Origin of the sequence: Pseudomonas sp. CFBP2511, assembly GCF_030209255.1 — a bacterium.
Taxonomy (GTDB): Bacteria; Pseudomonadota; Gammaproteobacteria; order Pseudomonadales; family Pseudomonadaceae; genus Aquipseudomonas; species Aquipseudomonas avellanae.
Window position 1 is genome coordinate 226,583 of sequence record NZ_JARVSI010000028.1, and the last position, 57,671, is coordinate 284,253.

General features: G+C 58.5%; 48 protein-coding genes (2 of these 48 running past the window's edge). 15 read left to right on the forward strand and 33 right to left on the reverse strand.

Features of this window, described 5'->3' with window-relative positions:
• The 13 genes from fliD to QRN38_RS23880 form a co-directional block, all read right to left on the reverse strand.
• Positions 1-248: the 5' portion of a flagellar filament capping protein FliD gene (gene fliD / locus QRN38_RS23820; RefSeq protein WP_007244374.1), read on the reverse strand. It extends 1,225 nt beyond the left edge of the window; only the first 248 of its 1,473 coding nucleotides appear in the window; its start codon is at positions 246-248; the stop codon falls past the left edge of the window.
• An 83-nt stretch (positions 249-331) separates the two neighbouring features.
• The gene (locus QRN38_RS23825) at positions 332-724 is read right to left on the reverse strand and encodes a flagellar protein FlaG (protein WP_007244375.1); all 393 of its coding nucleotides are present in this window, start codon (positions 722-724) and stop codon (positions 332-334) included.
• Between the two features lie 72 nt (positions 725-796).
• Positions 797-1,645 (reverse strand): flagellin domain-containing protein, encoded by an 849-nt coding sequence (locus QRN38_RS23830; RefSeq protein ID WP_005738283.1) that lies wholly within the window; start codon positions 1,643-1,645, stop codon positions 797-799.
• A 329-nt stretch (positions 1,646-1,974) separates the two neighbouring features.
• On the reverse strand, positions 1,975-2,901 hold the full coding sequence (locus tag QRN38_RS23835; protein ID WP_007244376.1) for a ketoacyl-ACP synthase III: 927 nt from the start codon (positions 2,899-2,901) through the stop codon (positions 1,975-1,977).
• Positions 2,902-3,186: 285 nt separating this feature from the next.
• Entirely contained in the window at positions 3,187-6,093 is a 2,907-nt protein-coding gene (locus QRN38_RS23840; RefSeq protein WP_057418950.1) for a glycosyltransferase, read from the reverse strand.
• A gap of 142 nt (positions 6,094-6,235) precedes the next feature.
• The gene (locus tag QRN38_RS23845) at positions 6,236-9,811 is read right to left on the reverse strand and encodes a glycosyltransferase (protein ID WP_057418949.1); all 3,576 of its coding nucleotides are present in this window, start codon (positions 9,809-9,811) and stop codon (positions 6,236-6,238) included.
• Positions 9,812-9,899: 88 nt separating this feature from the next.
• Positions 9,900-11,492, reverse strand: coding sequence for a flagellar hook-associated protein 3 (locus tag QRN38_RS23850; RefSeq protein WP_007244379.1), 1,593 nt, complete (start codon positions 11,490-11,492; stop codon positions 9,900-9,902).
• A gap of 13 nt (positions 11,493-11,505) precedes the next feature.
• Positions 11,506-13,566: a flagellar hook-associated protein FlgK gene (gene flgK / locus QRN38_RS23855; protein ID WP_024667607.1), complete on the reverse strand. Its 2,061-nt coding sequence runs from the start codon at positions 13,564-13,566 to the stop codon at positions 11,506-11,508.
• 11 nt (positions 13,567-13,577) lie between these two features.
• Positions 13,578-14,828: a flagellar assembly peptidoglycan hydrolase FlgJ gene (gene flgJ, locus QRN38_RS23860; protein WP_005767021.1), complete on the reverse strand. Its 1,251-nt coding sequence runs from the start codon at positions 14,826-14,828 to the stop codon at positions 13,578-13,580.
• 10 nt (positions 14,829-14,838) lie between these two features.
• Positions 14,839-15,948 (reverse strand): flagellar basal body P-ring protein FlgI, encoded by a 1,110-nt coding sequence (locus QRN38_RS23865; protein WP_005767023.1) that lies wholly within the window; start codon positions 15,946-15,948, stop codon positions 14,839-14,841.
• 13 nt (positions 15,949-15,961) lie between these two features.
• A complete protein-coding gene (gene flgH / locus QRN38_RS23870) occupies positions 15,962-16,675 on the reverse strand; it encodes a flagellar basal body L-ring protein FlgH (RefSeq protein WP_005767025.1) in 714 nt (237 codons plus the stop codon).
• Positions 16,676-16,759: 84 nt separating this feature from the next.
• On the reverse strand, positions 16,760-17,548 hold the full coding sequence (gene flgG, locus QRN38_RS23875) for a flagellar basal-body rod protein FlgG (RefSeq protein ID WP_002554310.1): 789 nt from the start codon (positions 17,546-17,548) through the stop codon (positions 16,760-16,762).
• Positions 17,549-17,594: 46 nt separating this feature from the next.
• The gene (locus QRN38_RS23880; RefSeq protein WP_005767027.1) at positions 17,595-18,335 is read right to left on the reverse strand and encodes a flagellar basal body rod protein FlgF; all 741 of its coding nucleotides are present in this window, start codon (positions 18,333-18,335) and stop codon (positions 17,595-17,597) included.
• 283 nt (positions 18,336-18,618) lie between these two features.
• Here QRN38_RS23880 and QRN38_RS23885 point away from each other — a divergent pair, with 283 nt between their 5' ends.
• Complete coding sequence (locus QRN38_RS23885; protein WP_057418948.1) at positions 18,619-18,810, forward strand: hypothetical protein; 192 nt, start codon at positions 18,619-18,621, stop codon at positions 18,808-18,810.
• Here QRN38_RS23885 and QRN38_RS23890 read toward each other — a convergent pair whose 3' ends face one another.
• The 7 genes from QRN38_RS23890 to cynS all read right to left on the reverse strand — a co-directional run bounded on the left by QRN38_RS23890 (position 18,811) and on the right by cynS (position 24,893).
• Positions 18,811-20,571 (reverse strand): flagellar hook-basal body complex protein, encoded by a 1,761-nt coding sequence (locus QRN38_RS23890; RefSeq protein ID WP_057418947.1) that lies wholly within the window; start codon positions 20,569-20,571, stop codon positions 18,811-18,813.
• Positions 20,572-20,759: 188 nt separating this feature from the next.
• On the reverse strand, positions 20,760-22,085 hold the full coding sequence (flgE, locus tag QRN38_RS23895) for a flagellar hook protein FlgE (RefSeq protein ID WP_005767033.1): 1,326 nt from the start codon (positions 22,083-22,085) through the stop codon (positions 20,760-20,762).
• A gap of 25 nt (positions 22,086-22,110) precedes the next feature.
• A complete protein-coding gene (flgD, locus tag QRN38_RS23900) occupies positions 22,111-22,800 on the reverse strand; it encodes a flagellar hook assembly protein FlgD (RefSeq protein ID WP_057418946.1) in 690 nt (229 codons plus the stop codon).
• 15 nt (positions 22,801-22,815) lie between these two features.
• Entirely contained in the window at positions 22,816-23,256 is a 441-nt protein-coding gene (gene flgC / locus QRN38_RS23905) for a flagellar basal body rod protein FlgC (RefSeq protein ID WP_002554316.1), read from the reverse strand.
• Positions 23,257-23,259: 3 nt separating this feature from the next.
• Positions 23,260-23,667, reverse strand: a complete 408-nt coding sequence (gene flgB, locus QRN38_RS23910; RefSeq protein ID WP_005767037.1) for a flagellar basal body rod protein FlgB — start codon at positions 23,665-23,667, stop codon at positions 23,260-23,262.
• A gap of 274 nt (positions 23,668-23,941) precedes the next feature.
• Positions 23,942-24,415, reverse strand: coding sequence for a nuclear transport factor 2 family protein (locus QRN38_RS23915; RefSeq protein ID WP_057418945.1), 474 nt, complete (start codon positions 24,413-24,415; stop codon positions 23,942-23,944).
• Positions 24,416-24,425: 10 nt separating this feature from the next.
• A complete protein-coding gene (gene cynS / locus QRN38_RS23920; protein WP_007244384.1) occupies positions 24,426-24,893 on the reverse strand; it encodes a cyanase in 468 nt (155 codons plus the stop codon).
• A gap of 109 nt (positions 24,894-25,002) precedes the next feature.
• Between cynS and cynR the strand changes: the two genes are divergently transcribed.
• Positions 25,003-25,881, forward strand: a complete 879-nt coding sequence (gene cynR / locus QRN38_RS23925) for a transcriptional regulator CynR (protein ID WP_057418944.1) — start codon at positions 25,003-25,005, stop codon at positions 25,879-25,881.
• A 78-nt stretch (positions 25,882-25,959) separates the two neighbouring features.
• Here cynR and cheR read toward each other — a convergent pair whose 3' ends face one another.
• Positions 25,960-26,787, reverse strand: a complete 828-nt coding sequence (cheR, locus tag QRN38_RS23930; RefSeq protein WP_003382687.1) for a protein-glutamate O-methyltransferase CheR — start codon at positions 26,785-26,787, stop codon at positions 25,960-25,962.
• Positions 26,788-26,838: 51 nt separating this feature from the next.
• Positions 26,839-27,765, reverse strand: coding sequence for a chemotaxis protein CheV (locus tag QRN38_RS23935; protein WP_005771567.1), 927 nt, complete (start codon positions 27,763-27,765; stop codon positions 26,839-26,841).
• A gap of 78 nt (positions 27,766-27,843) precedes the next feature.
• On the opposite strand from QRN38_RS23935, the gene flgA reads away from it, so the two are divergent.
• From flgA to QRN38_RS23955, 4 genes are all read left to right on the forward strand, one after another.
• Positions 27,844-28,602: a flagellar basal body P-ring formation chaperone FlgA gene (gene flgA / locus QRN38_RS23940; RefSeq protein ID WP_057418943.1), complete on the forward strand. Its 759-nt coding sequence runs from the start codon at positions 27,844-27,846 to the stop codon at positions 28,600-28,602.
• Positions 28,603-28,762: 160 nt separating this feature from the next.
• Complete coding sequence (flgM, locus tag QRN38_RS23945) at positions 28,763-29,077, forward strand: flagellar biosynthesis anti-sigma factor FlgM (protein WP_005616754.1); 315 nt, start codon at positions 28,763-28,765, stop codon at positions 29,075-29,077.
• A 49-nt stretch (positions 29,078-29,126) separates the two neighbouring features.
• On the forward strand, positions 29,127-29,594 hold the full coding sequence (locus QRN38_RS23950; protein ID WP_005771571.1) for a flagella synthesis protein FlgN: 468 nt from the start codon (positions 29,127-29,129) through the stop codon (positions 29,592-29,594).
• Positions 29,595-29,676: 82 nt separating this feature from the next.
• Entirely contained in the window at positions 29,677-30,423 is a 747-nt protein-coding gene (locus QRN38_RS23955) for a flagellar brake protein (RefSeq protein WP_005771573.1), read from the forward strand.
• A gap of 96 nt (positions 30,424-30,519) precedes the next feature.
• Here QRN38_RS23955 and QRN38_RS23960 read toward each other — a convergent pair whose 3' ends face one another.
• Together QRN38_RS23960 and QRN38_RS23965 are read right to left on the reverse strand one after the other, a co-directional pair.
• Positions 30,520-31,905: an MFS transporter gene (locus tag QRN38_RS23960; RefSeq protein WP_057417192.1), complete on the reverse strand. Its 1,386-nt coding sequence runs from the start codon at positions 31,903-31,905 to the stop codon at positions 30,520-30,522.
• Positions 31,906-31,959: 54 nt separating this feature from the next.
• Complete coding sequence (locus QRN38_RS23965) at positions 31,960-33,201, reverse strand: glutamine synthetase family protein (RefSeq protein ID WP_161797788.1); 1,242 nt, start codon at positions 33,199-33,201, stop codon at positions 31,960-31,962.
• 399 nt (positions 33,202-33,600) lie between these two features.
• Here QRN38_RS23965 and vioA point away from each other — a divergent pair, with 399 nt between their 5' ends.
• The 4 genes from vioA to QRN38_RS23985 all read left to right on the forward strand — a co-directional run bounded on the left by vioA (position 33,601) and on the right by QRN38_RS23985 (position 40,556).
• Positions 33,601-34,719: a dTDP-4-amino-4,6-dideoxy-D-glucose aminotransferase VioA gene (gene vioA / locus QRN38_RS23970; RefSeq protein ID WP_005771580.1), complete on the forward strand. Its 1,119-nt coding sequence runs from the start codon at positions 33,601-33,603 to the stop codon at positions 34,717-34,719.
• Positions 34,719-35,444, forward strand: coding sequence for a methyltransferase domain-containing protein (locus QRN38_RS23975; protein WP_005771583.1), 726 nt, complete (start codon positions 34,719-34,721; stop codon positions 35,442-35,444). Before vioA ends, QRN38_RS23975 begins: the two co-directional genes overlap by 1 nt.
• Positions 35,445-35,518: 74 nt before the next feature.
• A complete protein-coding gene (locus QRN38_RS23980; RefSeq protein ID WP_057418942.1) occupies positions 35,519-39,040 on the forward strand; it encodes a glycosyltransferase in 3,522 nt (1,173 codons plus the stop codon).
• Between the two features lie 268 nt (positions 39,041-39,308).
• Positions 39,309-40,556 carry an MFS transporter gene (locus tag QRN38_RS23985; RefSeq protein ID WP_081025479.1) on the forward strand — a complete coding sequence of 416 codons (1,248 nt, stop codon included), beginning with the start codon at positions 39,309-39,311 and terminating at the stop codon, positions 40,554-40,556.
• A 49-nt stretch (positions 40,557-40,605) separates the two neighbouring features.
• Here the strand turns inward: QRN38_RS23985 and QRN38_RS23990 are convergent, their stop codons facing one another.
• From QRN38_RS23990 to QRN38_RS24020, 7 genes are all read right to left on the reverse strand, one after another.
• Positions 40,606-41,628, reverse strand: coding sequence for a ketoacyl-ACP synthase III (locus QRN38_RS23990; RefSeq protein ID WP_161937229.1), 1,023 nt, complete (start codon positions 41,626-41,628; stop codon positions 40,606-40,608).
• On the reverse strand, positions 41,628-42,269 hold the full coding sequence (locus tag QRN38_RS23995) for an acetyltransferase (protein ID WP_054089714.1): 642 nt from the start codon (positions 42,267-42,269) through the stop codon (positions 41,628-41,630). Before QRN38_RS23995 ends, QRN38_RS23990 begins: the two co-directional genes overlap by 1 nt.
• Positions 42,266-43,027: an SDR family NAD(P)-dependent oxidoreductase gene (locus tag QRN38_RS24000; protein ID WP_005771593.1), complete on the reverse strand. Its 762-nt coding sequence runs from the start codon at positions 43,025-43,027 to the stop codon at positions 42,266-42,268. Before QRN38_RS24000 ends, QRN38_RS23995 begins: the two co-directional genes overlap by 4 nt.
• 54 nt (positions 43,028-43,081) lie before the next feature.
• The gene (locus QRN38_RS24005) at positions 43,082-43,288 is read right to left on the reverse strand and encodes an acyl carrier protein (RefSeq protein WP_003382703.1); all 207 of its coding nucleotides are present in this window, start codon (positions 43,286-43,288) and stop codon (positions 43,082-43,084) included.
• 260 nt (positions 43,289-43,548) lie between these two features.
• Positions 43,549-44,244, reverse strand: a complete 696-nt coding sequence (locus tag QRN38_RS24010) for a sensor histidine kinase (protein WP_007244398.1) — start codon at positions 44,242-44,244, stop codon at positions 43,549-43,551.
• Positions 44,241-45,842 carry a response regulator gene (locus QRN38_RS24015; protein WP_007244399.1) on the reverse strand — a complete coding sequence of 534 codons (1,602 nt, stop codon included), beginning with the start codon at positions 45,840-45,842 and terminating at the stop codon, positions 44,241-44,243. The genes QRN38_RS24010 and QRN38_RS24015 overlap by 4 nt, the downstream gene beginning before the upstream one ends.
• 398 nt (positions 45,843-46,240) lie before the next feature.
• Positions 46,241-46,915 carry a TIGR04211 family SH3 domain-containing protein gene (locus tag QRN38_RS24020; RefSeq protein ID WP_007244400.1) on the reverse strand — a complete coding sequence of 225 codons (675 nt, stop codon included), beginning with the start codon at positions 46,913-46,915 and terminating at the stop codon, positions 46,241-46,243.
• 450 nt (positions 46,916-47,365) lie between these two features.
• Between QRN38_RS24020 and ppnN the strand changes: the two genes are divergently transcribed.
• On the forward strand, positions 47,366-48,739 hold the full coding sequence (gene ppnN / locus QRN38_RS24025; RefSeq protein WP_005771604.1) for a nucleotide 5'-monophosphate nucleosidase PpnN: 1,374 nt from the start codon (positions 47,366-47,368) through the stop codon (positions 48,737-48,739).
• 51 nt (positions 48,740-48,790) lie between these two features.
• Here ppnN and QRN38_RS24030 read toward each other — a convergent pair whose 3' ends face one another.
• A complete protein-coding gene (locus tag QRN38_RS24030; RefSeq protein WP_024668000.1) occupies positions 48,791-49,660 on the reverse strand; it encodes a helix-turn-helix domain-containing protein in 870 nt (289 codons plus the stop codon).
• 150 nt (positions 49,661-49,810) lie between these two features.
• Between QRN38_RS24030 and pobA the strand changes: the two genes are divergently transcribed.
• The 4 genes from pobA (at position 49,811) to QRN38_RS24050 (ending at position 57,145) form a co-directional block, all read left to right on the forward strand.
• Positions 49,811-50,995, forward strand: coding sequence for a 4-hydroxybenzoate 3-monooxygenase (gene pobA / locus QRN38_RS24035; RefSeq protein ID WP_057418941.1), 1,185 nt, complete (start codon positions 49,811-49,813; stop codon positions 50,993-50,995).
• Between the two features lie 404 nt (positions 50,996-51,399).
• Positions 51,400-52,725: an MFS transporter gene (locus QRN38_RS24040; RefSeq protein WP_057418940.1), complete on the forward strand. Its 1,326-nt coding sequence runs from the start codon at positions 51,400-51,402 to the stop codon at positions 52,723-52,725.
• Between the two features lie 338 nt (positions 52,726-53,063).
• Positions 53,064-56,462, forward strand: a complete 3,399-nt coding sequence (locus tag QRN38_RS24045) for a toxin VasX (protein WP_285362719.1) — start codon at positions 53,064-53,066, stop codon at positions 56,460-56,462.
• Positions 56,459-57,145 (forward strand): hypothetical protein, encoded by a 687-nt coding sequence (locus tag QRN38_RS24050; protein ID WP_057418855.1) that lies wholly within the window; start codon positions 56,459-56,461, stop codon positions 57,143-57,145. The genes QRN38_RS24045 and QRN38_RS24050 overlap by 4 nt, the downstream gene beginning before the upstream one ends.
• Before the next feature lie 52 nt (positions 57,146-57,197).
• Here QRN38_RS24050 and QRN38_RS24055 read toward each other — a convergent pair whose 3' ends face one another.
• Positions 57,198-57,671: the 3' end of an ATP-binding protein gene (locus QRN38_RS24055; protein WP_057418854.1), read on the reverse strand. The gene runs 1,764 nt beyond the window's last position; the window shows 474 of its 2,238 coding nt (coding positions 1,765-2,238); its start codon lies beyond the right edge, outside the window; the stop codon is at positions 57,198-57,200.

Below are 57,671 nucleotides of genomic sequence, written 5' to 3' on the forward strand. Positions count from 1 at the left end.
GCAGATGTCGCAGCAAAGCCCTGAAACGCAGGCGTCGTTGAGCTGCCCAGGGTATCGAGGGTTTTCTGAAACGCAGCCAGCGCAGACGTCAACTGACTGACGCCCGACAGCGATGCCGAGGTGGTGGCAGTCTGCTTGTCGATCTGGTTCTGCTTGGGCGCTTTCTCGGCACCGACCAGCCCCTGAACGATGGCAGTAATTGCCAGACCCGAACCCAGGCCTGTTGTCGATGTAATTGGACTTGCCATTTTGCTTCTCCCTTCAAGAATGTCGCCGGTTTTTCTGTCGCGTCAACGCATCAGGCAACCTGCAACAAGTACCGTACCGGCGGTCAGGCCCTAGCGCGGAACAACAAGCTGTTCGCATCACTCAGGCTATCGGCCAGTTTCAGGATTTCTGCATTGGGAATTTGTCTTACCACTTCACCCGAGTCACTGGCAATGACCTTGACGATTACTTTGCCAGAAGCTTCATCAATCGAAAACTCGAGATTGCGCTTCACCGAGTGAAAAAATTTCTGGATGTCTTCTGCAGCGGCTTTGACTTTCGCCTCGTCCTGAGAATCACCCTTGTGCAAATCCGAGCCTTTACTTTCTTCAGGAGCAGCGACACGCTCCACCGATTTGACGTCGGCTGGCTTGTCAACAGACTTGTCCGACACGGGGGCCTGACTTGCCGGTTGAACGGCCGGATAAGACAGGTTCAGCTTTACACTCATATCCATGACCATCACCTCCGAAAGTAAAAAAGCGAGAGAGCGCTATTACGCACTCCCCCGCTAAAACTCATGCCGATATTACTGAAGCAGTTTCAGTACAGCGGATGGCAGCTGGTTAGCCTGAGCCAGAACAGAGGTGGAAGCCTGTTGCAGAGTCTGTTGCTTGGTCAGCTGTGCAGTTTCAGCAGCGAAGTCGGTATCTTGTACGCGACCCAGTGCAGCACTGGCGTTTTCGTTGATGTTCTGCAGGTTGGAGATGGTGCTGGTCAGACGGTTTTGTGCAGCACCGAGGTCAGCACGGGTGGAGTTGATGGTCTGCAGAGCCGAGTCGATGGCGGCGATAGCGGCGGAGAAGTTAGTCTCCGAGGTGGTGCTATCGGAACCAGCGATGGTGACTGCCGAACCGACACCCAGGGTGTTTGCGTCGAAGCTTGCGCTCAGAGTCAAAGTGATCTGGTTCGAAGAACCCGAGTTGGAACCGACCTGGAAAGTCATGGTGCTGGCGGAACCGTCAAGCAGGTTCTTGCCGTTCAGGTTGGTACTTTGAGCGATACGGGTCAGCTCGGAACTCATCGCGGTGAATTCTTTGTTCAGCGCGTCACGGTCGGTGGAGCTGTTGCTATCGTTACGGGACTGAACAGCCAGTTCACGCATACGTTGCAGAATGTTGGTCGACTCTTGCAGTGCGCCTTCAGCGGTTTGCGCCAGGGACATACCGTCGTTGGCGTTTTTGATCGCCATTGTCTGGCCACGGATCTGCGAAGTGATCTTGGTAGCGATTTGCAGGCCGGCAGCGTCGTCTTTAGCGCTGTTGATTTTCAGACCGGAGGACAGACGAGTCATCGAGGTCGAAAGAGCGTCGGAGGCGCGACCCAGGTTCTTCTGGACGTTCAACGATGCTACGTTGGTGTTTACTGTTAAAGCCATGATGAATTCCTCGTTGGTTTGGTACTACGTGGCTTCCGGCCCCTGCAAGCGCCGGGTGTGCCTAGAGAACCTTCGTAATAGTTATCGTCGCGATGGCAGGTTGCTTGAGCATTTTTTTTGAATATTTTGCCATCATTCCTCCACCCCTTATAAAACAAGGAGTTAAGGCGAAACCGAACCCATGTGACACGAGGAGAACTGCTGCCTGGACTTCATTTGCCACGCACAGATGGCACGCGTGCAAGTTTAAAAATGTGCAATGAATCGATTAGTCAAAAAAAAGCGCCCGATGAACTAGCCACGGGCGCTCTTTTTTTGCCTGCGGTGATTCAGGCTTTATAGATAATTGCAGAACCCCAGGAAAGGCCTACACCGAAACCGCTCAGCGCAACCCGACGCCATTCAGAGTTAAGCACATGCTTTTCAATCAGCAATGGAATACTTGAAGACACCGTGTTACCCGTTTCGACCATGTCCTTGAGAAACTTCTCGGGCTTGTCTTCAAAGCGACGCGCAACGGCATCGACAATCGCAGCACTGCCCTGATGGATGCAGAACGCATCGATATCGTCCGGCGTCAGGTCCGACTCGCTCAGCAGTTCATGCAAATGCGCGGGAACCTTGAGCAAGGCAAAGTTGAACACCTGACGACCATTCATGAAAAACACGCCGTTGCTCACCTTAAGGTGCGGCGCACCGGAACCGTCGGTACCGAATTTGGCCTTGCCCAACTGCCAGGCAGCGCCCTCGCCCATCCACGTTGCCGTGGCTGCATCGCCAAACAACATGGTGGTGTTGCGATCCTGCGGATCGACGATTTTCGAATACGGGTCAGCGGTGATCAGCAGGCCGTTTTTCAGTCCTGCGGCTTCCATGAAGCCCTTGATCGCATAAATGCCATAGACATACCCGGAACAGCCCAGCGAAATGTCAAACGCGGCAACGTTGGTCGACAGCCCCAGTTTGTCCTGAACGATGGCAGCGGTATGTGGCAGCCCTTCTTCGTCGCCGTTCTGGGTGACGACAATCAGTACGTCGATGCTTTCGCGCTTGAGCTGCGGGTTGTTGGCAAACAACGTGTTGGCCGCTTCAACGCACAAATCCGAGGTTTCCTGGCCAGCGTCTTTGCGCGGCAGGAAGGTGGAACCGATTTTCCCGAGGATGAAATCTTCATCCTTGCCGAAACTGGCACCTTGAGCGTAGTTATCAACGCCAGCAGTGGGCACGTAACTCGCTATGTTTTTAATGCCAATCATCATGGCTTCCCGATGAGTAAACAGGTCATTTTTCGTCCCGATAAAATCAGGGCGCTACAGAATAGAGGTGATTTACCGACATTTTCAGGGCGCGGGGCACGTTAAAGCAAGCCAGGCGTGTGTCGTTCCCTGTAACACAATACAGTGAAGATGCACGTTATGACCCGCAGGTCACGCCTGTGTGCACGCTTTGCGATTATTGGCAGGGGCAAAAAGGATGTGGCGTGGCGATGCGAGGGAGACGATCCGGCCGCAAAAACAGCCGGATCCCCTGCTGCATAACGCTTAAACCGCCAGCGTGAACCCACGGCCATTGCGGTCGAGATTGGCGTTATAGGCTTCGTCCTGCGCGAACTGCGCCGACCATTTGCCGATCAGCACGCCAAGGGCCTGTTCGGGCGCATGCACCACACCCGAATGCACCACCTGAACATGCGGGGTCCAGACAGTCAGATAACCTGCCTGCGCAGCCTTGAGACACAGATCGACGTCACCCAGCGACTCGGCAAACGCCCCTTCATCCAGGCCACCCAGCGCGTCAAACAGCTCCTTGGCAATGATCAGGCACGCTGATGACACGGCAGAGTAGTTCTGCTCCACCACCAGGCGCTGCATGTAACCTCGGGACGTCTTCGGCTCGCCGACAAAGCCTGAGCCCACGCCGCCATTGAGCCCTAAAATCAGGCCTGCCTGGGTCACCGTGCCCTCGCGGTCCACCAGACGTGCGCCGACCACGCCGACTTCCGGGCGCTGTACCTGATTGAGCAGTGACTCAATCCAGCCCACGTTGACGATCTGGCTCTCGGCATCCAGCAGAATCAAGTACTCACCCTTGGCTTCCTGACTGACCAGATTGCGCAACGCTGCGGTGCTCACACGCTGATCGGCGCGGAATACGCGCACCCGGCTGGACAACTGTTGCTGCTGGTCAAGCCAGGTCGACAGCTCGGCAGAGGTACTGGCGTTATCGCCAATCAACACTTCATAGCGCTGATAGCGGGTGCGCTGCAAAATGCTGTGCAGGCAACGCTGCAATTGCGGCAGATTGTCCTGGCTGTGCAGCAGAATCGAGACCATCGGCCGATGAGCATGGCGATAATCAATCTTGTAGGTGCCGGGCAATGCCGAACTGACTTCAGCCTGATAACCACGCTGGCCCAGATGACGGGTAAGCGCTTTTTGCTCGTCCGGATTGTCTTCAAGCTCGGGCGCATCGCAGATCAGTACCGGCTCGCTCAAATGCGCCAGACCGCTCATGCCGCCCTGTTCGATCAAGCGCAGCAGCAGGTCGAATTCCAGCGCCTTGGGAAACTCTCGCGAATAACCGCCTGCCTCGACCAACAGTTCGCGACGCACCAGCCAATGCCGAGCGGCCAGCGTCGGCACACTCTGCAACAGATCCAGGTTGAAGCCCGGACGGAACAACGGTGCCAGGGTGCCATTGGCTTGACGGTGAATTTCATCCACCGCGACCGCCCGGCATTGCCCAGCGTCAAGCAGCTCGGCACTGGCCAGCAACAGACCGCTGCGAGTGAACTCTTCACCCGCCTGCACCAGCATCAGCCAGTCGCTGGACGCCTGTTTGACGACCTGATTGATCTTGTCGACATAATTGCTTTCGGCGACTTTAACGAAGTGCAGCGTGTCGTTCAGGGTGGTGGTTGCTGGCAGGTCGCCGGTGGTAAACACCACGACCTTGAACGCCCTATAATGGCTGTTGATCAGGCTGTCGAAAGTTGCCTGCAGCTTGAACACGTCGGCTTCCAGATCAAGCAGCAAAATACCAATCTGCGAACCTGCTGGCCGACGCGCCAGCTGCGCAGTCAGCTTTTTCAGTTGTGCCGGGGCCGGATCACGTGAATCGAGCCAGTCGAGCAACTTGCCGGAAGCCATACTTTTCAGCAACTGGCTGTTATCGAATGCGGAATCGGACTGCAAACGCTGGCCCCAGGCGACGATGCGCTCGGCGCATTCAATGTCTTCCTCGTCCTCGGACTTGCCCAACTCCTCGGCCAGACTTTGCACGACACTGTGGCTGAAGGCATATCTTGCGTAGGCTTGCCACAAACGGCTCAACAGTGACTCGGCGTCCGGGTTGCTCTGCACACGCAGCAGCTCGGCCTGTTTGACCAGCACCGCCTCAAGCCCTTCCAGTTGCGCATGACCTGCCGGCAACAGATGGATCAAAAACTCGATTCTCGCCAGCTCATCGAACAGTGGCTGGTTGTAGAACGGCAGCTCAACGAACTGGCGAGGCTCGAACAGCGCATCTGCCTGCGCCAGCGCGACGTTCCACACCGAACTGATGATTTTTTCGCCCGCTTGGTAAGGCTGGGTTTCGAGGCATTCAGCCATGGCTGCGAGGCCGGCCAATATGTGCTGCGCGCCCTGCTCGCCGTCAAAACCCGGAACATTGCCCAGCGTCGAGACAACCCTGCGCGCAAGCGTCTCGCGCTCGGCTTTCGCCTTGGGGTCGATGTGTTTGACCGCCCCTGCAATGGCAGCGCCATAGCGATGCTCTGCCTCCTTTTCAGCGTTGACGTGCAACGCATAGGGAATGGGCAGGATCCGTAGCGCAGCAGCCGCAACCAGAAAGCTCATCTGGCCGATGTCCTGCCAGTGCAGCTCGGTGCCCTCAGGCACCGACGTGAACCACTGACGCGCCAGCCCGGTCCGGGTCACGGCGTTGAGCAGCGACAGGCTCTGACCCATAAAGCTCAGAAGCCGCTCATCGGCCTGATCAGACGCGTAGTCCTCATGAACCTTGCGGTCGCGGCGAAAATAATCAACGCGATCAACGTAGGCCTGATAACCCAGGCTATAGCCTTGGCAAGCGCCATAATGCTCGTTGGCTTCAAGGAAATTCACCGCCTCGGTGAGCGCATCAGGCAGCAGGAAACTGTCGACCTGTGCGTACGCCACAAAGGGGGTGGACACCTGCTTGAGGCCTTCTGCAATTCTGGCGCTGAGACCGGCTTCACTGAGCGCGGCATTGTGGATGTACTGCAGGCCGGCACGCTCGGCAACCTGTGCGTCGGGCGCAGGCGAAGCATCGACCACAATCAGATTGCACGGGTGGCTGCTGTAGTACTTCAGGGCACGACGCAGGAAGTCCGACTGATTCTCGGCAAGCAACAGCAGGGTCAGACGCTGGCTCAACGGGGTGGTTTCATTTCCAGAATGGCTTTGCATGAGCTTTCCTTAATAGCGTACCGATGGCGCCTTGATCCTGTTGACCAAAAGACATCCTGATAACCCGAAGGCCCGGTCAACGCAAGAGCAAAACAGCACAGCTCCAGCCGTCAGTTGGCTGGAGCGCATTAAACAGGTCGAGTCAGTCGGGCAACCAGCCATTGGCCCAATATTGCAGATTTTCGCCACGCAACATGAAATCGCGCAGCACCGTTTCGCGCAACTCATCGCCTATGCGGTAGCTGGCATTAGGGTCGGACAAGTGCATGCGAATCGCCTGCAACCACTCTTCGGAGCTGTTGGTGTAGACACGGGTGGCCGGCAAATGGCCGCGATAGGCTTCGGTGTCCGAACAGATGACCGGGTAGCCGCACGCGCCGTACTCCAGCAGACGCAAGTTGCTCTTGCAGTCATTGAAGATATGAAACTCAAGCGGCGCAAGGGCCAGGTCAAGGTTCAGGCTGGCCAGCTTGGCCGGGTACGTTTGCAGGCTGACCGCAGTATGAAACTCGTGAATGTAGGGTTTGAGCAAGTCCGGGCACATGCCGAAGAACACCCACTCGACTTCATCGGCCAGTTCGCGCACCACATCGACAATCAGCTCAAGATCACCCCGGTGACTGGTCCCTCCGCCCCAGCCGATACGCGGCTTGCCGGAGGTGCGACGCTGGCTTTTGAGGCTGCTCCACAAGTGCGGCGCCAACATGTTAGGCACTACGCGAATGTCACTGTGCATGCTCGACAGCGCCTGGGCCAGCGGCTGGGTCGACACCACCACGCGGTCGCACAGGCCTATGCCCTTGCGCACCATCTCGCCAATGTTGTCGGGCATGCTGCGCCGGTGCTCGTTTCGCTCGGGCACATCGATGATGTAGTCATCCAGCTCAAAAATGCGCATGGCATTCGAATAGCTCTTGGCCAGAACAATATCTTTGATCTTGGGTTCGGAATAACGCCCTTGAAAAACAATAACATCCGGACGCTGGCGCTCGACCTCAACAGGCGTAATAGACTCATAAGACATCCGGCCAACCACTCGCCCGGCCGCGATCAATTCAAGCATCGGCTGACTGACTCGGTAGTGGCCCACTGCCGATGAGTTGACCAGCATGCCCAGAATCGAAGGCAGATGACGGGTGCAGAACGGCTCCCAACCCATCTGCAAACCAGGGTCAAGATCGAAGGCCTGCACCTCGGTGAGGTTCAGATTGGAGTTGTAGGCCGGGTCCCGGGCCATTTTCGGCAGCCATTTTTCGAAAAACAATTGCTGCTCGTTGTCCAGCGCCTGACGCGACGCCTCGGATCGTGCCGCGGCAGCGGGCTCGGCCAGTACCAGTGACGAATCCGGCGTGCCGACAATCAGGTAGCCTTCACGTCCGACCCGCATGCACAGGTCCAGGTCCTGCAATCCTTGAGTGAAGGTTGCCGCCTCCATTGCGCCTGCGCCGTCGAATACGTCCTTGCGCACCATCAGGCAATTGCCACTGACCGCGCTCCAGTTCTGCGTCAGTTGCAGGCGCTGCATGTAGCTGCTTGAGCCCGCCGGGTAATTGATGAAGGGCCGACCCGCCAGCCCGTCCATACCCATCACCATCCCCGCGTAGAGAATATTGCCCTGCGGGGTGAGGATTCGTGGCCCGACGATACCCACCTCGGGGCGCTGGGCATGGTTGAGCAAGCCTTGCAGCCAGTCCGCCTGATGCAGCACGGCGTGTGGGCTGAGCATGAGCAGATAGTCGCCATTGGCGTGCCGGGCGGCGAGGTTCTGCGCGCTGGCTTCGCTGCCCGGCTCGGTCAGCGAATAAATGCGCAGCTTGTCGCTGCCCAACTCGCTCATCGCGGCAAACCAGGCGCGGGTGTCCGCGCTCTCGCTGGCATTGTCGACGATCAGCACTTCGTAATGAGGGTAGGTGGTATTGCTGAGCAGGCTTTCTACACAGCGCTCCAGTGCTGACAGTTGATCCCGAGTAGTGATGATCACCGATACCAGCGGGCTGGCCGCATGCCGGTATTCGATCCGGTTCAACAGTGGCAACTGATCATGGTGGATAACGTGCTCTCGGCCAATGCGCGAAAGATGGGCCGATACCACCGACTCGTTGTGCTTGATCACCTGAGGCAGCGACAGCCATTGCGCGAAGGTCAGGGTCGATTCCACCTGAACCTCGGCGATGTGTTCGATGGCCTGAGGCCCGACGCCTTCCACCAGGCGCCAGACGAAATCGTGCGGCGCCAGTTCGCCGTGCACAGGGTCCAGGCCGCCCGTGTCCAGCAGATTGCGGCGCTGGAACGCCAACGTACGGCCGACATACGGATAGGCCCGCATCAGGTCCAGATTGAAATCAGGCTTGAAAATCGGCTCGCAGGATTTTCCATCGACCAGTGCGCCTTCGTCGCTGTAAACGCACAGCAGACCTTCGTGTTGCGCGATTCGCTCAGCCAGCACCAGCAGCGACGGCTGGGTCAGCCGGTCCCCGGCACGCAGCAGATAAACCCAGTCAGCGTTCTCCAGCAGCGGCAGCACTTCGTTCAACTGGCGCGCCCAGTCCGGCTGTAAGGAGAAGCGCAGCACCTGCGCATCGTCAACCTCGGCATTGGTCAGCACCACCACCGAATCAGCGGCGTAATCCTGCTCGGCAATGCCGCGCAGGGTGATGTCCAGCCCCTCGGCATCGCCAAACGGGTCGATGACCACCGGAACAATGCGCGGCTGCCATGCCCACTGGCCGATGCGCTGCTCGATCAGTTTTCTCTGCGGTGCGGTAAATTGCCGACACGACAACCACTCGGTGTAAAGCTCGGCGTAGGTTTCGCTTTTGCTGCCCACCCGGCTGTGCATGACGCCCTGGCGACTGGCCATTATCCCGTAAAGGCCGACCTCGTCCCACTCACGCGGCTGTTCCAGCGCCTTGCGCAAAGGCAAAAAGCGCACCCAACCTTGGGCGGGAGCCTGCTCACCGCTGCGGGCCTTGAGCATTTCATCCAGCCAGCCCCATTCGGTGGTCGCCTTCTGAATCGTGTCTGGCTGGCTGCTGAAACGACCTGGATGCTGCCGCTCGACGTTTTGAATAGTGTGCAGGGCCGCCAAGTTGCCCCGACGCAGCAAGCAAATGAACAGCGCGAAATCCAGCAGTGCGAGAAAACCCTGTCCTGACTGAGCAATAGAAGGCAGGTACTCCAGAACATCGACACGGCGCATCAGGGCAGCACTAAACCCACCCAGATAATTGCGTGGCGTGCGCTCGAAAATCGCCAGCATGTCCACGCCCTTGAACACCGCGTCGTAGGGCACCAGCCCGACGTTTTCAAGGCGGGGCGGCAATACATAGTCATCAATGTCGACCAGATGCCGTCGGCCAACCACCAGGCTCACGTCTTCATAGGCATCCAGAACACTTGCCTGATTGGCGATGAAATACGGAAAGAGGCGGTCGTCGTCACACAGAAACTTGATGTATTCGCCGCGCGACTCTTCCAGGCACTTCAGCAAGTTGCCTTGAAACCCCAGCCGCTGCGGGTTGCGCACGTAACGTGCGAGGTTGCTGGATGCGGGCACCAACTCGTCGAAAATATCCCTGATTTCATCAGTACGGCAATCGTCGCAGACGATGATCTCCAGATTGTCGTAAACCTGATTCAAGGCACTTTGCAGCGCGGCGTGGAAGAACCGGGGATTGAAGGCGGGAATGACGATACTGACGAGGGGGGCTGAATTCACTATTACAGACTCGCGAGCGGCGGGAAGCTACCGGTCAAGTAGCCTCCCTCACCGCTGAAATAAAGACGGCGGATGCTCAACGCCAGGATTACAGCTGGCTGAACAGGTTCAGCTTGGACAACTGGACGAATACCTGCTGGGAAGCGTCCAGCATGGTCTTCTGCAACGTCAACCGGGTAGTGGCCTCGACGATATCGGCGTTGACATAGGTGCCCTGCTCAACCGTGTTGTTGCCCTTGAGCAGCTCGTTGGTCGTCCCTTGCGCCGTCGCCGCCAATTGACGTGCACCGCCCGCGGAGCGCGCTGTGGACGCCTGATCAATGCTGCTCGAAATGTTGCCAAGCGCGGAGCCCAACGCGGCATCGAGCTTTTGCGAAGCGACCAGATTGCCATCAGTGGGTGTCGATAACGCCTTGATCGCTGCGGTAAGCGTGTTGAGGATGTTCTCGGTCTGGTGCGTGCCGGACTCCACGACGAACTGATCACCGGCTGCCGGCGTACCGCTAACGGTAAAGTTGACGCCCGACGCATTGGCGGTCGAACCGGTCAGTGTGCCACTCGACACCGGCTTGCTGCTGCTGGTGACGGGCGACGCATACAGGTCGTAGGCGGTGGCGCTGGTGAACTTGAGAATCGCGCCATTGGGCGGGAAGGTGTTGTTGAACGCCGTGCGGTCAGCCGTTGTGTTGCCCACCGCCGAACTGCTGATAGTCGCAGCCGACGTGTTGCCCGGGCTGCGCGAGGCCGAGACCGTGTCTGGCGTTGAGGCCAGTTCATAGCTGCGATTGGTCAGGGCGGTAGCGGCGGTTGCCGCCGTGGCGGACTCGGCGGCTGACAGGTTGACGTTCATGGTCAGCTCTACACCGCGAAAGGTGAAGGTCTGGTCAGCGAACGAGGCGTAGTTGAATTTACCGGCAGACGAGGCATCGGTCGTGACATCGGTGCCCGTGGCATCGGTGATCTTGAACTGCGTGCCGCTGAGGAACGTCATGGTGTACGGTTCGCCAGACTGATAACCGGAGTTATAGGCGCTGGTGGACGTGACCTGACCGCCCGTCAGGCCGACCTTGCCGTCGTCGGTCGCAGGCGACAGCAGCGTCGACGAGGTACGGGTGGTGTTGACCGCTTGCTCGAATGCCTCATGGCCTGTGGTGTTGCTTGGAAGCACCAGGCCATCACCAATCGCCAGATTGACGCTGGTCTGGTCGCCGCTGTAGCTATAAGTACCGTCTGCGTTCTGCGCGTACGGCGGTGCCGAAGACTTGGAGCCGGCGAAAATGTACTGTCCGTTGGCGTCCTGGCTGTTCATCAAGCCGAGAATCTGGCTCTGATACTGTTTGAGCTCGGCGGCCTTGGCCAGGCGGTCGGAGTCGGTGTAGGCACCGTTGCCGGCCGACACGACCACTTCACGAGCCGCCTGCATCGTATCGACGATGCTGGTCAGCGCGGTTTCGGAATTGACGATGTTGGTGTTGATCGTGCCGATGTTCGACGCGTACTGGGTCAGCATGGAGTTCTGCTGAGCCAGTTGCAGAACGCGTGCAGCACCTACCGGATCATCACTGGCGGTATTGAGCTTGATACCGCTGGTGACCTCATCACCGGTCTTGATCACATTCGCATAATTACGCTGATAGTTGGCATTGGTGGATTCGAAGAACTGGGTAGTTGAGATCCGCATGGTTCACGACTCCTTAAAGGCTGTTGATCAGCGTGCTGAAAATGGTTTGGGCCGCCTTGATGATCTGCGACGAGGCCGTGTAGTACTGCTGATACTTGATCAGGTTGGCCGCTTCTTCATCGAGCGATACGCCCGAAACCGAATCACGCGCAGACTTGGCCTGTGCAACGACTGCCGCACTGGCGGTGACATCACTCTTGCCCTGCCCTGCCAGTGTACCGACGACCGACACCAGATCAGAGTAAGCGCCGGACAGGCTGGTGCCCACGCCGCCATTGGTGACGCCGACGGTCTTGGCGGTCTGCAGCCCCACTATTGCCAAGGCATTGCGGTTGTCCGAAGAGCCGGCACCGGTCAGGCCGATGCTGAACGTGTCATTGGCCAGTGGCGAGCCGGACAGGGTCATCTGCACTTCGAACGCCGCCTTGCTGGCTGGCGTAGTCGTGTTATCGGTGTAACCGACGCTCAGCTTGAGCGCGTTGCTCTGACCCTGAATGATCGTGCCGCTCACCGCGGTGCCATTCTGGTCGAGCACAGGTGAGCCACTTGCATTGATCAGCGTGTAGCTTTGAACACCGGTGCTGCTGACCGCGCCCATCACCAGCTTCATCGGCGCGGAGTCTTTGACCGCGTTACGCAGGTCAGCCGTCTGAACGCTGTTGTAGATGTTGGATTTGGTGCTCAACACCGGCTGGGTAAAGCCACCTGTGCCCGAGTTGCTTGCCCCGGCAGTCGCGGTCAATGGCGCGGCGGCTGCAATGTCCTTGGGATCGGTCAATACCACCGAAATACCCGAGGCACCGTTGCGTGTCGGGGTGACCTTGAAGATGTCGCCCGCAGCCAGCGCATTGCCTTTGAGGCTGACACTGAAGCCGTCGAATTGCTTGGGCGGGTTGTCTGTCAGCGCACCGGTGCCGACGCTTTCGCCGTTGGGCAGGCGTCGCACCGTGAAGTTGGAGGCGTCGTTGAAAGTGACTTCATAGTCGTCGGCAGTCAGCTTGCTGGTATCACCAATGGTCACGTCCAGGTTGCCGGAACCGGCGCTGTTGGTGGTTTTGCCGGTACTGCGCTGCGAAATGGCGTCGGCACTGTTGATGTTGGCGTACAGGCTGCTGCCGAAGTTGCCTTTGCTGTCGATGCCCTGGCTCATCTGGCTATTGACCTGATCGGCCAGCACCATCGCCGCACGACCGAGTTCATTGGTCGCAGGCACCAGTACATCGGAGCGGTAACGCAGCAGGCCGCCGATCGAGCCACCGGTAATCACCGAGGTCACGTCAGTCTTGGTCTGGCCGTAAGCGATCTGCACGTTGTACTGCAGCGGATCGGCCGGGCTCGGGGTCGCCGACATGGTGTACGACGTGCCGCCACTGACCAGCGACTGGCCAGTACCGGTATAAATATCGTAGTTGCCGTTGTTTTCGACCACTTTCACGCCGACCAGACCGTTGAGCTGGCGGACGGCTTCGTTGCGCGAATCGAGCAGCGAGTTGGGCGTGGTGTTGCCCGCCCCGGCCTGGGTGATCTGTTTGTTCAGGCTTGCCAGCGTCGTGGTCAGCTCGTTGACCTGTTTGGTGAAGGTGGTGAGCTGGGCATTGACGTTGTCATTCTGCGACGACAACTGCGAAGCGACCGAATTGAAACGCGAGCTCAAGGCAGATGCCTGAGTCAGGAATGACGAACGGTCCGACGACTGCGTGGCATTGGTGGCAATGCCCTGCATCTTGGTGAAAAAGTCAGCCAGCTGCGTGGACACGCCGGTCGCGCTGTCGGACAGCAGCGTATCGGTCTTGCTGGCCTGGCCGGAATACGCAACCGCGTCGGCGCTCAGGGCAGTACTGGTTTGCAATTGGGCATCAAGGTAGCCGTTGTAGATGCGACGCACGTCGGACAGCGTCGTACCGGTGCCGATGTAACCGACACCCAGACCGATATTGATCTGTGCCGAAGCCGTGGTCATCACCTGCTGACGCGAGTAACCGGCGGTATCCACGTTGGCCGTGTTGTTACCGATGGTGTTGATCGCGGCACTGCTGGCATTGATACCTGAGAGCCCAATTGAAATCAGCGACATGATTCAAAACCTTATAAAGTCGTGGAAGAGCCCGTTGCAGCGGCGTAAGTCTGGTAACTCTTCATCTGCTTCGCGATCTGCGAAATCTTGCTGGCATAGGCCGGGTCAGTTGCATACCCGGCCTTCTGCAATTCTTTTACAAACTGTTCCGGTTTATCGGCCGAGTTGACCACATCTTTATAACGATTGTTGTTCTGCAGCAGGCTGACCAGGTCGTGGAAGCTGTCGGCGTAGGAGTCGTACGAGCGGAAGTCTGCCGTCTCCTTGACCATCTTGCCGTCGCGGAACTCGCTGGTGATGGCGCGCGCTTCGGCACCCTTCCAACTGCCAGCGGCCTTGATGCCGAACAGGTTGTGACTGCTGCTGCCGTCCTGCTGACGCATGATCGACTTGCCCCAGCCGGTTTCCAATGCCGCCTGCGCGACCAGCATGACCGGGTCGACGCCGATGCGCGCTGCCGCTTCCTTGGCGAGCGGCAACATGGTCTCGACAAACTGGTCGGCGTTGCTGAAAGCGCGCTTGGCTGGCGCCAGCGGTGGCTGGGCCATGGAGCGAACGTATTCCGGCGCAGGTGCCAGGTTGGGATCAAGTGTCCAGTCGCCGTTGTTACCGGGCGTGCTGGCGGTCGCGCGAGTCGGTGCCGGGCTGTTGCTGACGGCGGCCGTGGCAGAAGGAACGATGCCTGCCAGCAGCCGATCGGTGAGTTTGGTCGGCAACGACAGACGACGGGCATTGAGCGCCGCCATGTCATTGCGCCCTTCACCGGAGGCCGAAACGGCGGCAGCCGCCTGATCCGCTGCTGCCGAACGCGTGGCCCACAGCGGACGTTGGTAGACGCTGGTCGCCAGGCCGGTCTTGGCCGGTGCTGCGTCGGTCGCCGTTGCAGCCTTGGCGGTGTCGGTGGTGTTTGTCGCCGCCGCGTGGTTGATGCCCTTGTCTTTCGACAATTGGCGCATCAGCACATCCTGCAGGCCGATACCGTTGCCGCGCGTGGACAATGTGACCGCCAGTTGCTGGTCATACATGTCCTGATACTGGCGCGTGGCCGGAGTATTCATCGGATTGTCCTTGGCCAGCACTTCGTTGGCCGAACGCATGGCCTTGAGCATCTGGCTGACGAACAGCGACTCGAACTCCTGAGCAACCTTCTTCTGGTTGGCCACGCTGTCCTTGTCGCCATGCTTCAACGCCGCCAGCCGGTTGACGTCGGTGTAGGCACCGGAGTCGACCGCTGACGAAATTCCGCTCTTGGGCATGTCCATACTCGACTCCTCAGATGACGATCAGGTCGGCTTGCAAAGCGCCGGCCTGTTTCAGGGCTTCGAGGATGGCCATCAGGTCACCGGGCGCAGCGCCCACCTGATTGACCGCACGGACGATCTCGTCCAGCGTGGTGCCTGGACCAAATTTGAACATCGGGTGCAGCTCTTGCTGGGCGTTGACCCGCGAGCGTGGCACAACAGCGGTCTGGCCACCGGACAAGGCACCCGGCTGGCTGACAATCGGGTCTTCGGTGATGGTCACGGTCAGGCTGCCGTGGGTCACAGCGGCAGGCGACACCTTGACATTCTGACCGATGACAATAGTGCCGGTCCGCGAATTGATGATGACCTTGGCAGCGGTCTGGCCCGGATCGACTTCCAGGTTTTCCAGAATCGACAGGTAATCGACACGCTGGCCCGGATCAAGCGGCGCGGTCACACGCACCGAACCGCCGTCCAGCGCCTGGGCAACGCCAGGGCCGAGCAATTCGTTGATCTTGTCCACAACCCGCTTGGCCGTGGTGAAGTCGGAACGGTTGAGGTTCAGGGTCAGGGTATTGCCCTGATTGAAGCCACTCGGTACCGAACGCTCGACCGACGCACCACCGGGAATACGGCCCGACGACGGAACGTTAACCGTGATTTTCGAGCCATCGCGGCCTTCTGCGTCAAAACCGCCGACCACCAGGTTGCCCTGCGCAATGGCGTAGACGTTGCCGTCGACACCTTTCATCGGCGTCATCAACAACGCACCGCCGCGCAGGCTCTTGGAGTTACCGATCGAGGACACGGTGATATCGACCGTCTGACCCGGCTTGGCAAACGCTGGCAGATCCGCGTACACCGCAACGGCCGCGACGTTCTTCAACTGCACGGTGCCCGAACCTGCCGGCACCTTGATGCCGAACTGCGAGAGCATGTTGTTGAAGGTCTGCAGCGTGAACGGGGTCTGGGTGGTCTGGTCGCCCGTACCGTTGAGCCCCACCACCAGACCGTAACCGATCAATTGGTTGGCCCGCACGCCGGAGATGCTGGCGATGTCTTTCAGACGTTCGGCGTGTGCGCCGAACGCTGCAGACAACAGCAAGGTCGCGGCTATCAGTTGCTTGAGCTTGATCATGTCTATCCCGCTATCAGAAAGGGAACAACGGGCTGAGGAAGAACCGGTCGAACCAGCCTGGCTGGCTGGTATCGGCAAAGGCTCCGGTCCCCGAATAGGTAATACGTGCATCGGCAATACGGGTAGAAGACACCGTGTTGTCGGTTGCGATGTCATCGGCGCGCACCAGGCCGGCAATGCGTACCAGTTCGTCACCGGTATTGAGCGTCATCCACTTCTCGCCACGCACGGACAGAATGCCGTTGGGCAGCACATCCGCAACGGTCACGGTAACCGAGCCGGTCAGGCTGTTGCTCTGCGCGGCCTTGCCGTCACCCTTGGTGGTGCGGGCGCCGTTGTAGCCTGCGCTGAGGCTCAGGTCGTTGCCGCCAATCGGGTTGTTGGTGGTCAGGCCCGAACCGAACAGCGAGGTCAGACCAATACTGTTGGTGCTGTCCTTGCTCATTGCCGAGGTCGCCGCCTTGCTCGCTGCCATACGCTCGGAAAGCGTGATGGTTATGATGTCGCCGACGCGGAACGCCTTGCGGTCGCCGTACAGGTTCTGCTCGAAGCCGGCCTGATAGATAGCGCCATTGTTCGAAGCGGCCGACATGGGCGTACGCGGCAACACCGGAGCGTAGTAAGGGTCATTGGGCTTGGCCGCCGGCGCAACACAACCAGACAGCAGGGTGATCCCGCACAATGAAGCGATCAACACTGAAAAACGCGGAAAACCAGGGCGGTTCATGACACTTGAAACCTCGCGGTGTAGCAGGCGCTTATCAGGCGCCCCGTCGGATTGAGCAGTTTTACCAACAGCAACATCAGGGCCTTACAGGTTCTGAGTCAGGTTTTGCAGCATCTGGTCAGCCGTCGAGATCACTTTGGAGTTCATCTCGTAAGCGCGCTGAGTCGTGATCATGTTGACCAGTTCCTCGACGGTGCTGACGTTGGAGTTTTCCAGAGTGTTCTGCAGGGTCGGGCCCAGGCCGTTGAGGCCGGGCGTGCCGATCTGCGGCGCGCCGCTCGAACCGGTTTCCAGGTACAGGTTGCCACCGATGGCCTGCAGGCCAGCCGGGTTGATGAAGTCGGCGGTCTGGATGTTGCCGATGATCTGCGGCGTGGCGGTTGCACCTGCCAGCGTCACCGAAACAGTACCGTCCTGGCCGACCGTGAAGGTCTGGGCATTCTGCGGAACCACAATCGCAGGCTCCAGAGCGTAGCCATTGGCAGTGACGATCTGGCCGTTGGCGTCCAGGTGGAACGTACCGTCGCGGCTGTAGGCCACGGTGCCGTCAGGCTGGGTCACCTGGAAGAAACCGCGACCGTTGACCGCCAGGTCCAGCGGGTTGTTGGTGGTTTGCAGGCTGCCAGCAGTGAAGTTCTTCTGCGTGCCGACGATGCGCACACCGGTACCCAGTTGCAGGCCCGATGGCAGCTCGCTGTCCTGAGTGGACTGAGCACCTGGCTGACGCTTGATCTGATACAGCAAGTCCTGGAACTCGGCACGATCACTCTTGAAACCTGTGGTCGAAACGTTCGCCAGGTTGTTGGAGATGGTGGTCAGGTTGGTGTCCTGAGCGGCAAGGCCGGTTTTGGCGACGTATAGTGCAGGAAGCATGTGTGTTCTCCTCAAGCGCCGGTTTGTCGGCGCAAGCTGTCATTGATTAGCCAAGTTGCAAGACGCGAGCCATCGACTGGTCGTCTTCTTCGGCGGTCTTCATCATCTTGACGTGCAATTCGAATTGACGGGACAAGGCCAGCACCGAAGTCATTTCCTCGACCGCATTGACGTTGCTCGCCTGCAGAAAGCCGGACTCGACCTGAACGGTGGCGTCTGCATCGGCAGGCCGGCCGCTCTTGGTGTGGATCAGGCCATCGGGGCCTTTTTCCATGGTTTTGAGGTCAGGCTTGACCAGCTTGATACGGTCGACCTGCGCCATCACCTGCGGGCTCTCGCCCAGCGAGCGAATGCTGATCGTGCCGTCGGCGCCGATCTCGATCTGCTGCTGCGGCGGCACGGCAATCGGACCGCCGTTGCCCATTACCGGCAAACCACTGCCGTCGCGCAACACACCCAGGGCGTCGATGTTCATGCCGGAGCTACGTGTGTAGGCTTCGCCACCGTCGGGAGTCTGCACGGCAATCCAGCCATCGCCCTTGATGGCGATGTCCAGTTCGCGGCCGGTCTCGACCATCGCGCCACCGGAGAAGTCAGTACCCGGACGCTCGCTCATGGCGTAGGCACGCGACGGCATGACCTCGCCAAACACCGGCATCGAGCGGGCCTGTTCAAGGTCACGCATGAAGCCATTGGTCGAAACGTTTGCCAGGTTGTTGGCGTGAGCCTTCTGCGCAATCGCGTTTTCGGATGCACCGCTCATGGCGACGTAAAGCAACTTGTCCACAGTCTTCCTCCTCCGACAGACGCTTGCCGCCTGTAGCTGTTCTGAAAGGGTTAAAGCAATTTTTGAACCAACTTGTCAGCCTCGATACAAATGCCTGATTAACCAGCAAAAACCGGCACGCGACGATCACCTTCCGGCAAAGCGCCTTCCAATAGCGGCGGCGGACTGCCGCCTGCTGATCATCGAGCAGGACACACCGCCAAAAAAACTTCATCGACACGCGCTTACAGGCGAATGGACAGTGATAATCTTGCAGGCACCCCAGCCTTGAACGGGAACTGTCATGCCTTTTCGTATGTGCGTTGTCGGCGTCGCAACCGCGAGCCTGATGACCTTCGCCCTGCTTTGCCAGGCTGCCCCTGCCCACTATTACCGATGGCAGGGCGACAGCCGGATTGTCTGCGCCCAGACCAGCCCGGGGCCAGGCTGGACCCGCCTGAAAGGTCACTTCGTGAAATCCGACTGCTCAATCTGATCAGGTCGACTGAATCAGCGTCTGCATGACCGTCGCCTCCGTCGATATCGCCTTGGAGTTGGCCTGATACGCCGTCTGCGCCTGGATCAACGCAATCAGCTCATCGGCCAATACCACGTTGGAGCCCTCCAGCGCGCCGCCGACCAGACTGCCCAGCGTGCCGACGCCCGGCACCTCGTAATCGGCAACGCCGGACTCTGCGGACTCTGTCCAGCGAGTATCGCTACGCGCCTGCAAACCCTGCGGGTTGGCGAAGCTGGCGAGTATCACCTGGCCGATATTCTTGTTCATGCCGTTGGTAAAACCGGCGCGCAGGATGCCATCACGCCCCACACTCAGACTGCTCAACTGCCCCGCTGCATGCCCGTCCACGTGGGTCGAGGAACGCGAGCTGGCAGCGTTGTGCTGTAGCAGGTTGGTGAAGTCCAGTTCAATGCCGTTTGCACTGCCGGCCGCGCCGTTGGACACCCAGCGATCCTGCCCCGTTACCCGCTCGGCAGGCATTGCCGGCGTCCAGCCGTTAAGCTGCAGCCCGCCGCCGTTGGTGCTCACCAGCCCCGAACTGCCGGTCAGCGAACGCACCGAACCGCCGGAATCAAAAACGATGTTAGCCGTCAGCGGCTCGGTGGAATCGGGCATCTGCGGGTTGCGCCCGTCAATCAGTACATGCATGCGCCAACTGTTGTTGCCATCCTTGACGAAATACTGTTTCAGCTCGTGCTGATTGCCCTGACTGTCAAAAATCGCATTGGCAAACATATCGCTGTAGGTTTTCAGGTCCAGCGAATCAAACGCCGGAACGGGTCGATCCATCACCGCGTCGGCCGGATCAAGCATACTGGCTGACCCATCGATCAACGGCAGCGAAACCGCACCGCCACTGGCCGCGCCATTGCTCATCCAGGCCCCATTCACCTCGTGAGCCGGCCGCCAGCCCTGCAGGGCAAACTCGGTGTCGGAAATCTTGCGCAGGTGCTGACTATTGCCGCTGTACGAAAGCGACCCGTTGGGCTTTTGCTCGAGGGTGACGTGTAAAGGGGCCACGCTGTTGGGGTCCACCGGATTACGCCCGTCGACCAGCACATACATAGACCACTGGCTGTCGCCGGTCTTGACGAAATACTGCTTGAGTTCATGATCTGCCGCGGGCACCGCGCCAGCACCGGTGCCAGACCCTGCGTCCTGAATGGTTCGGCCGATGGCACGGGTGTAAGTGGCGGGGTCGGCAGGGTCGAACGCCGGCAACCGGGCAAGTGACGGCAACGAGGCGTCGAGGTTGATGTTCTCGGCAACCCGCGTCGTGGCTCTGGCGGCCACATTCGAGGTGTCAATCTGCAGGTCGGTGCGCAGGCCGCGCATAATCTCGCCCTTATCGTTGGCGGCGTATCCCTGCAGGCGTCCGCCGTCGCTGTCGACGACGAAATTGGCCGCATCCTTGAGGAAAGCTCCGGCCCGGGTATAGGCAAGCGATCCTTTGTCGCTCACCACAAAAAAGCCGTTGCCCTGAATGCGCATGTCCAGCGGGTTGCCGGACGTGGTCATGCTGTCGCCCTGATTGAAATTCTGCTGGGTCGCGGCAAGGCGCACACCGTCGCCAATCGCATTGCGGCCACTGCCCAACTGGGCAGATGAATACAGTGCCGAGAACTGCGCCCGCGATGACTTGAAACCGATGGTCCCGGAGTTGGCAATATTGTTGCCCGCCACTTCCAGTCTTTTGTTTGCAGCGTTAATACCACTGATCGCTGTATTGAATGACATGAGCACTTCCTTGCCACACGTGGCAGTTTATAAGGAAGTTTTATTCTCACACCATCGTGCGTAGGAAGTTTCCAAGCCCAACGACTGAACTTTCCGTAAGTTTTAAACTTGCCGGATACTTCATCAGGCTGAAAAAAATATAAAAAAAAGCCCCTTCGAAAAGGGGCTTCATTCAATGCGTCACACTATCAAGTCATCTGAATAGTGGTCTGCATGATGGTGCTTTGAGTGGAGATGGTCTTGGCGTTAGCCTGGTAGTTGCTCTGCGCCTTGATCAGGTTGACCAGTTCCATTGTCAGGTCGACGTTGGACTCTTCCAGCGCCTGACCGGTGATGTAACCCAGGGTACCGGACTCCGGAACGCCGCTCACCGGAACGCCAGAGGCGAAGGTTTCACGCCAGTTGGTACCACCCGCCTGCGCCAGACCCTGGACGTTGGCGAAGTTGGTCAGCGAAGTCTGACCGATCACCTGAGATTTGCCGTTGGTGTAAGTCGCGAACAGATTACCGGTCGCATCGACGCTCATGGCGCTGAGCTGGCCAGTGGCGTAACCGTCCTGATCCTGAGTGATCAGACCCGACACCGACGCGGTCTGGGTGATGCCAGCCATGTTCAGCTTGATGGAAGCACCCGTGGCACCATTCGCCACCCAACTGGTGGTCGTGCCGGTACCGGTCTGCACACCCGGTACCCAGTTGGCGACGGTGAAGGTGCCGTCAGTGTTGAACTTGATGTTCGCGCTGTCGGACGGCACGGTGCCCGGTGCTGCAACCACCAGATTACCCGAGGAGTCGAATGTCAGGTCGTTCTTGTCAGCTGCGGTGGTGGTCGGGTCGGAAATGCTGCGACCGTCCATCAGCGAGTACATGGACCAAGTGTTGGTGCCGGTCTTGACGAAGTACTGATCCAGCGTATGCGCGTTACCCTGAGTGTCGTAGGTTGGCGTGCTGTACTTCATGTTGTACGACTTGGTGTCGGTAGCATCGAACGTGGTAAGGGTCGGCAAGGCAGTAGTGGAGTTCAGGTTGGCAACGTTAGTGATCGCCGAGGTCGCCTTGGGCTCGAGGTTGGACGAGTCCACCTTCAAGTCGCTCAGCGCACCAGTGACCACACTGCCGTTGGCATCAACGTTGTAACCCTGCAACTTCATGCCGCCGCTGTTGACGACAAAGCCTTCCTTGTCGGTGTGGAATGCACCGGCACGGGTGTACAGCTTCTCGCCGTTATTACTGAGCATAAAGAAACCGTTGCCGTTGATGGCAAGGTCAAGGCTGTTGGCAGTACCGGTTGTCAGGTTGCCCTGAGAAAACTGCTGAGAAACCGCTGCGGTCGATACACCGCTGCCCACGTTAGTTTGCCCGGACGTGCCGCGAATAGACTGGGCATACTGGTCGGCAAACTCCGCACGCGAAGACTTGAAGCCGGTCGTTGCAACGTTGGCAATGTTGTTGCCGGTAACGTCGAGACTTTTGTTTGCAGCATAGAGCCCACTAAGGCCGATATTGAAAGACATGTTTCACTCCTGCGCCTGGTAGGCTCTACAATCCGATGGTTTGAACTTTGGACAAGGCAACACTGCCGCTGGCCAGATTGAGCATTGTTTCTGCACCATTCACACCCAACGTGACGCTGTTGACCGTGGCAGGCAGGTAAGTCGAAAGCTGTGTGTTCTTGCCGTCAACCGAACCTTCAGCCTTGAAGGTGTAGTTGCCCGACGCAACCGGGGCACCGTCGCCGTCGGTACCGTCCCAGGCGAAGCTGATGGTGCCGGCTTTCTGCGCACCCAGTTCGACGGTGTCGACCAGGTTCGATTGCGCGTCATAAACCTTCACACTCGTCGCCGAAGTGGCGCTCGGCAAAACAATCGAACCGGTCATGCCCTTGGTGGTATCCACGGTGGTGGAGCTCGAATCGATGATTACCGAGCGGCCGACCAGCGACGATGCCTGCAAGGCCTGCGACGACTGATAGCTGGAGGCAATCGTGTCAACTGTCTTCGTCAGGTTCTGCATGCTTTCAAGGCTGCTGAACTGCGCCAATTGGGCCACGAACTGCGTGTTGTCCTGCGGGTCCAGCGGGTTCTGGTTCTTCATCTGGGTCACGAGCAACTGCAGGAACGCGTCTTTGCCCAGCGTGCCGGTAGAGTTCGTCGCGGTCGCAGTGGGGTTCTGCAACTTGTCCAGAAATGTCGATGAAACGGTGCTTGATGAGGTGCTATCAACGGCCATAACGTTCGCCTTTTATCACTGACCGAGGGTCAGAACCTTCTGCATCATGGATTTAGCGGTGTTCATGATTTCAGCGTTGGTCTGGAAAGACCGGCTGGCAGAAATCATGTCGGCCATTTCTTCCACGACATTGACGTTGGGGTAATAGACATACCCGTCCTTGTCAGCGGAAGGATGATTGGGCTCGTAGCGCGCTTCGAGGTTGGAACTGTCTTCGATGATGCCGTTGACCTGAACGCCCTGCCCCGCTTCGCCCTGATCCTGGAACAACGAACCGCCTGTGGACTGCTGACCCTGCATCACGGTGGCAAACACCGGGTGACGGGCGCGATAGGTCTGGTCCATGCTCGACGACACGGTCTCGGCGTTGGCGATGTTACTGGCCGTAGTGTTCAGACGCGTGGTCTGTGCACTCATGGCGCTACCGGCAATGTTGAACACATTGGCTAGTGACATGAATTATTCTCCGCGAAGGGCTGCAACCAGCCCTTTGAACTTGCTGTTGAGCAATGTGAAGCTGGCTTGGAAGCCCATGGCGTTCTCGGTATAACTGGCCGTCTCGACCTGCGAGTCAACGGTGTTCTGGTCCAGCGAAGGCTGCGACGGCGTGCGATACATCAGCGTGCCATCGTCATTCCCCATGCCCTCGGCTTCGATATGGCGGCTGTTGGTCTTGTTCAGCGCGAAATGACCGTTCTGGGCCTTGTCGTTTTCGGCAGCCAGCACCGAAGAGAACTCCAGATCGCGAGCCTTGAAATTCGGGGTGTCGGCGTTGGAAATGTTGTTGGCCAACACCTCTGCACGCTGAGCCCGGAAGTTCAGAGCCTTTTCATGTATGCCTAGTGCTTTATCGAAGCTGATGCTCATGTCGGGAAACCTTTGCCGGTTGACCTGATTCTGTTGTTACTGACAAAGCAATCGGCGTGCCATGTTGCAAAAGCCAATGATTGCGAGGGTTACAGACAGCGCAGAGGCGGCAATGCCAGAAAAGCGGCAAGGCATTTCCGCTGTGGAGAGGCAAAGCGGCAAGGTGGGTGCCGTTTTTTTGCCAGTATGGGTTTGCCGTGTGGCAGCGCCTTGAGTCGAACCCAATAAAAAAGAGACCCTGAGGTCTCTTCATATAAAAGGCGAGTAGCGATGATCAGAGCCCCAGCTCACTCAAGCCAGGATGATCATCTGGTCGCCGCCCCAGTGGCCAGTGGTATTTGCGCTCGGACTCGGCGATCGGCAAATCATTGATGCAGGCAAAGCGCCGTTGCATGAAGCCGTTCGCCGCGAACTCCCAGTTTTCATTACCATAGGAACGGAACCAGTTGCCCGAGTCGTCGTGCCATTCATAGGCATACCGCACGGCAATGCGGTTATCGGTGAATGCCCAGAGTTCCTTGATCAATCGGTAGTCCAGCTCCTTGCGCCACTTACGCTCAAGAAAAGCCTGCGCCTCATCGCGACCGTTGACGAATTCGCTGCGGTTACGCCAGTACGTGTCTTCGGTATAGGCCAGCGCAACTTTCGCCGCATCGCGCGAGTTCCAGCCATCTTCGGCGCCGCGGACTTTCTGGATAGCCGTCTCCAGCGTAAAGGGTGGCAGCGGGGGTCTTCCGTTGTCAGTCATAGCAGCGTCCTTAAAATGGTTTGTAGGGCAGGAATTTGCCATCCAGGGTTATTACCGCACGCTCTCCCCCTTCCGGGTCTTCGACTTTCCTGATGTCCAGCTTGAAGTTGATGGCACTGATGATGCCGTCGCCGAACTGTTCATGCACCAATGCCTTCAGCGTGGTGCCGTAAACCTGAACCATCTCGTGGAAGCGATAGATAGTCGGATCACTGGAAACGTCTTCCACATTACCGCGCAAGGGGATGGTTTGCAGCTCGACAACCGCGTCCCGGTCCAGCCCGAGACGCTCGGCGACCACCTCGGCAACTGCTTGCGGCAACGGATGCTGGCCGAGCAACGCCGCGGTGACATACACCACGCTCAGCCCCGTACCTTCGGCCAGACCCGCCCAGGTCAGGTTCTTAGCTGTCTTGGCTCGCAGCACGCGCTCGGTCAGATCCTGGCGCGGCGTGGTGGAAATATTACTGTGCGGCATCGGTCATCCTCCTCGGTGAATTCACATGAAGGACAGCATCGGTAACTATCACCATAAGATCCAAGTCTGATTTATGATCACCACAATAATCTGAACTTATGGTGATGCCGTGCTGTTACGTCATATCCGTTACTTGCTGGCGGTCGCCGAGCATGGCAATTTCACCCGGGCGGCTGAGACGCTGCATGTCTCACAACCGGCGCTGTCGCAACAGATCAAGCAATTGGAAAGCAGCCTGGGTGTACAGCTGTTCGACCGTAGCGGCCGCAGTGTCGTGCCGACCGACGCCGGCCGCGTGTACCTGGACCACGCCCGCCGCTGCCTGCGCGAACTGGACGCCGGGAGGCGCGCGCTCAACGACGTCAATGACCTGTCACGCGGTCAGTTACGCCTCGGCGTCACGCCAACATTCAGTGAATACCTGATAGCACCGTTGATCGACCGCTTTACTGCGCTATACCCAGGGGTGGCAATCATCATTACCGAGCTGTCTCTGGAACAGATTACCGACGCTTTGATCAGCGACGTGCTCGATCTGGCAATAGGGTTTGCTGGCAGTCACGGCGTCGAGATAGACAGCCAACCGCTGTTTGACGAAAAACTGTGTCTGGTCATGGCCGCAACGGCATTCAGGGAGCAGCCGACGCTGACGCTTGAAGACTTGAGCACACTTCGTTTCGCACTGCTGGCGCCAGGGTTTGCCACGCGCATTCTGCTGGACGCCTGGTGCCAGATGCATAACTTCAAGCCGAACATAGGGCTGGAAGCCAACTCGATTGCCATCTTGCTCAAGGTCGTCGCTCAAGGCCGAATGGTGACCGTTCTTCCCGATGCCATCGTTCGCGAGCAGCCTGGATTATGCGAGGTTCAGACAATTGCGCCTTTGCCTGGGCGCACGGTGGCACTGCTGCGGCGCAAGAACGGCTATCAGAGCGCGGCCGCAAACGCGTTTGCAAAACTGTTGAGCGGCATCAGAACGGAAACCTGAACCCGATGCGTCGGCGAAACGAGGGTGTTTTTGCTCAAAAAAAAGAGACCCTAAGGTCTCTTTCATGACAAGCAGCTGTCACTTGGCCTTGTAGATAATCCCAGGGCTGCACTGGACCATCTGATAGTGATCAGGCAGGCCATTGAGCGCTTCGGATGCACCCAGAAACAGATAGCCGCCCGGCTTGAGCGTACCGTGGATGCGCAGCAGGATGTCTTTCTTCACTTCGGCCGAGAAGTAGATCAGCACGTTGCGGCAGAACACGATGTCGAACTTGCCCAGCGCCGAGTAGCTGTCGAGCAGGTTGAACGAGCGGAACTCCACACGGCTCTTGATCGGTGCCTTGACCACCCAGCGGCCGGGGCTTTTCACATCGAAAAAGCGCTGCAGACGATCCGGTGACAGGCCGCGACCAATCGCCAGGCTGTCGTACTCGCCGGTCTTGCAGTTATTGAGCATCAAGCCCGACAGGTCGGTGGCAACGATCTGCGCGCCGGACTTGAGCTGGCCCGGGTTGGCGCGCTCGAACTCGTCGATGGACATCGACAGCGAGTACGGTTCCTGCCCCGACGAACACGCCGCCGACCAGATGCGCAGTCGCTGACCGGGGCTGGCCTTGATCTGCTCGGGCAACACCTTGTTTTTCAGCACTTCAAACGGGTAGGTATCGCGAAACCACAGGGTTTCGTTGGTGGTCATCGCATCGACCACCTGCTCGCGCAAACCACTGCGCGGCTGGGTCTGAATGCGCTGGACCAACTCGCCAAGCGACTTGATGCTTTGCTGCTCCATCAATTTGTTGAGGCGGCTGGACACCAGGTACTGCTTGTTTTCCCCAAGCAAGATGCCACAGGCTTTTTCCAGAAATACCCGGAACTGATCAAAATCCAAATTACCCGTAGACAAGGTGCCGCCTCTCAAATCATGTGAATCACCGGGGACGACGCCCCCGGCTGGTTATTCTGCTGCCTTGATCCGCGCAACAACCCTGGCCGCCAGATCATCAGGCCGGAATTTGGCGAGAAAATCATCCGCCCCGACCTTCTTGACCATTGCCTGGTTAAACACCCCGGACAGCGACGTGTGCAAGGTAATATGCATCTTCTGCATGCGCGGATCATTACGTATGGCAGCTGTAAGGGTATAGCCATCCATCTCCGGCATTTCAATGTCGGAGATCATCATCAGGAACTCTTCTTCCGGCTTTTTACCTTCTGCGACCATTTTGAGCAGGTAATCCAGCGCCTGACGACCGTCATTCAGTGCGACCACTTCCACCCCGACGGTTTCCAGGCAACGGCTGACCTGCTTACGGGCCACCGACGAGTCATCGACGGTCAGAACGCGCAGCGAAACCGCCTTGTGATGAACCTCGGCGTCGATAACACCTATCGAAATCTCTTCGGAAACGGGCGCTACTTCGGCGAGGATTTTCTCGACATCGATGATTTCCACCAACTGGTTATCGACCCGGGTTACTGCGGTCAGGTAATGATCGCGCCCGGTGCCCTTGGGTGGTGGATGAATCTCTTCCCAGTTCATGTTGACGATGCGTTCGACAGAATGCACCAGAAACCCCTGAACCTTGGTGTTGTACTCGGTAATGATGACGAAGGAATTGACCAGCGAAATCATCCCTGTGGAGCCCGTCGCCATTGCCAGATCCATGATCGGAATGGTACCGCCACGAATATTGGCCACGCCACGAACGATCTTGCTCGATTTGGGCATGATGGTGAGTTTCGGGCATTGCAGTACTTCTTTTACCTTGAAGACGTTGATCCCGTAGAGCTGCTTGCCGTCGAGACGGAACAAGAGCAGCTCCAGGCGATTCTGACCCACCAGCTGAGTTCGCTGGTTTACCGAATCCATTACACCTGCCATGCCGAACCCCCTTACCAAAATGACCGCCACCCAGGCACCAGACCAACAAGCGGCACGGGCTTTGCTATTTGTTACGTCATGAACGCCAAGATGACAATTTCTCGACACCTCGCATTAGAAACCTGCTGGCTTCTCTGCGCAATCGCCCTGCTGTGCCTTTCCGGCACGGTGAGCCTCGCTCGTGCAGAGAATTTCACACTGCCTGAACAGCTTATCGGCGTCACCCAAGGGTTTCTTGAGTTCACAGTAGAAGACTATTTGGCAACCAACCAGATTGACGGGCGTCACGACATACAGGTCAAGCAGCTCGACCCGCGTTTACGGATGGGTGCCTGCGACAAGGATTTGACAGCCACACTGGAAAGCCCGCGCCCGGTTGGCCGGGTCACCGTGCGGGTGCGTTGCGAAGGCTCATCGCCCTGGACGGTGTTCGTACCCGCCCAGGTGCAGTTGTTCCGCAACGTGGTCACGGTAATGCGGCCGCTGAAACGCGACGCCATCGTGACTGAAGAAGATATCGCGATGCGTGAGCGGGATGTCAGCAGCCTGGGCCAGGGCTTTCTGGCATCGCTTGATCAGGCAGTCGGTCAAAAGGTTGTCCGACAAATGGTCATCGATCAGGTCATCACCCCCGTGGCGCTTGAACAGCCCCAGATGATTCACAAGGGCGATCAGGTGGTGATCATCGCCCGCAGCGGCTCGCTGGCGGTACGGATGCCCGGCGAAGCGATGTCCGACGGCGGTTTCAACGAACAGATACGGGTGAAAAACCTTAACTCCCAACGGGTGATCAAAGCGAATGTCACCGGTCCAGGACAGGTAGAAGTGGCCATGTAATGCATTGAGGCTGGCGCAGAGGGTGTGTTTTTTTTAGACTGCGGGGAATGCCCGACGGTGAAAAGCATCTATTGAGAAGCTTTATCACAATCGGCCTAAAGTTTAATTGGGGTTGGCCGAAAACAAGGCAAGCGTCCAAACACCCAGAGGTTTTTTAATCATGGTCATAGATTTCAGTCGCCTTAACAATTCGCAGCCGGTTGCCAGTACTGCACGTACCGCAGCCAGCAAAGACACCGCCAAAACCGATGCGCCAGCACCTGCTGCAACCGCAGGCGTCAAAAGCACCGGGGAAACGTTTTCCTTGAGCAGTGAGGCTCAACAGTTGCAGAAAATCACGGACAAGCTGACCGACCTGCCTACCGTTAACAGTGCTCGCGTTGCCGAGCTCAAGCAAGCAATTGCCGACGGTAGCTATGTAGTGGACAGCAACCGTGTCGCCAGCAAGCTGTTGAATTTCGAAACCCAACGCTAAGCCACGGCTCGCGCTGGATATTCTGGACGCTTAAAAACCAGAGCATGCGATGCAAGACACTACTTTGCTGCAGATGATCACTGATGACATGGTTTCTGCCCGGCAGCTTCTTGAGCTGTTGCAGGCTGAATCACTGATTCTTCACGGCCGCGACATGAGCGAGATGGAACAGGTGCTGGCGCAGAAACAGGCGTTGGTCATCCTGCTGGATCAGCACGGCCGCAAACGCAGCCAGGTGCTCGCCGGTATGGGGCTGCCCGCCAATCGCAGTGGTCTGCAGCAACTGGCCAGCCAGTCCGAGGTCGGCGAGCAATTGCTGACGAGCAGCGATGAGCTGAATGCGCTGATCAATGAATGCCAGACGCTGAACGATCAGAATGGTAGTCTGATCCAGCTGCAACAGATCAGCACCGCTCACCAGCTTCGCATTCTCAATGGCGGTGAAACGCCAACGCTCTATGATGCTCGCGGCTCGACTGCGCTTAGAGCAAAGCCACGCCCCTTGAGTCAGGCGTAACTTCCTGTATCAAGGTTTCGTGCGTAGTGGCAGAATGCCTGTTGTTGCGTTGCCGTAGTATTTTGCCTGGAGATTCAAGATCGTGAATGGCTCAAGCGCGGACGATGCTCCGCAGCCCCCGAAGGTCCTCAACACACCTTTGGAAATTGCCGCCAACCTGCGGCTGTTACTCGAGAGTCATGATCCGCTGATCATTACCTTCCATGAGCGCGCCCAGCGCTTTCAAAGCTACCTGCTTGAAGTCGACCGTGACAGCAATGTCATGGCGCTCGACGAAATGATCCCCCGTGACGGCGAACGTTTTCTCAGCAACGGCGAGTCTTTTCGTGTCGAAGGTTTTCACGATGGCGTGCGTATCGCCTGGGAAAGCTCGGCGCACATGGACATCGTCGATACCGACGGGCAGCGTATGTACCGCGGGCCGATGCCTGAGGAAGTCATTTACCACCAGCGTCGCAACGCATTCCGTGCAGCGTTGAAGCTGGCGCAACTGGTCGATATCGAGATCGGCGGTGACCGTCTCAAGTCTCCGCTCAAAGGCAAGCTGCTGGACATCTCCGCCACCGGATGCAAACTCCGTTTTGAAGGCGACCTGTCCGAGCGCATGCAATTGGGCCAGGTGTATGAGCGGTTCATTGCCAAGCTGCCGTTCGGTGCCATGACAGCCCCTGTCGAGCTGCGCTATCTGCACTTTGAAGAGCGCGTTCACACCACGTTTGCCGGGGTGCGCTTCCACAACATGAGTGGACTGGTGCAGCGCCAGGTCGAGCGCTTTGTCTATCAGTTGCAGCGTGAAGCGCGCCGCTTCGATAAAGACGACGACTTCTGACAGCCCATTCTCCGCCTGCCGGTGATTGCGGCAGCCCTGCCGCAATCACCGTTCAGTTACCAGCCTCGAACCATCAGCAACGCCCTTCTGCCTCGATCAGGCCTTCCAGGTCTCGCTTTCGCGCTCCCGCTCGTCTTCCTCAGCCACCTGCGTACTGGCAGCTGGCTCAGCTTCGGCTTCAGCCACTGTTTCGGGCTCGGGCTCGGGTTCTGGCTCCACAGTGGTCTGCATCTGGTCCTGCACAACCTGTTCGTCCACGCGTGGGTCGAGTGCCACCACCAGTGGCGAGCTGGACATACTGTCCGGCATCGCAACGTGATGCAGTGGCGCGTTCTCGACCTGGTGCAGGTGAGTAACCGCTTTGGGCCTGATCAGCAGCACGAGGATGGCAGCAGCGCCACAGACGAACGCGTACAGCATGTGGCCGCCAAACACTTTCATGATCACGCCAGCCGCCAGCGGGCCGATACTCGCACCGATGCCGTAGGTCATGAGCAGCATGGCCGTCAGCGACACCCGGCGCTCGGCCTCGACGTGGTCATTGGCGAATGCCACGGCCAGCGGATAGAGACAGAACTGCATCAGCGAGGCAAGAAAGCCGACGCCGAACAGCACCTCGACCGGCACGCTGGGAAACAATGCCAGCGGCAACGACGCCACCACCAGCGCAGCCGCGAATATGCGCATCAGCACCGACCGGTCATAGCGGTCCGACAGCAGGCCCAGCGGCCACTGCACCAGAAACCCGGCCAGAATGCAGCACCCCATGAACAGACCGACCTGCTCGGTAGACAACCCTTGCTCGGCGGCATACACCGGTGCCAGGCCGTAGAACGAACCGATGATCAGCCCCGCGCCGAGCACCGCCGTCAATGACTGGGGAACGCGCTTCATGAAGAATCGCGGCTCCAGCGGTGCCGGGTGCAAAGGCGCCGGGTGAATGGCGCGGGTCATGGCGACGGGCACCAGGCACAGCGCAAAGCACAACGCCACCAGCATCAGCAGTTCCGGCCCCAGTTGCGGGTGAACCACCAGCACCAACTGGCCCAGTACCAGCCCCAGATACGAGGCAATCATGTAGCCGCTGAACACCATGCCGCGCTGTTTGGCAGCAGCCTGCTCGTTCAGCCAACTCTCGATGACCATGTACTGACACATCATGCCCAGGCCGACGATGACCCGCAGCACCAGCCAGGCGGGCAGCCAACTGATCAGGCCATGACCGAGCACCGCCGCGCCGACGATACCGGCGCAGGTGGCATAGGCGCGAATATGACCGACGCGGCCGATCAGGCGGTGACCGATCTTGCCGCCCAGCACCAGACCGAAGTAGTTGGCCGCCATCAACGCACCGACCCACAGGCTGTCGACCTGATCGGCCGCCAGGCGCAGGGCCAGATAAGTGCTCAGCAGGCCCGAGCCGATCAACATCATCAACGAGGCAAAATAAAGCGCTCGAAAGGATTTCCAGATTTGGCGCATCAACGTTCCAAAAATTGGGAGTCGCCCGAATGAGCGAGCCCGACACTGCGATTCTTAAACCTGGGCAGCCAGAACGCGCCGTTCCCAGGGAGTTATTTCGTCGAAAAAACTGGTCAGTTCCAGGGTCTTCGATGCGACGTAGCCTTCGATGAACTCATGACCAAACAGTTCCTTGGCCAACTGACTGCTTTTCAGACGCTCAACAGCCGCATGCAAGGTACAAGGCAGCGACAATTCTTTCGGCACCTGGATCTCGCCCTGCATCGGCGCCGTCGGCTCCAGGCGCTGTTCGATGCCGTGCAGACCGGCCGCCAGGCTTGCGGCAATGGCCAGATAAGGGTTCGCGTCGGCGCCCGGCAGACGATTTTCCACCCGTCGGGCCGCCGCCGCACTTGCCGGAATACGTAGCCCGGCAGCGCGATTGTCGTGGGACCAGCAAGCATTATTGGGCGACGCATAAGGATGGTAGAGGCGCTGGTAGGAATTCACGTTAGGGGCAAACAGCGCGGTAAAGTCAGCCATGCACGCCTGCTGGCCGCCAATGAAGTGGCGGAAGGTGTCTGTGGCCTCGCCGTTCGCATCGCTGAACACGTTTTGTCCGGACTCGGCTGCCACCACGCTTTGATGAATATGCATCGAGCTGCCCGCGGTGTGCGCGAGCGGCTTGGCCATGCAGACCACAATCAGGCCGTGCTTGAGCGCGACCTCCTTGAGCAGGTGCTTGAACAGAAAGGTCTGGTCGGCCAGCAGCAACGGATCGCCATGCAACAGATTGATCTCGAACTGACTGACACCCATTTCATGCATCACCGTGTCACGCGGCAACCCGAGCGCCGCCATGCAGGCATAGACCTCGGCGAAAAACGGCCGCAGACCGTTGTTGGAACTGATACTGAACGCCGAATGCCCCAGCTCACGTCGCCCGTCCAGCCCGAGAGGCGGCACAAACGGCTGGAGCGGCTCGGGGTTGGCCGCGAAGACAAAAAATTCGAGTTCGGTGGCCACCACCGGGGCCAGCCCCTGCGCGGCGTAGCGGGCGATCACCGACTTGAGCTGGCCGCGTGTCGATAACAGGCAGCGTTCACCATTCAATTGCTCGGCATCGCAGATGGCCAGGGCGCGAGGCTGCTCGCTCCAGGGCAGGCGGTGGACCTGCTGCGGGTCGCTGACCAGCGCAAGGTCGCCGTCATCGCTGCCGTAAAATCGCGCAGGTGGATAGCCGCCCATGATGCATTGCAACAACACGCCCCGCGCAAGCTGCAATCGCCTGCCCTCCAGAAAGCCGGCAGCGGTCATCACCTTGCCACGCGGCACGCCGTTCAAGTCCGGAGTCACGCACTCCACTTCATCAATGCCCATCAGCAGTTGCGCCAGCGAATGGGGGTCATTGCGTGTCATGGTTCAATCCCTTCTTTATGGTTAGAAAGTCAGCGTCCAGGCCGCCAGGCGGCAAGCCGTACAAAATACGCAGCGGGCGTTCGGGATATCAAGCACTGAAACGACTTCGTGCACCCGGTCACAACTGACCTGATGCATCACCCGGCAGCGGCGGTCTTGGCCGGGTTCTTGCTGGTACCCCATACACAACAGTTCGACTGTCATTTTTATGTCAATGGCCATTCCTTTGCAGGGAAGCGCTTGAAGCCAATGCCCTTTCGAACAGCAATCGAATAAAACACGAGCAGAGAACCCTCCATGAGCGCACCGATCCCCGTCACTCGTCCTCTGTTACCGCCTCTGGAGGAGTTCATTCCCTACCTTGAACACATATGGGAAAGCCGTCAGCTCACCAACGGCGGCCCGTTTCACCAACAGCTCGAACATGAACTGGCCGAGTATCTGGGCGTGCAGCACCTCTCGCTGTTCTCCAACGGCACCCTGGCATTGATGACCGCGATTCAGGCGCTGCGCATCAAGGGTGAAGTCATCACCACGCCCTACTCCTTTGTCGCCACAGCACATTCGCTGCTCTGGAACAGCCTGACACCGGTATTCGTCGACATCGACCCCGGCACCTACAACCTCGACCCGGACCGCATCGAAGAAGCCATCACCCCGGCGACCACAGCAATCATGCCGGTGCACTGCTACGGCATCCCGTGCGACGTGGACCGCATTCAGCAGATTGCCGACCGCTACGGCCTGAAGGTCATCTACGACGCCGCCCATGCGTTCGGTGTCCAGCACCGTGGCCAGAGCCTGCTCAATCATGGCGACCTGTCGGTGCTGAGCTTCCATGCCACCAAGGTTTTCAATACGTTCGAGGGCGGCGCCATCATCAGCCCCGACGCCAAGACCAAGCAGCGCATCGACTACCTGAAGAATTTCGGGTTCGCCGATGAAGTCACGGTGGTGGCACCGGGCATCAACGGCAAGATGAGCGAGATCAACGCCGCATTTGGTCTGCTGCAACTGAAATACATCGATGAAGCGCTGCTCAAGCGCCAGCGCATCGACGAACGCTACCGTGACGTACTGGCGGCGATTCCGGGGCTGAAAATCCTCTGGAAGACCACCGAAAGGCACAACTACTCGTATTTTCCGGTACTGGTCACCGAAGACTTCGCCATTTCCCGCGATGACCTCTATCAGCGCTTTCGCGACCACAACATCCTTGCCCGCCGCTACTTCTACCCATTGATCTCGACGTTCCCGATGTACCGGGGCCTGGACTCGGCAAAACCCGATCGCCTGCAGGTTGCGACCAGCCTGTCCAGCCAGATCCTCTGCCTGCCCATTTTCGACAGCCTGACCGATGAAGCTTTCGACAGCATCATCGATGTGATCGTCGCTGCCAGTAAAGAGAACCGCTAATGCGAACATGCCCGGTCTGCTCAAACCGTTTTGCGAATTTCTACCCGATGGGCAGAGGCCATCTGGAAATTCTCCACCGCTTGAACGTCCATTACTGCATCGAAGACTTTGAAACGCTCAATGTCGGGCAATACAGCTGCCCCGAATGCGCGGCCTCGGACCGCGACCGGCTTTACGCGCTGTACGCCATGCACCTGCTCGACAACCCGCCCGGCCAGCCGTTGCGCATCCTAGATATCGCGCCAGCCGTGCTGCTTTCCCGGTTTCTGCGCAGTTTGCCCAATGCGCGGTATCGCTCGGCCGACCTGTTCTCGCCACTGGCTGACGACGTGGTCGATATCATGGACATGCACATGTACGCCGACGAGTCTTTCGACTTCATCGTGTGTTCGCATGTACTCGAGCACGTACCCGACGACCGCAAGGCCATGTCCGAACTGTTTCGGGTGCTGGCCAAAGGCGGCTCTGCGATCCTGATGGTGCCGATCCTGCTGACCGCCACCACCACCGAAGAAGACCCGGAGGAATTCAGCGTCGACGAGCGCTGGGCGCGCTTTGGCCAGGACGATCACGTGCGCATGTACGCCAGACACGACTTCCAGTCACGCCTGACGCAGGCCGGCTTCAGCGTCGATGCGCTCGGCTCGCAGGCATTCGGTGAAGGCGTTTTCAGGCAGCACGGCATTACCGAGCAGTCGGTGCTGTACATCGGCCGAAAGACCTGACGACACCTGCGGATCATGGACGCCGACTGCGTTGCCCGGTTGGTTTATAAAACTTCTTCACACGTGGTATTGCGATGAGTTCTTCACGCCTGGTCAGTATTGTCATCCCCGCTTACAAACCGGCTTTCTTTGAAGCTGCACTTGCCAGTGCGCTGCGACAGAACCATGACGACATCGAGATCATCATCACCGATGACTGCCGCAACGACGGCATCAAGGACATTGTCGAAAAGCTCAGGCCGACCAGCCCTTGGCCGATTCTTTACGCAAAAAACCAAACGCCGCTGGGCGAGCCGCACAACATCGCGCAGGGCATACGCCTGGCAAGCGGTGAGTACATCAAGTTTCTCTACGACGACGACATCCTGCTTCCCGACTGCGTGCGATTGATGTTCGATGTCCTGCACGACAGCCCCGATATCAAAGTGGTGTCCGCGACCCGAAAGAGAATCGATGCCACTGGCGCGCTGCTGGCCGACAATCTCTACACCGTCTACCCGTTCGGCAAGAACGTTGTTCTCAACGGTCCCGAGCTGGTGTCGTTTCTGGCCCAGTACCCTATCAATTTCGTCGGCGAGCCGAGTGCCGTCATGTGTCGTAGTGAAGACCTGCTGGTATTTGGTCAGGACATCATGTCGCTGGAGCAGGTGGTGATCTGGGGGCTGGGTGATCTGGCCATTTATGCAAAGCTCTTGCGCCAGGGCAATCTGGCGATGCTGGCCCGCCCGCTGTCCTATTTCCGCGTGTCCGATCAGCAGAGCAGTGAGGCATTCCGAAAAGACCCGACCCTGCCCCGCGAGGGCCACGCCAATTTCACTCGCATTCCCGCAGCGCTGGGCTGGGTAAGGCCCGAGGAGCTTAACGGCAAGGTCAAGATTGCGCCCTTGTCACAACGTGACAACGTCCAGGAAATGGACTTGCTGGCCTACTTCGACAGAAGGTCCGACGCCACGGTGCGCAACACCCGTATCGCTGGCTGGCTGGGTCAGCGCAGACCGACGCCAGCCCAGCACGCCCTGCTCAACGAATACCTGCAGCAGCACAACGGTGGTCCGACGATCGCGATTGTTGTATCGGACTTCAATCAGCAACCCGAAAGCGTACTCAGCACGCTGCAAAGCCTCGCCTCGGATGCGCCGCTGCTCGACAAGCTGAAGGTGTTTGTCCTAGCCGACTACGACAGGGACCAGCAGACACCTCTGCAAGCGCAACTGCCCTGGCGGGATGCCAGCCTGGACAACCGCGCAACCGTCATCAACGAGCTGATGCAGGATAACGACCACGACTGGTGGATTCTGATCGACGCCGGCACAACCTTCACGCCAAGCGGCCTGTTGTGTGCGGCCATGACCCTGATCGACGCGCCACAGGCCTGTGCGGTGTTCGGCGACGAAGTGACCCTGCATGCGCAGGCCGGGGCCTACCTGGCCTTTCGCCCGGATTTCAGTCTCGACTACCTGCTGGCCTGCCCCGCTGCGACCAGCCGCAACTGGCTGTTCAACCGCGAAAAAGCCCTGGCGGTGGGCGGCTTCGACTCAAGCCACGCGCACGCCATCGAACTCGACCTGATCCTGCGCATGATCGAGGACGCGGGCTTTACCGAGTTTGTGCATTCGCCAGAGCCAATGATCATCTCGCCGTTGTGGCAAGCGCAGGACAACTACGATCAGGCGCGCACGATCCAACGGCACCTGCACGCGCGCGGCTATGCGGGTGGTCAGTTGCACGCCCTTGAGTCGGGGCATTACCGGATCGAGTACGGCCATGCCGATCAGCCGCTGGTCTCGATCCTGGTCACCTCGCAGGATCAGTTGCAGACGCTGCTGCCCTGCGTCGAAAGCATCCTGGAAAACACGACGTATCCGTTCTATGAAATTCTGATCTGCGACAACAACAGCCAGTCGGCCGAAACCACAGAATGGCTGGCGACCATCGACTCGATGCAGTCGGAACGCATCCGTGTGCTTCGTCATGAACAGACAGTCAGCCCGTCGGCGCTGCTCAACGCTGCAGCCAGCCACGCACAGGGCGACTACCTGCTGACGCTGGACAGCCATGGGTTGATCATTCAGAAGGACTGGCTCGACCATTTGCTCAACCACGCACTGCGCCCTGAAGTAGGCGTTGTGGGGGCGAAAATCATTTCAACGGATGGCAATGTCGTCGGGGCGGGTATCATCCTGGGGCTCAATGGCACCGCCGGTGCGGTCACCGCCAGCGCGATCGCAGCGTCTGCCAGCTATGCGCAACGCCTCGAAACAGACCAGAACTACAGTGCTGTGAGCGGATCCTGCCTGATGATCCGCAAATCAGTGTATGACCAGGTGCAAGGCCTGGACGAGCACCTGTTCCCTGCCCGGTTCAATGATGTGGACCTCTGCCTGAAGGCGCGCAGCGCCGGGCATCTGGTGGTCTGGACGCCACATGCCATCGTTGCGTTGCGCCCCAATGAGGTCCAACACGACGCCGAGGCAATGGATTTCGCGGCACGCGCCCTCTCCCACCGCTGGCTGCATTACATGGCCTGGGACCCGGCCTACAACAAGAACCTGGCGCTGACCGACAGCTTCGTCACCCAGAGCAACCAGGCGTTGAGCTGGCGGCCTTTGGTTCATCGCCCGTTGCCTGTGGTCCTCGCTCAGCCCTGCAATCACAGCGCTGCCGGCAATCGCATCGCGGCCACGCTGCAAAGTCTGTGCAGCGAGCGCGAAGCAGACGGCGTCCTCAGCTATACAGCGCTGCCGCTCGTGGAGGTCGCCAGGCTCAGCCCGGACTCGGTGGTCATTCAGGGCCCCATAGACGAAAACCTGATCGCCAGCATCAGCGCCATCAAAGACCACACCAATGCCTGGGTGGCTTACGACCTGCCGGAGTTTCCGTCTTACGCTGAAGTCGACAAGAGCGCAGCCCCACTCGCCACAGTCCAGGCATCACTGCGCCACGGGCTGGCACGGGCAGACCTGATAACCGTTCCGACCAGCGCCTTGGCGCAACTGCTCGAAGACTCACACCCTAATGTTCAGGTCATCGAAACGCGACTTGCACCTGCGCCATGGTCAACGCTGCACAGCAAGCATCGGACTCGCTCCAAACCTCGCGTAGGCTGGGTCGGCACAGCGAGTGAGCTGGGCAACCTGCTGATACTGTCAGAAGTCATCAAGGCGCTGGCAGACCGCGTGGAATGGGTCATCATGGGCCCTTGCACACGCTGGTTGCGCCCGTACATCCATGAGCTGCGCTCGCCAGTGGAGGGCGCCTTGTTCCCGCAGGCACTGGCCAGTCTGAACCTGGATCTGGTGCTGGCGCCTGCAGAATCCAACCTGATCAACACGAGCAAAAGCCCGGTGGCCTTGCTGGAGTTCGGTGCGTGTGGCTTTGCAGTGATTTGCAGCAACCTGCTGAGCATTCCTGAAGGCCTGCCCGTCACCCGCGTTGAAAACAGCACTGATGCCTGGATAAGTGCCATCGAGCAACACATTGATCAGATGGATGAGTGCACCCGCAAGGGCGAAGCGCTGAAGCAGGCGGTCATGGACAACTGGATGCTGACGGCCGATCACCTGCAAGGCTGGCGCACTGCCTGGCTGAAGGGCTGATCAGGCAAGGAGTCGATGGCGACGATGCTCTGCATCCATTGGGGCGCAGAGCAGCCGTATACTCAGGTGTCAGTGAAAGACCTGCATCATCGTCCGGCCGAATCAGGCGAATCAGTTACGCATGATGTAATGCCCGAATGCACATCGAGTAAAACTGCACATTCTTTTTTTCTTTCGCATTCCAGACAGGAATGCAATATATAAAAAACATGAATTTTATTTATTGGAGCGCCCTCGTTATTCTGGCTTTTCTTACCAGGAGCTTCCGATGTCATCCTCAACCGAGCGGCCCGCGCTACCACTGAATGAGTGCGACCCTCACTGGCTTCGCAATTTATGGGTGTGTGTATTCGGTGTGTTTACGACCATCGTTGCCATGACTCTACTGCTGCCGTTCCTACCGCTGTATGTGGAACAACTGGGAGTCGATAATCCCGCTGCGGTGGTACTTTGGTCGGGGGCGACATACGGGGCAACATTCCTGTCTGCCGCGGTAACGGCCCCTTTATGGGGGCGCCTCGGTGATCGTTACGGGCGTAAGCTGATGTTAATCCGTGCCAGCCTGGGCATGGCCGTGGCAATGTCCTTGATTGGTTTAGCGCAAACGGTGTGGCAGTTGTTATTGCTGAGGCTTCTGGCCGGCTTGCTGGGCGGGTACGCCTCAGGTGCAACCATATTGGTCGCCACGCAAACGCCCAAGGCGCGTTCTGGCTGGGCACTGGGTGTTTTGTCATCAGGAATTATGGCCGGAAGCCTGGCCGGGCCTTTGATGGGTGGTGTGTTGCCGCCGCTGATAGGTATCCGCAACACCTTTTTTTTAGCAGGAGGTGTGATTTTCATCACTTTTCTTGCAACCCTGTTGTTGCTGCGTGAAATGCCGCGCAAAGCTCCTTCGCGGGCAACTGATAGTGCGTTGCCAGCAGTGGTGAAGCTCAGCGGCGAGCAGCGACGAATGATCACCTGTATGTTTGTCGTCGCCAGCCTGGTGATGTTCTCGACCATGTCAGTCGAGCCGATCATTACGGTTTACCTCAGGCAATTGAAGACTGATAACGTGACGATGATGGCTGGCGTGGTCATGTCGGCCACAGCACTGGGTAGCATTCTTGCGGCGTCGCGGCTGGGTCGTTTGGCAGACCGAATCGGTTATCTACCGGTGCTGACCAGCTGCCTGGCCATGACAGCGCTTACCCTGATCCCTCAAGCATGGGTCAGCAACGTCTGGCAACTGGCAGCATTGCGTTTCTTCATGGGCCTTGCACTGGGAGGCTTGCTGCCCTGCGTCGCGGCTATTATCCGTCACACCGTACCCAATGAAGTCGCTGGTCGAATGCTGGGCTACTCCACGTCCAGCCAGTATCTTGGGCAAGTGCTCGGGCCGTTGGCCGGCGGGCTATTGGGCGGGTACTTGGGCATAGGCAGCGTATTTTTAGGGACTGCCATGGTGCTCGCTGCCTGTTCGATCATGGTCGGCAGAATGGACATGATACGCACACCTGCCTCAAGCAAGCTTTGAGGTATCTGCCGCATCTCGCATCTGCAGGTGCTTGGTAGCCTGTGACTGCTTACCAGCGTATGACGCACGCACCCCACGAATAACCCACGCCAAAGCCGACCGTTGCAACCCGGTCACCCGGTTTGAGCACGCCCTTGTCCATCGATTCCTTCAAGGCAATCGGAATGGTGCAGGACACCGTATTGCCACAATGCTGGAAAGCCGAAACGAATTTCTCGGCGGGTAACTTCAGGCGTCGGCGCAATGCATCCAGCATGAAGTGGTTTGCCTGATGGAACACGAAGAGATCGACATCGGACACGCCCACTTCATCATCAAACAAAGAGGCGAATAACTGCGGCACGCGCTTCATGGAAAATTCAAAAATCGCCGGGCCATTCATGTACAGATTGGCATCGGTACGAACATTGCCACTGTCGTCGCCATAGGCAGGAGGCTCGATATTTTCGGCCGAAGGCCTGCGCGCGCCGCCAATGGGCACGATCAGGTTTTCAGCACCGGAGCCGTCACTGCCATAACGAAACCGGTCCAGAAACGGGCCGCCTTCAGTGGCACGGAGCAGCGTCACCGCCGCTGCATCACCAAACAGGGTGCGAACACTTTTATCCTGCGGATGAATGTAACGGCTGTAGGTTTCCGCCGTCACCAGCAATACATTTTTGCATTGCCCTGACTCGATCAGCCCCTTGGCGATGCCCAGCCCGTAAATAAAGCCGGAACAGCCCTGATTGAAATCGAATGCAGCGCACGTCGTAGGCAGTTGCAGGCGATGCTGCAGAATGCACGCGGTGGCGGGCAACACGTAATCCGGACTTTGCGTGCAATAGATCAATGCGTCTATTTCATCGCGTTGAATATCGCCCTTGAGAAACAACTTCTCGCAGGCACGGTAAGCAAGGTCCGACGCCGTTTCATTCTTGTCGATGATGTGCCGTTCACCGATACCGGTCTTGGCGAATATCTTGTCGACATCCCACTCGGGAAACTCGCGGGCCAGTGTTTCATTGTCCAGCGAATGAACAGGCAGTTCGTATTCTATGTCCACGATCCTGGCATGAGATGTCATGAGCATTACCCCGATATGCGTTTGGCAGGTACACCGAATACTGTAATGCCTGCGGCCACATTGCGTATCGCAACGCTGCCGGCTCCGACTACAGCCTGTTTGCCGACTTTGACGTTCGGCAGGACGCTGGCATGGGTGCCCATGAACACTTCCTCCCCCAGCACCACGCCGCCGGTAATATCGCAGTGCCCGCTCAATGTCGAGAAGTCACCGATGTCTGCATCGTGCCCCACCAGGCAGCCGATGTTGAGGGTCACGAATGCGCCAATGCGCAGGTCCACCGAAAGAACGGTTGAAGGACAGATAACCACACCCTGCCCGATAACAACGTTCTCGCCCATGATGACCGAGGGATGGATAAGCGTGAAAAACCGAGCCCCTTTGCCGAGTAGTTTTTCCATGACCAGACGCTTGTCGGCCGGCTTGGCGATGGCGCAGACGAGGTAATCCTCAGGCCCCGGCTCGTAGCCCTCCACCGACGAAACAACCGCCGGGTAATGATCGAATCTGGCGATGGAACCGGGGCCGTCATTGATGAACCCGGCGATGACCCAGCCTGGGTTCAGCTTCACCCAGTCCAGCAGCCACGTATGCACTTCACGCCCGAAAGCGCCGGCACCGACGATGAGCAATCTGTTTACGTTCATTGCGCCAGATACCCCCCGTCAACGACCATCGACGTCCCGGTCACCCAGCGAGCCGCCGGGGACAGCAGGTAATTGACCGCATAGGCGATGTCCAGCGGCTCACCAAAACCCAATGGATGCCGCTGCTCGACTGCGCTCATGGCATCGACGCCGACCGTGTCCTCAAGTTTGCGAGTCATTTCGGTTTTCACCACGCCTGGCGCGATGGCGTTCACGCGTATTCCGTCGCGGGCCAACTCGAGCGCCGCCGCGCGAACCATGGATTCGACCGCGCCTTTGCTGGCGCAGTAGGCCATCAGCGACGGCTGGGCGACCTGCGCCATCACCGATGACAGCAGAACGATGCTGGCGCCTTGAGTGAACACCCCTTTCTGCCTGAAAGACTTGATCAGCGAAAAGCCCGAGGTGACGTTGGTGGCAAAGACCGTTTCCCACTGATCAATGCCCAATGCGCGAATGGGCAACGGCATCTGTACGCCTGCGGCATGTACCAGCCCGTCGAAGGGAGCATAGGTTTTAGCCAGGTTTTTCATCCAGCCGCCAACCACCGAGCTCTCAAGCAAATCGAATGGCTCGACACCATGCCCTTCACCGTGAAGCTGCTGCCTGGTTGCCTCGAGCCGCTCCTGATTTCTGGCAACCAGCACCACCCGAGCCCCCTGCTGACTTAACCAGATCGCGACCTGGCTGCCGATGCCGGAAGAAGCTCCCGTGACCATGACCACTTTGCCGCTCAGTGAAAAAGGATTACTGCCCACTCAACACTCCTCTTGGGGGCTGAACCGTCCGATCCGGAAAAAACCGATCAAGGATTACTCTGTGACGAGGCTGATGACGTCATCCACACTCTTGCACGCGTTCAGGCGATTGGCCGACAGGCTCTTGCCCAAATGCTCATCGGCAAGCGACATGAAGGTCACCACCGCGATCGAGTCCCAATCGAGATTCTGCCCTTTGCTCAGACTGCCTTCGTCTGCTTCCATCGCTTCTTCGATCAGCCTGAGTACTTTGTCTTCCATCGCTCTGCTCCCTGACACAACCAACTGTTGGATAACGGTCTGCGCAGGCAGCGCCTGCACCTGATAGTTTGCAATAATCGAACCAAGCCACAGCAGGTATGCGGACGCCCTGATTACAGGGCGAATCACCGAAAAAATCAAAAGGACAGACAGAGAAGCCAAAAATATGGCGACCAGGCGACAGGATGATCGAGGCGTGCCTGCGGCATTGCGTCAATATAATGTCCACGCCCGTCGAGCATCGCTCACAGCAGCGAGAGTCAAGGCAAATAGATGCTGAACATCGCCCCGCCGAGCACCCCGCCATTGGCGATCTCGATGCGCCCCTGCATGCCGCCACGGGCGTGCAGTCGGGCGATGTGCGCGGCAAAATACAGGCCCAGCCCGGTGCTGCCGCTGCCCTGATTGATGCCCTGTACATAGTCGGTCTGCTGATCGATCAGATAGGCCGGATAGCCTGGGCCGTCATCGTTGATGGTGATTTTCAGTTGACCGTCTTCATCGCCGACACTGATGACAAGCTGCTCACGAGCAAAGCCAGTGGCGTTGACGATGATATTGCCCACCACCGAGCCGACCAGTTCGCGGTCGAAAAAGCCCAGCGGGCTCAGGATGTCGATGTCACAGCGCGCGGTAATGCCACGGCTGGCCAGCACTTCCTGATGATGAGCCAGTTGCGCCTCGATGAAATCGTCCAGCTCGTGATAATCGGGGCGTAACGGCATCTGATTGACGCCCAGTTTGTAGAGGCCGAGCAACTGCACCAGCATGCCATTGAGGTTGGCAAACTCGTAGCCGATGATGCCATGCTCCGGGGTGTCACGCTGCTGGCTGGAAAGCTTTGCCTGCCACTCGCTGTGCGCCTGGGTCAGCATCGCCAGCGAGTTCTTCATGTCGTGCACGGTGGAGGCAATCACCATGGAAAAATCGAGGCCCTGCTCTGGTTGTCGAGTCATGCGCCAAATGCCCTTTCCCTGAGTTTCTGATAGCGCTCGTAACGCGCATCGCTGTCCGGGATCTTGCCCAGTGTCGTCAGGCTGGCACGGCATTCGTCTATCGCCGCCTGCCCAAGGTTCTGGCCCGGATGAAGCAGTGACTGCACCATGTTCAGCACAATACTGATGTTTTTCGGCTGCAACCCCAGCGCACTGCGGAAAAACGCCTGCGCCTCAGGGAGGTTGCCTGCCTTGTAACTGCGTACGCCCTGCAGGTTGAAATCGACGGCCGCCTTGCTGGCCTCCAGAATCGCCGGATCGTCGGTCATGCTGGCCACGCTTTTCATCACGGCCGGGTCATCGCCATAGGCTTGCGCGCAGCTCTTCAAGACACTGGCGCCAGCTTCTTCCTGCCCCAGTTGCTTGAGCTGCGCCGCGACCATCAACGCAGCGTCGGCGCTGAGCACCTGCTCCATGCCGTCGAGTCTGGCCATCGCCTGCTCGGTGAGCCTGGCGGCAGTTTCCGGGTCCGAGTGCTGCAGGCTGGCGGCTTTCATCAGCCGCGTGCGCACTTGCAGGCCTTCGTCGTTGGTGTGTTCCTTGGCGACGTCGACAAGGGCGTTGTTGATCTCGACCCGCGTGCGCGCATCGAGCCCCTGATCACCGCCCTTGCTGATCAGCGCATGTGCCAGGCCGAGGTTGGTCTCCGGGTCCTTGAAGCGCGAATGCTGGCCTTGGGAAACCGCCTGGCGATACGCCTTGGAGGCGCTCTCGAAATCCTCGTTGCCGAGCGCCAGCTTGCCCAGCAGCTTCTGCCGGCGCACCGCCAGCGGCGACAGGCGCACCGCGCTTTCCAGCACGGTTTGCGCCCGTTTGCCATCACCCAGCGCCACCAGCACATCAGCCAGACCGTCGAACAATGCCGGCATGGTCGGAAACGCCTTGATGGCCTGTTCGTAAACGGCCTGCGCCTCGGCGGTTTTGCCGCGTTTGAGCAGCAGGCTGCCCAGCGCGCCGTACGCCCAGGGCGTGGCACGATCAGCCAGAATGGTCTTGAGAAACGCTTCCAGCGGCTCGTTCTGCTTCAGGTCGCGCAAGGCATCAGCCTTGTGGCGCAGGCACAACGGCGCGTAGCGCGGGTCCTGCTCGATCAGCTTGTTGCAGGCCGCCAGCACCTCGGCCGGCTTGCGACGATCAAGGGCCTGCAAAATCGGTTTGAGCAAGGTCTTGCGCTGTACCAGCTTTTCCAGGCGCTGGGCCAGCCCGGCGCGGTTGAACGGCTTGGTCAGGTAGCCATCCGGCTCCCACTCCAGCGCACTCATGACCATCGCCTGACTGTTTTCCGCAGTCACCATGATGAACACGCTTTCGTAACTCAGCAGCCGCTCGATCATCAAGTCTTCGAGCACCTGCTGACCGTTCTTGCGGCCATCGCCGAGGTTGAAGTCGTGCAGCACGAAGTCATAACGCTTTTGCGAGCACATGCGCAGAGCCTGCTCACCGGAGTCGGCGGTGTCCACTTCCTTGACGCCCAGTTCACGCAGCATCGACCTCACTGAACTGCGAAAGTCAGAGAAGTCATCGACGATAAGAAAGCTTTTTTGGTTGTACGCCAGCATCCGGATTCCTGCACAGGAGAGGGTAAAAATATGAGACCCACAGCCTGAAAATTAATCAGGCCCGGCTCGGCAGCCCATTTTCAGGGCGCACATAATAACTGATGGCAACATGCCATAAACTAATTCGCCGTTACCGCCCTTCCCGCAACAAGCCACGCAGTTCAGGGCAACACTCAGTTTTTCGACCATCCGGGCAGAAACTGTAGAACGAACATCAACTTCGCACCTCATGCGCATGGCAAACAGGCGATGATTTTGCGCAGTGGATCGACATTGCAGAAATGAGAAGGGAGTTTTCGGGAAGCAGAGCACAGATTGGTCGCGCGGCGTACGCGGCGCAAATCAGCAGACAGCGGGCCAACGCAAAAAACGTTGACCCACTCGACGTTCAGGCAGGTTTACACCCAGCCATCATTCTTTTTGCGGCCCTTGGTCAGCGCCGGAAGAATCAGGCCGACTAACAGGCCCGCACCAGCAATGCTGCCGCCGTAAACCATATAACGCATCATGACCTGTTTGTTTTCATCGCCAAGCCGCGCCTGCGTGGAGCGCAGTTCGGCCTGGGAGTCGGCCAACTGATCGTTGAGGACCTTGGTGCGGGCTTCCAGTTCATCGACCAGCTTCTTGCGCGCATCCAGCGTTTCCTGCATGCCTTGCACGCGGGTTTTCCAGGTGTTGTCGATGCCTGCCAGTTGCTCGGTCAGCTCGGCGACCTGCTGGGTCAATTGCGGCACGCGCTCGATCTGGCCAGGGACGTCCTGCAGGTCGCTGCTGGGAATCCACACTGTCGCGCCGCCTTCGCCACGCACCTGGCTGAAGTTACCGGAGGTGGTGAGCAGCTCAAGCTTCTGCCCGGATTTCAACGTGCCGACGATCCGGTGGCCATCAGTCGGCCCGCTGCGTACGTAAGTGGTGAGGCTGTCGCTGACCCAGCGATCATTGCCCGCGGCCTGCACGCTGGCAGGTACCACAAGGGTCAACGCAGCGCCAAACAGGCCAGCGCCGAGCACGCGACGCGAAACGGCGAACAGGCCGGGTGCACGAGAAAGAAGTGCAGAAAAATGACGAGACATGGCGATAATTATCTTTATCTGAATGAAAATAAAGCCTCGTTGAACGGGCCGGCTAACGATGGGAGCGGCAGGCAATTGAACGTTTTGCAACTCCTGCCCGGACGGGGTGTCTGCCAATCAGGCGTAATTGAAAGCGCCTGAAAATCCCTTTCTTGCAGGCCGTCCAGAAAGTCCATCAGCTAACAGACTCTGTGAAAGGGGTCAGGTTCACTATTGCCCTGCACAGGCGCCAAGATTCAGCCGCACGGTCATCGGAGCAAGTGCCTGCTTTCAAACGAATTCACCCCGCTGATTCAACCCCGCGATGCCGTATCAGGGCGCAAACAAGGATCGTGTGCTGTCCGACGTTTGCTTTCCCGGCCAAGTGCTGTAGAAAAGGCCTGACAGGCGTGAACATCAATGATGTTCACCATCCTGATGCTCGACTGCATCGCTCTAATGGAAAATAGAATGCTCCCAAGACAAGTGATTAACGCCACCGTAAGCCCCAAAGGCAGCCTTGAAACCCTGTCCCAGCGTGAAGTGCAGCAACTCAGCGCGGCCGGTTCAGGCAGCACCTACACCCTGTTTCGCCAGTGCGCCCTGGCCATTCTCAATACCGGCGCCCATGTCGATAACGCCAAGACCATTCTTGAAGCGTACGAAAGCTTCGAGGTGCGTATTCATCAACAGGATCGCGGCGTGCGCCTGGAGCTGCTCAATGCTCCGGCAGACGCGTTTGTCGATGGTGAAATGATCGCCAGCACCCGCGAGATGCTGTTCAGCGCCCTGCGCGACATCGTCTACACCGAAAGCGAACTGGACAGCCAGCGCATCGACCTGAGCAACTCTCAGGGCATCACCGATTACGTGTTCCACCTGCTGCGCAACGCCCGCACCCTGCGCGCCGGTGTCGAGCCAAAGATGGTGGTGTGCTGGGGTGGCCACTCGATCAACACCGAAGAATACAAATACACCAAGAAAGTCGGCCACGAACTGGGCCTGCGCAGCCTGGACATCTGTACCGGCTGCGGCCCCGGCGTGATGAAAGGCCCTATGAAAGGCGCAACCATCGCCCACGCCAAGCAACGCATTGTCGGCGGTCGCTACCTGGGCCTGACCGAGCCGGGCATCATCGCTGCCGAAGCGCCTAACCCGATCGTCAACGAGCTGGTGATCCTGCCGGACATCGAGAAACGTCTCGAAGCCTTCGTGCGTGTCGGTCACGGCATCATCATTTTCCCGGGCGGCGCAGGTACTGCCGAAGAATTCCTGTACCTGTTGGGCATCCTGATGCACCCGGACAACAAGGACGTGCCGTTCCCGGTGATCCTGACCGGCCCGAAAAACACCGAACCGTACCTGCAACAGCTGCACGCGTTTGTCGGTGCCACGCTGGGTGAAGAAGCGCAGCGTCATTACCAGATCATCATCGACAACCCGGCGGACGTCGCCCGGCAGATGACTCAGGGCCTGAAAGAAGTGAAACAGTTCCGCCGCGAGCGCAACGACGCGTTTCACTTCAACTGGCTGCTGAAGATCGAAGAAAGCTTCCAGCACCCCTTCGATCCGACCCACGAAAACATGGCAAAACTGCAGCTCAACCACGACGTGCCTACGCACGAACTGGCCGCCAACCTGCGTCGGGCGTTTTCCGGGATTGTGGCGGGCAACGTCAAGGACAAGGGCATTCGCCTGATCGAAGAGCACGGCCCCTATCAGATTCAGGGCGACCCTTCGATCATGGGCCCGCTGGACAAGCTGCTGCAGGCGTTTGTCGACCAGCACCGGATGAAGTTGCCGGGTGGCGCGGCCTACGTGCCGTGCTATCAGGTTGTGGCTTGACCCCATAACCTTGACCGGCAGGCAAACGGGGCGCGCTTGAGCGCTCCGTTTTCATTTCTGCTGACGAAATTCTCTGGGCGACTGCCCGGTGGCGCGCTTGAAAAACCGCGAAAAATAAGCCGGCTCGGAAAACCCCAGGCTGTCGGACACCTGATTGATGGTCAGGGTGGTGTAAATCAGGTTGCGCTTGGCCTCCAGCAACAGTCGCTGGCTGATGATCTGCAACGCCGACTGGTCGCACAGCCGCCGACACAGCGCATTCAAATGCGCGGCGCTGATGCCCATGGCCTGCGCATGTTGCTCGATGGACCAGTGCTCGCGAAAACATGTTTCCAGTTGATGCATGAACACCTGCAGATGCTCTCGCCCGCGGTCCATTGTCTGCACCTGTTCGCCGGCCTCTTCGCTGTTGCGCCGACTGAGCCAGACCACCAGCACGTTGATCAATGAATGCAGCATCAGATCACGACCGGCTCTGGGCTGTCGGTATTCACGAGCGATGGCGCTGAACAGCGTGTCGACGTAATGGCTGTCCGCCCCTAGCTCGTAACACCGTGCCGTGCGCATCGCCGAGCTGTCGAGCGTCGTCTCAAGCTGCTCCACCAAGGGTTTGGCCAGGCTGAGAATGTGCCCCTGAATATCTTCGGCAAACCTGAAAGTGTGCACGCTCAATGCGGGGACCACCTGCAGCGAAGCGGTCTCGACCTTGCTGACCCGGTCCTCGACCTTGAGCATCGCCTTGCCCGATTGCACATACAGCAACTGCACCAGGTCGCCATGCCGATGCGGCTTGATCTCCCAGTCGTGCATCCTGCTGCGCTCGGGGATCGACTCGCAGTGGATCAGGTCCGGCGTCGGCCAGGCGGTGGTTTCGCCATAAAGCTTGAACACCGGTATCGCGGTAATGGCAGGTCTGGACATGCGGCATGCCTCCTGAACCCTCGAAAAGTCCACATAATGCGCTGAATATTGCCTTCTTATCTCGACAGCATCCATTAAAAATACAGGAGACAAAAACAAACGCATCCCGCCGATCACGGTTGGCAGGGGGCACCAGAGAGGGCAACCATCATGAAAACCCAAGTCGCAATTATCGGTTCAGGCCCTTCCGGGTTGCTATTGGGCCAACTGTTGCAGCGCGCCGGCATCGACAACGTGATTGTCGAGCGCAAGAACCCCGACTACATCCTCTCGCGCATCCGCGCAGGGGTGCTCGAGCAAGGCATGGTCGATCTGCTGCGCGAGGCAGGCGTCAGTGAGCGCATGGACGCCGAGGGCCTGATTCATGATGGTTTCGAACTGGCCTTCGACGGCCGCTGCGAACGTATTGACCTGAAAAGCCTGGCCGATGGCAAGACCGTGATGGTCTACGGCCAGACCGAAGTCACCCGCGACCTGATGAAGGCCCGCGCGGCGATCGGCGCGATGACGGTCTATGACGCGTCCGACGTGAATATTCACGCGCCAAAAACCGACAGCCCCTACCTGACGTTCCTCAAAGACGGCGAAACCGTACGTCTGGACTGCGACTACATTGCGGGCTGCGACGGTTTTCATGGCGTGTCGCGGCAATCGATCCCGTCTCAAGCGCTGAAAATCTTCGAACGCGTCTACCCGTTTGGCTGGCTCGGCGTGCTGGCCGACACACCGCCGGTCAACGAAGAACTGGTCTACGCCAACCACCCGCGCGGCTTTGCCCTGTGCAGCATGCGCTCGGCCATTCGCACGCGTTATTACGTGCAGGTCAGCGCCGACGAGGAGGTCGAAGACTGGTCAGACGAGCGTTTCTGGACCGAACTGAAATCCCGTTTGCCCGCGCACCTGGCAGACCGCCTGGTGACGGGCCCGTCCATCGAGAAAAGCATCGCGCCACTGCGCAGTTTCGTGGTGGAACCCATGCAGTACGGCCGCCTGTTCCTGCTCGGCGACGCCGCCCACATCGTCCCGCCGACCGGCGCCAAGGGCCTGAACCTGGCGGCCAGTGATGTAAGTACGCTGTACCGGATCCTGCTCAAGGTCTATCGCGAAGGCCGCACCGACCTGCTGGAAAAGTACTCGCACATCTGCCTGCGCCGGGTGTGGAAAGCCGAACGCTTCTCCTGGTGGATGACCTCGGTGCTGCACAACTTCCCGGACACCGACGCGTTCAGCCAGCGCATCCAGCAGACCGAACTGGACTATTACGTCGGCTCAGAGGCCGGGCGCCGGACCATTGCAGAGAATTACGTGGGTTTGCCGTATGAGGCGATTGAGTAGCAGATGAGGACGCGGAGCGTCCAGCCAGGCATGCCGACGCAGAGCGTCGCACGATAGCGGTAGTGAGATTATCGTTCCGCACGCTCTGCGTGGGAATGCAGTTCTGGACGCTCTGCGTCCGATCTTGAGCCGCAGCGCACGATAGCGGTAGTGAGATTATCGTTCCGCACGCTCTGCGTAGGAATGCAGTTCTGGACGCTCTGCGTCCGATCTTGAGCAGCGTCGCAACGAGGACGCCGAGCCACGCAATACATGCCAGCGCAGAGCCATACGTTGTGCAATCACACAACACACCCCCCGCGTAGCCGTGCAAAACCCCAAAGCGTTTTCGCGACCCGCCCCCTATGATCAGGCGTGCACCCGGCAAGTCCCCTAAAAACAACAAGCACAGAGGAACACACGCCATGACCGCTACTTCGACCCACGAGGTGGGCGACGCTGAAGGCAATCATGTCTACCGTCGCATCACCCTGCGCCTTATCCCGTTTATCTTCATCTGCTACCTGTTCAACTACCTGGACCGCGTGAACGTCGGCTTCGCCAAGCTGCAGATGCTCGATGCCCTGAGCTTCAGCGAGACGGTCTACGGCCTGGGTGCCGGTATCTTTTTCATTGGCTACGTGTTGTGCGGCCTGCCCAGCAATCTGGCGCTGAACCGCTTCGGGCCACGCCGCTGGATCGGCCTGATGATGATCACCTGGGGCATCTTTTCCACCTGCCTGCTGTTCGTCACCACGCCGGTCGAGTTCTACGTGCTGCGTTTTCTGACCGGCATGGCCGAGGCCGGTTTCTTCCCCGGTATCGTGCTGTACCTCTCGCGCTGGTACCCGAACCAGCGCCGCGGGCGGATCATGGCGCTGTTCATGTCGGCCATCCCGGTCTCCGGGCTGCTCGGCGGGCCGTTTTCCGGCTGGATCCTCAATCACTTTGCCGCCGGTCAGGGCGGCATGGCGGGCTGGCAATGGATGTTTCTGATTCAGGGCCTGCCTACCGTGGCGCTTGGCGTGCTGGCGTTCTTTGTGTTGTGTGACAAGGTTGAAGACGCACGCTGGCTCACGCCTGAACAGCGCCAGCGGGTCAAGACCGATATCACCCACGATGAACTGAATCGACCGGTGCAAGGCAAAAGCTCAGTGGCTTCGGTGCTGACCATGCCATTCATCTGGGTTCTGGGCTTTATCTACTTCTGCATTCAGAGCGGTGTGTATGCGATCAACTTCTGGCTGCCTTCGATCATCAAGAACCTGGGTTTCAGCGACGCGCTGGTGATCGGCTGGATCAGCGCCGTGCCATACCTGATGGCAGGCGTGTTCATGCTGCTGGTCGGCCGCTCCGCAGACCTGCGCAATGAGCGCCGCTGGCATTTGGTCGTGCCGATGCTGATGGGCGCGACTGGCCTGATCATCGCCGCCAACTTTGCGACAGTGCCCCTCATCGCCATCCTCGGCCTGACCATCGCGACCATGGGTGCGCTGACCAGCCTGCCAATTTTCTGGCCCTTGCCCACCGCACTGCTGAGCGCCAGCGTTGCAGCGGGCGGGCTGGCGCTGATCAATTCAATCGGCCAGATGGCAGGCTTCCTCAGCCCGTATCTGGTGGGCTGGATCAAGGACCAGACCGGTTCGACCACCCTGGCGCTGTACTCGCTGGCCGCGCTGACCATCGTCGGCAGCCTGGTGGCCTTGCGGGTCAGCCGTCAGAGCGCGGTGAAGGTCCCAGCCGCTGCCTGAACACGCTTGTCCCCTGCCCCGAGCCAGGCCTGGTGCCTGGCTTTTTCTGTGATGCACTTCGGGGCGCTCTCCGTGTGCAAACCTTTGCGCACAGAGAACAGTCCGAAATCAGGTGCGGCTTTTATTTCACGCCCTGCAGCACCTAAACGAGCTTGCGCATATGTGCGCAAAAGGTTGCTCAGTATTGGGTGTTTTTTGCCTGGCAATTTAGCCTGGCCTTCATCGACCAACTCTATCTACTTGTTTTAAATAGATAAAATTTATTTCGGCATACTTTTTGGAACGGTGTTCTGCATACGGCGGGTGAATTGCCCGTTGCTGCGCAGAGAATGTCCCGCATGACCGATAAAAACGGCACCCATCAACAACGACGTGCTGCACTGTTCCCCAAAACCCCGGCGACCGCTACCAGCCTGTGCCCCTTCCGTGGACCGAATATCGCCATTGTGCCCGTGCGCTATGCGCTGGATCGCTCGCGCTACGACGTCAACCCCACGCAACTGAAGCCACTGCCCAAAGACGGCCATTGGGCCAGCCTGCCGAAGTTGAAAACACGCAGTTACACCTTGCGCCAACTGTACGACGGCTACGTTTACGTGTTCGACGAAACAGCCGGCACGCTGCATGAATACGTAGCCTCAGCCAGCGACGGCCATCTGAGCCGCATCGCCTGGACCGAGGCGCACATCGGTAATGACCAGCGAACCGGTGCCGATGAGGGACAACCCTTTCTGCTGTATCCACGAGAGCACCGCCTGCACATCGCCTTTTCCCCGATGCAGTGGACGTGGCGAATGTGCGAGCACATGCGCTCCCACGCCCCAAGCCGCGCGTTGTGGATGAAGGCGCTGGACCTGGCCAGCTACTGCCTCACCATGGCCGAACCGGACACCCTGCCGCTGGATCGCATCGCCGAGGCCGTGGCGGATATCGACAAAGACTGTGTTGTGGAAGATGGCCGTTTTGCAGATTCGGCGATTCCCAGTGCTCGCCCGCCATCAGAAGGCGCAGAACCCGATCCGTTATGGGCACCGCTGGGCGCCGATGTCTTCTGGCAAGGCAGCGTCTACGATCAGGACAGCTCTCTGGTCATTGCCCTCGATGACCCGCTTGCCGTTTTCAACGACTTGGGCATGCAGCTGGCCGCCGATCAGGCGGCTTTTCGGGAATGGCAAAGCGCCCACGAACACAAGATCCAGATTGCCCAGACCGCCGCCACGCTGTGCGGTGCAGAGAGCGAAGCAGAGAAGCTGCCAGCATCGGTGCGCGGTGATGCGCTGCGCACGCATCAGTACCTCAGTGAGGTCGAAGCGTACTTTGAGCAATGCATTCTTGAAGAAGCACAGATCAGCAGTAGCAACGTTCCTGGAGATTTTCTGCTGCTGCCGGACATGTTCAAGAGCCTGGACATGCGCAAATCGATCGAAACACGTTATGGCAGCGCGCCGACCGATGAGGGCGCGCAGGCCTGGAAAGATCGCCACAAATGGCGGCGCGAGGTCGATCTGAGCAGTGCGCGTCAGTACCTTTTGCAGCACCTGCCGACCGGAGACAAACGCCTGCAACAGGTGCGTGACACGCAAAGCGATTTCCAGCACTGGGCGGCACATATAGGCACCGAACCGCTCAAGCTGTTCATCGACACCACACACCCGAAAACCCTGCTGTATTTGCAGACGATCATGCTCAATCTGCAGATCATCTATGCGCAGGACAGCGCCGCAAATGCCTGGCTGGCCGAGCAGGAAGCTAACACCAGCAGCCTGTTTGGCACCCTGCGTTATGGTTTTTCGCCAGCGCTCAAGCACGCCCTGCATCAGGAAGCCGATGCACTGCTGAACGGCCTCGGCGACGTCACCAATCTGGCCACGCGCATCGGTGAACTCAATGGCGTGCTCAACCATCGGGGCTTTGCCGACAAGCCGTGGATGAAGGCGCTGAAACAGCCTGTTCAAGACACCTTCAAAGCCCTCGGCGAACTGGCCAGCGGTGCCGGCAAAGCCAGGTTTGAAAGTGTATTACTGGCATGGGTGCCCATCGACAGCCGCATGGCCCTTGGCAAGCAGCAGAACATCGTTGCGTTGCTTCGCACCCTGCTGATCGGCCAGATATTGCTCGACTCGACAGCACGCGTCGCGATCAATGAGCAGACAGTGACCAAGCTCAAACAGTGGGTAAGTGAGTGGCAAGTCCTCAACAAGCAAATCAGCGAGCTGGTGCGCAGTTGGCAATACCCGAACGCCTACAACACGCGCCAAAGCACCGCTCGCAACTTGCAGGCCCATAAACACAAACTGCGCGTTCACGAACTGAGCATCCCCGCCCTGCTCGACTTTCAGAACAACGAATACGCCAAACTATTGCAGGACGAGATTCGCCAATACTTCCAGTCCGGCAAAACCCTGACCAAGGACTGGCTCGCCCGCGCCAAAGGCTGGACCGACCGACTGGGCGGCGTTGCCGGCACGATCACCTGGGGCGTGGTCATGCTTAACCTGATCAATACCGCCTTCCTCTATCGGGACCTTACCCGGGATGGGGATTTCAGTACCAAGGACATTGGCAAGGTGACGTATGGATTGGGGTACAGCTTCAATCTGTTGATGGCGGTGTTTGTTGAAGCGCCGTGGGCGATTATCCGTACGGCCAAGCCACTGGTTATTGGCGGGTATGACGTGGGCATTCTTGATAAGTCGGCAGCTTATTGGAAAGCACGGGGTAACGCAGTCTGGGGTGATGCTATACGCGGGTTCAGGGGCTCGATGGTGGCGATGGGTGGGTTTGGGCTAGCGGCGGTTACACTTGAACTATTTGATGTTGCAGATGATTTTTACGCAGCAAAAACGTCAGAGGAAGAATATGGACTTCGTGTAAAGTGGTCTTCCGTATTAATGATGGGATTAGGTTCTGCAGCCCAATTGTTCGCAGGTTTTTTCCCCGCTAGCGCTTTTGCGATAATCGCGATGAATCCATGGTTCAGCGTAGCTCTGTTCGCAACGGGCTTTATCTATCTCCTTGCTACGATGTACCTTAATTACTTCAAGCAAGATAGTGTTGGCTGGTGGCTACGCAAGTGCTGTTGGTCCAATACAGCGAACTATCGCTACGCCGAGACTGCCGATGGCAAGCATGAAGAAGTGCGCGCGCTGATGGAAATTCAATTATCTCCGCAGGTCCATGTAAAAAGCACCGTGAATTATGAAAACCGTTATCTTGGCAAAAGCGATTATTACAGCGTCGCGGTACAAAATGGTGCTGGAGTACAAGTGCGATTGCCAAACGTGTTACGCGGGCAGACCGTGCATTTCAATGTCATCAGCAGCAAGCGTCCCTTGGGCGTGCTGACTGTAGAGAAAATAGATCAGCCGATACATGAAGCTTTTCTGGACCACGGGCAATTCAGGAAGCTCGAACAGTTCGGGACGCTTACCAACAAGTCTGCTGGCAAGGCGAGTGAAGACTTTACCTACCCCCGCATGCCACCTGAAAACGAAGACCTCATCTGGGAAACCTGGGTGCCGCTCGACAAGGACGCAACGTACCTTGAGCTGCAACTCTGGTACCCGGCCAATCTTTTAAATCCTGGCGGAGACGATAGAAGCTATCTGTTTCAGATGGAACTTGGTATACGAGGCGATACGGCTATTGACGGCCTGGCTGCTGTGGAACTCGAGGTAAAGGCATCTAGCAGGATCGGCGCTCTGACCCTGGAAGTCGCAGAGGGCACACCTGTATGACTCAGCTAGAAAAAGCTCTGAATCTGCCGAAAGGCAAAGACATCCTAAACTGGAAAATAAAAACCTTAGCGAGATCACCTAAAGAAATCATGATCACGCAGCTTGGGTTTGCCGCCTTCCATGTAATGGCAAGCTCACTTTTTATTTGGTTAGGCTGGGTAATGTTTTCAGACAGCCCATCCTCTCTCGTGTGCGTAATACTTGCACTTGGAGGCCATCTTGCCTACTTTATAGGCCTGCTCATCCGCCAAAAAACCATCTACAACTACACCCTCAAAACCGATGGCGCCACAGTCGAGTATTACCTGCACTACCCCGACTTCGCCTCATCCTTCTTCAAAGGCATCGCCATAGCCGTCATCCTGATATTCGTTTTCATCGCCCTTCTCACCGGCTCATTTCTCTTCCTGATCGGCCCGGTAGCGATGGCAGTTATCGCAGCCGTCAAGCTGCTGAATTGGGAAAACCCCGTCCACCATCGACAAACCGCCCCTTGGCACCTGCATGAGTTTGTCACGGTTGATCACAAGCGCCTGATGGTCATCATTCACTGCGACGACGTCACCACAGGCTTCGCCGCCCGCTTTCCCAGTAAGGAATTGATGACAAAGTACCTCGCGTTTCTCCACGAGGTCCTTCCTCCAAGCGCGGAGTACATCGAGAAGGCCTCGAACTGGAAGTAGCGCTGATGCTGTTCAGGCTTGAGTCTTCAACCCTCAAGCCCGAGAAAGCACATCAATGTGCGATCGGCACCGTGAAGCGAAACTCGCTGCCGTGGCCAACCTGGCTTTGCGCAGCTAGTTCGCCGCCGTGGGCCTTGATGATGCCTTGCGAGATATACAGGCCCAGGCCGGTGCCGGTCGGGTTGCCTTCCTTGACGGTCCAGTAGCGCTCGAAGATGTGTGGCAGCTGTTCAGGAGGGATGCCCTCGCCGGAATCGCGTACGGTAAACACCACTTCGTCGCCGTTGGACATCGCCGCCACACCGATCCTGCCCAGTTTCGGGGTGAACTTGATCGCGTTGCCGATCAGGTTGGACAGCACCTGGAACAGCCGCTCCGGGTCAGCATTGACCTTGATGTCGGGCTCGGCATTGAAGGAAATCTCGATGGACTTGTCCATCGCCAACGGGGCGAGCAGCGTATAGGCCTCTTCGAATATCTGGCTGACTTCCAGCGGCTGCGGCGTGATGGTGTAGCGGCCGGCCTC

Coding starts and splice junctions, on each gene's coding strand:
- QRN38_RS23975 (WP_005771583.1), top strand. CDS start 34,719: ATGCGAACATGCCCGGTCTGCTCAAACCGTTTTGCGAATTTCTACCCG.
- flgJ (WP_005767021.1), bottom strand. CDS start 14,828: ATGGACATGCCCAAGAGCGGAATTTCGTCAGCGGTCGACTCCGGTGCC.
- QRN38_RS23840 (WP_057418950.1), bottom strand. CDS start 6,093: ATGCAAAGCCATTCTGGAAATGAAACCACCCCGTTGAGCCAGCGTCTG.
- ppnN (WP_005771604.1), top strand. CDS start 47,366: ATGCTCCCAAGACAAGTGATTAACGCCACCGTAAGCCCCAAAGGCAGC.
- flgB (WP_005767037.1), bottom strand. CDS start 23,667: ATGAGCATCAGCTTCGATAAAGCACTAGGCATACATGAAAAGGCTCTG.
- flgC (WP_002554316.1), bottom strand. CDS start 23,256: ATGTCACTAGCCAATGTGTTCAACATTGCCGGTAGCGCCATGAGTGCA.
- QRN38_RS24020 (WP_007244400.1), bottom strand. CDS start 46,915: ATGTCTCGTCATTTTTCTGCACTTCTTTCTCGTGCACCCGGCCTGTTC.
- QRN38_RS24030 (WP_024668000.1), bottom strand. CDS start 49,660: ATGTCCAGACCTGCCATTACCGCGATACCGGTGTTCAAGCTTTATGGC.
- flgD (WP_057418946.1), bottom strand. CDS start 22,800: ATGGCCGTTGATAGCACCTCATCAAGCACCGTTTCATCGACATTTCTG.
- QRN38_RS24040 (WP_057418940.1), top strand. CDS start 51,400: ATGACCGCTACTTCGACCCACGAGGTGGGCGACGCTGAAGGCAATCAT.
- QRN38_RS24010 (WP_007244398.1), bottom strand. CDS start 44,244: ATGACTCGACAACCAGAGCAGGGCCTCGATTTTTCCATGGTGATTGCC.
- flgK (WP_024667607.1), bottom strand. CDS start 13,566: ATGTCGCTGATTTCAATTGGGCTCTCAGGTATCAATGCCAGCAGTGCC.
- flgG (WP_002554310.1), bottom strand. CDS start 17,548: ATGCTTCCTGCACTATACGTCGCCAAAACCGGCCTTGCCGCTCAGGAC.
- flgA (WP_057418943.1), top strand. CDS start 27,844: ATGAACGCCAAGATGACAATTTCTCGACACCTCGCATTAGAAACCTGC.
- QRN38_RS24050 (WP_057418855.1), top strand. CDS start 56,459: ATGACTCAGCTAGAAAAAGCTCTGAATCTGCCGAAAGGCAAAGACATC.
- QRN38_RS23890 (WP_057418947.1), bottom strand. CDS start 20,571: ATGTCATTCAATACAGCGATCAGTGGTATTAACGCTGCAAACAAAAGA.
- vioA (WP_005771580.1), top strand. CDS start 33,601: ATGAGCGCACCGATCCCCGTCACTCGTCCTCTGTTACCGCCTCTGGAG.
- pobA (WP_057418941.1), top strand. CDS start 49,811: ATGAAAACCCAAGTCGCAATTATCGGTTCAGGCCCTTCCGGGTTGCTA.
- QRN38_RS23835 (WP_007244376.1), bottom strand. CDS start 2,901: ATGATTGGCATTAAAAACATAGCGAGTTACGTGCCCACTGCTGGCGTT.
- QRN38_RS23990 (WP_161937229.1), bottom strand. CDS start 41,628: ATGCTCATGACATCTCATGCCAGGATCGTGGACATAGAATACGAACTG.
- QRN38_RS23965 (WP_161797788.1), bottom strand. CDS start 33,201: ATGACCGCTGCCGGCTTTCTGGAGGGCAGGCGATTGCAGCTTGCGCGG.
- QRN38_RS23885 (WP_057418948.1), top strand. CDS start 18,619: ATGCCTTTTCGTATGTGCGTTGTCGGCGTCGCAACCGCGAGCCTGATG.
- QRN38_RS24015 (WP_007244399.1), bottom strand. CDS start 45,842: ATGCTGGCGTACAACCAAAAAAGCTTTCTTATCGTCGATGACTTCTCT.
- QRN38_RS23935 (WP_005771567.1), bottom strand. CDS start 27,765: ATGGCAGGTGTAATGGATTCGGTAAACCAGCGAACTCAGCTGGTGGGT.
- QRN38_RS23850 (WP_007244379.1), bottom strand. CDS start 11,492: ATGCGGATCTCAACTACCCAGTTCTTCGAATCCACCAATGCCAACTAT.
- QRN38_RS24045 (WP_285362719.1), top strand. CDS start 53,064: ATGACCGATAAAAACGGCACCCATCAACAACGACGTGCTGCACTGTTC.
- QRN38_RS23950 (WP_005771571.1), top strand. CDS start 29,127: ATGCAAGACACTACTTTGCTGCAGATGATCACTGATGACATGGTTTCT.
- QRN38_RS24005 (WP_003382703.1), bottom strand. CDS start 43,288: ATGGAAGACAAAGTACTCAGGCTGATCGAAGAAGCGATGGAAGCAGAC.
- QRN38_RS23980 (WP_057418942.1), top strand. CDS start 35,519: ATGAGTTCTTCACGCCTGGTCAGTATTGTCATCCCCGCTTACAAACCG.
- QRN38_RS23830 (WP_005738283.1), bottom strand. CDS start 1,645: ATGGCTTTAACAGTAAACACCAACGTAGCATCGTTGAACGTCCAGAAG.
- QRN38_RS23985 (WP_081025479.1), top strand. CDS start 39,309: ATGTCATCCTCAACCGAGCGGCCCGCGCTACCACTGAATGAGTGCGAC.
- QRN38_RS23915 (WP_057418945.1), bottom strand. CDS start 24,415: ATGACTGACAACGGAAGACCCCCGCTGCCACCCTTTACGCTGGAGACG.
- cynS (WP_007244384.1), bottom strand. CDS start 24,893: ATGCCGCACAGTAATATTTCCACCACGCCGCGCCAGGATCTGACCGAG.
- flgE (WP_005767033.1), bottom strand. CDS start 22,085: ATGTCTTTCAATATCGGCCTTAGTGGGCTCTATGCTGCAAACAAAAGT.
- QRN38_RS23865 (WP_005767023.1), bottom strand. CDS start 15,948: ATGATCAAGCTCAAGCAACTGATAGCCGCGACCTTGCTGTTGTCTGCA.
- QRN38_RS23960 (WP_057417192.1), bottom strand. CDS start 31,905: ATGCGCCAAATCTGGAAATCCTTTCGAGCGCTTTATTTTGCCTCGTTG.
- flgH (WP_005767025.1), bottom strand. CDS start 16,675: ATGAACCGCCCTGGTTTTCCGCGTTTTTCAGTGTTGATCGCTTCATTG.
- flgM (WP_005616754.1), top strand. CDS start 28,763: ATGGTCATAGATTTCAGTCGCCTTAACAATTCGCAGCCGGTTGCCAGT.
- QRN38_RS23995 (WP_054089714.1), bottom strand. CDS start 42,269: ATGAACGTAAACAGATTGCTCATCGTCGGTGCCGGCGCTTTCGGGCGT.
- QRN38_RS23825 (WP_007244375.1), bottom strand. CDS start 724: ATGGATATGAGTGTAAAGCTGAACCTGTCTTATCCGGCCGTTCAACCG.